Source organism: Paraglaciecola chathamensis S18K6 (assembly GCA_000314955.1).
GTDB classification, from domain to species: Bacteria; Pseudomonadota; Gammaproteobacteria; order Enterobacterales; family Alteromonadaceae; genus Paraglaciecola; species Paraglaciecola chathamensis.
This window is the reverse complement of the sequence record BAEM01000007.1, coordinates 57,672-115,342: the sequence shown is the minus strand read 5'-3', so window position 1 is coordinate 115,342 and position 57,671 is coordinate 57,672. Positions and strand designations below refer to the sequence as shown.

Annotated in this window: 34 protein-coding genes (2 of these 34 cut by a window edge); 20 read left to right on the top strand and 14 right to left on the bottom strand. The window is 44.9% G+C overall.

The window, feature by feature from the left end; all coding sequences use genetic code 11:
• A protein-coding gene (locus tag GCHA_RS02320) for an RHS repeat domain-containing protein (RefSeq protein ID WP_318248909.1) crosses the window boundary here: on the top strand, positions 1–2,803 show its 3' portion. It extends 2,078 nt beyond the left edge of the window; the window shows 2,803 of its 4,881 coding nt (coding positions 2,079–4,881); its start codon lies off the left edge, out of view; its stop codon occupies positions 2,801–2,803.
• A 1-nt stretch (position 2,804) separates the two neighbouring features.
• Complete coding sequence (locus GCHA_RS02315; RefSeq protein ID WP_318248908.1) at positions 2,805–3,077, top strand: hypothetical protein; 273 nt, start codon at positions 2,805–2,807, stop codon at positions 3,075–3,077.
• A gap of 502 nt (positions 3,078–3,579) precedes the next feature.
• Here GCHA_RS02315 and GCHA_RS02310 read toward each other — a convergent pair.
• Positions 3,580–5,244: a sulfatase family protein gene (locus tag GCHA_RS02310; RefSeq protein WP_039991963.1), complete on the bottom strand. Its 1,665-nt coding sequence runs from the start codon at positions 5,242–5,244 to the stop codon at positions 3,580–3,582.
• Between the two features lie 251 nt (positions 5,245–5,495).
• Here GCHA_RS02310 and GCHA_RS02305 point away from each other — a divergent pair, with 251 nt between their 5' ends.
• The 4 genes from GCHA_RS02305 to GCHA_RS02290 all read left to right on the top strand — a co-directional run bounded on the left by GCHA_RS02305 (position 5,496) and on the right by GCHA_RS02290 (position 9,769).
• Positions 5,496–6,272: an IclR family transcriptional regulator gene (locus GCHA_RS02305; protein WP_007984602.1), complete on the top strand. Its 777-nt coding sequence runs from the start codon at positions 5,496–5,498 to the stop codon at positions 6,270–6,272.
• A 701-nt stretch (positions 6,273–6,973) separates the two neighbouring features.
• A complete protein-coding gene (locus tag GCHA_RS02300) occupies positions 6,974–7,990 on the top strand; it encodes a zinc-binding alcohol dehydrogenase family protein (RefSeq protein ID WP_007984601.1) in 1,017 nt (338 codons plus the stop codon).
• Positions 7,990–8,820, top strand: a complete 831-nt coding sequence (locus GCHA_RS02295; RefSeq protein WP_007984600.1) for an L-fucono-1,5-lactonase — start codon at positions 7,990–7,992, stop codon at positions 8,818–8,820. Before GCHA_RS02300 ends, GCHA_RS02295 begins: the two co-directional genes overlap by 1 nt.
• Positions 8,821–8,830: 10 nt before the next feature.
• Entirely contained in the window at positions 8,831–9,769 is a 939-nt protein-coding gene (locus tag GCHA_RS02290; protein ID WP_007984599.1) for an aldo/keto reductase, read from the top strand.
• A gap of 68 nt (positions 9,770–9,837) precedes the next feature.
• Here GCHA_RS02290 and GCHA_RS02285 read toward each other — a convergent pair whose 3' ends face one another.
• Complete coding sequence (locus GCHA_RS02285) at positions 9,838–11,376, bottom strand: UxaA family hydrolase (protein ID WP_007984597.1); 1,539 nt, start codon at positions 11,374–11,376, stop codon at positions 9,838–9,840.
• Between the two features lie 268 nt (positions 11,377–11,644).
• On the opposite strand from GCHA_RS02285, the gene fucP reads away from it, so the two are divergent.
• From fucP to GCHA_RS02260, 5 genes are all read left to right on the top strand, one after another.
• Complete coding sequence (gene fucP / locus GCHA_RS02280) at positions 11,645–13,069, top strand: L-fucose:H+ symporter permease (RefSeq protein ID WP_007984595.1); 1,425 nt, start codon at positions 11,645–11,647, stop codon at positions 13,067–13,069.
• Positions 13,070–13,321: 252 nt separating this feature from the next.
• Entirely contained in the window at positions 13,322–14,824 is a 1,503-nt protein-coding gene (locus tag GCHA_RS02275) for a tryptophan 7-halogenase (RefSeq protein WP_007984594.1), read from the top strand.
• On the top strand, positions 14,802–16,322 hold the full coding sequence (locus GCHA_RS02270; RefSeq protein ID WP_007984592.1) for a tryptophan halogenase family protein: 1,521 nt from the start codon (positions 14,802–14,804) through the stop codon (positions 16,320–16,322). Before GCHA_RS02275 ends, GCHA_RS02270 begins: the two co-directional genes overlap by 23 nt.
• Positions 16,323–16,505: 183 nt before the next feature.
• Positions 16,506–19,058, top strand: coding sequence for a glycoside hydrolase family 2 TIM barrel-domain containing protein (locus tag GCHA_RS02265; protein ID WP_007984590.1), 2,553 nt, complete (start codon positions 16,506–16,508; stop codon positions 19,056–19,058).
• Positions 19,059–19,070: 12 nt separating this feature from the next.
• Positions 19,071–19,946, top strand: a complete 876-nt coding sequence (locus GCHA_RS02260) for a family 16 glycosylhydrolase (protein WP_007984588.1) — start codon at positions 19,071–19,073, stop codon at positions 19,944–19,946.
• A 111-nt stretch (positions 19,947–20,057) separates the two neighbouring features.
• Here GCHA_RS02260 and GCHA_RS02255 read toward each other — a convergent pair whose 3' ends face one another.
• The 4 genes from GCHA_RS02255 to GCHA_RS02240 all read right to left on the bottom strand — a co-directional run bounded on the left by GCHA_RS02255 (position 20,058) and on the right by GCHA_RS02240 (position 27,769).
• The gene (locus tag GCHA_RS02255) at positions 20,058–20,726 is read right to left on the bottom strand and encodes a putative glycoside hydrolase (RefSeq protein WP_007984585.1); all 669 of its coding nucleotides are present in this window, start codon (positions 20,724–20,726) and stop codon (positions 20,058–20,060) included.
• Between the two features lie 29 nt (positions 20,727–20,755).
• On the bottom strand, positions 20,756–22,255 hold the full coding sequence (locus tag GCHA_RS02250) for a tryptophan halogenase family protein (protein ID WP_007984584.1): 1,500 nt from the start codon (positions 22,253–22,255) through the stop codon (positions 20,756–20,758).
• 91 nt (positions 22,256–22,346) lie between these two features.
• The gene (locus tag GCHA_RS02245) at positions 22,347–24,047 is read right to left on the bottom strand and encodes an Ig-like domain-containing protein (protein ID WP_007984582.1); all 1,701 of its coding nucleotides are present in this window, start codon (positions 24,045–24,047) and stop codon (positions 22,347–22,349) included.
• 74 nt (positions 24,048–24,121) lie between these two features.
• On the bottom strand, positions 24,122–27,769 hold the full coding sequence (locus tag GCHA_RS02240; RefSeq protein WP_007984579.1) for a TonB-dependent receptor: 3,648 nt from the start codon (positions 27,767–27,769) through the stop codon (positions 24,122–24,124).
• A 692-nt stretch (positions 27,770–28,461) separates the two neighbouring features.
• On the opposite strand from GCHA_RS02240, the gene GCHA_RS02235 reads away from it, so the two are divergent.
• The 6 genes from GCHA_RS02235 to GCHA_RS02210 all read left to right on the top strand — a co-directional run bounded on the left by GCHA_RS02235 (position 28,462) and on the right by GCHA_RS02210 (position 38,256).
• A complete protein-coding gene (locus GCHA_RS02235; RefSeq protein ID WP_083881814.1) occupies positions 28,462–29,814 on the top strand; it encodes a family 43 glycosylhydrolase in 1,353 nt (450 codons plus the stop codon).
• 43 nt (positions 29,815–29,857) lie between these two features.
• Positions 29,858–30,775: a 3-keto-disaccharide hydrolase gene (locus GCHA_RS02230; protein ID WP_083881813.1), complete on the top strand. Its 918-nt coding sequence runs from the start codon at positions 29,858–29,860 to the stop codon at positions 30,773–30,775.
• Positions 30,772–32,031, top strand: coding sequence for a glycoside hydrolase family 117 protein (locus tag GCHA_RS02225; protein WP_007984570.1), 1,260 nt, complete (start codon positions 30,772–30,774; stop codon positions 32,029–32,031). The genes GCHA_RS02230 and GCHA_RS02225 overlap by 4 nt, the downstream gene beginning before the upstream one ends.
• Positions 32,032–32,079: 48 nt before the next feature.
• Positions 32,080–33,954 carry a TonB-dependent receptor plug domain-containing protein gene (locus GCHA_RS02220; RefSeq protein ID WP_007984568.1) on the top strand — a complete coding sequence of 625 codons (1,875 nt, stop codon included), beginning with the start codon at positions 32,080–32,082 and terminating at the stop codon, positions 33,952–33,954.
• A 95-nt stretch (positions 33,955–34,049) separates the two neighbouring features.
• Positions 34,050–37,541, top strand: a complete 3,492-nt coding sequence (locus tag GCHA_RS02215) for a 3-keto-alpha-glucoside-1,2-lyase-like domain-containing protein (RefSeq protein WP_007984567.1) — start codon at positions 34,050–34,052, stop codon at positions 37,539–37,541.
• Positions 37,542–37,677: 136 nt separating this feature from the next.
• Positions 37,678–38,256 (top strand): outer membrane beta-barrel protein, encoded by a 579-nt coding sequence (locus GCHA_RS02210; protein WP_007984565.1) that lies wholly within the window; start codon positions 37,678–37,680, stop codon positions 38,254–38,256.
• 97 nt (positions 38,257–38,353) lie between these two features.
• Here GCHA_RS02210 and GCHA_RS02205 read toward each other — a convergent pair whose 3' ends face one another.
• Genes GCHA_RS02205 through GCHA_RS02190 form a run of 4 tightly spaced genes read right to left on the bottom strand, consistent with a single transcriptional unit; the run spans position 38,354 to position 45,630 of the window.
• A complete protein-coding gene (locus GCHA_RS02205; protein WP_007984563.1) occupies positions 38,354–39,772 on the bottom strand; it encodes a DUF1501 domain-containing protein in 1,419 nt (472 codons plus the stop codon).
• A 10-nt stretch (positions 39,773–39,782) separates the two neighbouring features.
• Positions 39,783–43,004 (bottom strand): DUF1553 domain-containing protein, encoded by a 3,222-nt coding sequence (locus GCHA_RS02200; RefSeq protein WP_318248907.1) that lies wholly within the window; start codon positions 43,002–43,004, stop codon positions 39,783–39,785.
• Positions 43,005–43,012: 8 nt separating this feature from the next.
• The gene (locus tag GCHA_RS02195; RefSeq protein ID WP_007984559.1) at positions 43,013–44,230 is read right to left on the bottom strand and encodes an NHL repeat-containing protein; all 1,218 of its coding nucleotides are present in this window, start codon (positions 44,228–44,230) and stop codon (positions 43,013–43,015) included.
• Positions 44,231–44,232: 2 nt separating this feature from the next.
• Positions 44,233–45,630, bottom strand: a complete 1,398-nt coding sequence (locus GCHA_RS02190) for a c-type cytochrome domain-containing protein (protein WP_007984557.1) — start codon at positions 45,628–45,630, stop codon at positions 44,233–44,235.
• 169 nt (positions 45,631–45,799) lie between these two features.
• Between GCHA_RS02190 and GCHA_RS02185 the strand changes: the two genes are divergently transcribed.
• Positions 45,800–46,690, top strand: coding sequence for an AraC family transcriptional regulator (locus GCHA_RS02185; RefSeq protein WP_007984555.1), 891 nt, complete (start codon positions 45,800–45,802; stop codon positions 46,688–46,690).
• Between the two features lie 90 nt (positions 46,691–46,780).
• On the opposite strand, the gene GCHA_RS02180 is transcribed toward GCHA_RS02185, so the two are convergent.
• The 4 genes from GCHA_RS02180 to GCHA_RS02165 form a co-directional block, all read right to left on the bottom strand.
• Complete coding sequence (locus tag GCHA_RS02180; RefSeq protein WP_007984553.1) at positions 46,781–48,709, bottom strand: sulfatase-like hydrolase/transferase; 1,929 nt, start codon at positions 48,707–48,709, stop codon at positions 46,781–46,783.
• 84 nt (positions 48,710–48,793) lie between these two features.
• Positions 48,794–50,365 (bottom strand): sulfatase family protein, encoded by a 1,572-nt coding sequence (locus GCHA_RS02175; RefSeq protein ID WP_007984550.1) that lies wholly within the window; start codon positions 50,363–50,365, stop codon positions 48,794–48,796.
• Positions 50,366–50,379: 14 nt separating this feature from the next.
• Positions 50,380–52,248, bottom strand: coding sequence for an arylsulfatase (locus GCHA_RS02170; protein ID WP_007984548.1), 1,869 nt, complete (start codon positions 52,246–52,248; stop codon positions 50,380–50,382).
• Position 52,249: 1 nt separating this feature from the next.
• Positions 52,250–55,489 carry a glycoside hydrolase family 2 TIM barrel-domain containing protein gene (locus GCHA_RS02165; protein WP_007984546.1) on the bottom strand — a complete coding sequence of 1,080 codons (3,240 nt, stop codon included), beginning with the start codon at positions 55,487–55,489 and terminating at the stop codon, positions 52,250–52,252.
• Positions 55,490–55,655: 166 nt separating this feature from the next.
• Here GCHA_RS02165 and GCHA_RS02160 point away from each other — a divergent pair, with 166 nt between their 5' ends.
• Both GCHA_RS02160 and GCHA_RS02155 read left to right on the top strand, forming a co-directional pair.
• Complete coding sequence (locus GCHA_RS02160; protein ID WP_007984544.1) at positions 55,656–56,006, top strand: L-rhamnose mutarotase; 351 nt, start codon at positions 55,656–55,658, stop codon at positions 56,004–56,006.
• Between the two features lie 335 nt (positions 56,007–56,341).
• Positions 56,342–57,671: the 5' portion of an alpha-L-fucosidase gene (locus GCHA_RS02155; RefSeq protein ID WP_007984540.1), read on the top strand. The gene runs 239 nt beyond the window's last position; only the first 1,330 of its 1,569 coding nucleotides appear in the window; it begins with the start codon at positions 56,342–56,344; its stop codon lies off the right edge, out of view.

The following is a 57,671-nucleotide window of genomic DNA, read 5'->3' as shown; positions in this document are numbered from 1 at the left end:
CGCATCGGGCAGTTATAAGTCTTTACCTAATTACTCTTATTCTTATGGGCGTTGGCATACACGAAACACCAGTTATCATACATCTGGAGTGAATGCGGGGTTGCCAAATCAAATTCACTATAATGGTGCGAACCGCTGGGTGGCACTGTCAAACTATAAGCGAGGAATAGCTCAGACGATTAGGACACCTTCTAGCCTTAGTACGTCTAGTCAGTATGCATATAAGCAGGTTGACGCCAATGGTTGGGTGACTAAGCACACAGATTTCCTCGGGAACTGTGTTAATTATCGTTATGATTCAATTGGCCGTCTAACTCTAATCGATCCGTGCAATAGTAAGTGGCTTAATACCTCAATTAGTTATAGCACTACAGCGAATAGTGAAGGATACAGTCACGTTAGACAGGGAATGTTAAAAAGGAGCATAAGAAGAGGAAATTATAGCCATTTAACTTTTTACGACAATTTACTTCGGCCAAGAATGACCAAGGAGTCAGATACTTCACGAGACAGTGAAACGAAACGATATACTCGGACGAGTTATGATTCATTTAATCGGCCTACATACCAGAGTAAACCAAGTAGCCTTAATGGTACTCCTTACGGTGTAACTATTAGATACGATGCGCTTGGACGATCGCTAAAAGAAGATGATAACACCACCGCTGGTGCCGTAACTCACAGCTATCTTTCAAGTAATAGGGTCCAAGTAACTAACAATAGAGGTTACAAAACCACTACTAAATTTTTAGCTTATGGCGCGCCTGAACTAAAGCGACCTCTTACTATTTCTTCACCTCACGGGGTGAGCACAACCGTGGCGTATAATGTATACGGAAACGTTACATCTATCAGGCAAGGTGGAATGACCGAATCTCGGGTTTATGATGCATATCAACGACTTTGCAAAAAGATTAGACCTGATGTTGGCAATGTCGCTTTTTTCAAAAACGCACTGGGAAAAACAGAGTGGTCTGCAAGCGGAAGTTCGATAAATAGTAGCATCAGTAGCTGTGATTATTCCGTTAGTTCCTCTGACAAAACTACGTATAGCTATGATAATTTAGGAAAGGTGAAACGAGTGTCATACGGTGATGGCACACCTAGTAAACTGCTTGAGTACGATAAAAACAAAAGACTTACACGGTTAGACTTTGGAAATGTGACTCAAAACTACGCATATGATGACCTTGGAAATCTTTTAATAGAGCGCTTGCGTGTCGATAATATCGATTGGTCGCTTAATTACCTGTACAACAGCACTGGAAACTTGCATAGAACAACTTACCCATCCGGACGAAAGGTTGATTATCATCCTAATGCTCTAGGCCAACCTAAATATGTTGGATCTTTCGCCAACAGCGTATTATTCCACCCAGGTGGGCAGTACAAAAGTTACAAACAGTCGAATGGTTGTGTGAATAGCAAAACTCTTCGCAGCAGTGGATTACCCTATATTCAACGAACTCAGTGTGGCGGTACGAATGTGGTATACAACCAGTACTCTTACGATGCGAATGGTAATCTAACCTATTGGGACGATAAACAATCTAATGTTTATGATTTACGGTTTGGCTACGATCAATTGGATCGTCTTGATAACATACGAAAATCTAACAGTACCCTCATAGGTGATATGAATTATGACTCAATGGGGAATATTACAAAATTCGACTCGATCGTTGGAACAATCAACTATAGCTATAACAGTAAAAAGCAATTGCAATCTACCAGTGGTAGTCGCAATTACGATTTTAATTATGACCATAGGGGGGCGGTAACTGATAATGGTTTTCACCGATTTAACTATAATTTAGCTAATCAAATGACAGAGGCGGGTGGCAATCAATATTTGTACGATGGACATAATAAGCGGGTAAAGACTAACGATAGTAAAGGCATTAGATATTCTATGTATTCTATGCTCTCTGGAAAACTAATACAGGAGAGAATCAACGGGGCTAATAGGGAATATTTTTATTTGGGTCAGCAGTTGGTTGCCCAGTTAGGCGCAGGAAGCCTAACATACGTACACGCTGACATACTGGGCACTAGTGCTGCTAAGACTAATTCAGCAGGCAATGTAACTAAGCGGATTAGATATGCTCCGTTTGGACTTCAGTGGGGTCACACCAATGCACAAACCGGAGAAAATGAAATTGGTTATACAGGGCACAAGCATGATGCAGATATAGGCTTAACCTATATGCAAGCACGATATTACGACCCGGTGATTGGGCGGTTTTATTCAAATGATCCGGTGGATTACTTAGGACACGCACAGCGTGGAAATCCTGTTCATGGATTTGGCAGATATACCTATGGGAATAATAACCCTTATAAATATACAGATCCTGACGGTAAATACGCTAGGGAATTCGCTAATCGACTATCGCAATCTATTGGTTATAAGAATACTTCTGATGCAAATAAAAATATTGGAAACGATATATCAAATAATTTAAATCAAACTTTATCAAAAGAAAATCTGAGCGCAGTCTCTGATACCTTAGCTGGTACAACAGTATTGGCTCTAGCTGCTGGTCGACCAGAAGTTGCTGCTGTTACAGGTGCTGGATCATTTATTGCGGGAGTAGGTTCAGCGCTACAAAGCGATGAACCAGTAAGAGGCGTTGCAACTGAAACTGCACTTCAAGTTACGGGTGTTAAGTCTGTTGGAACAGTAGCCAAAATAGTTAATGGAGTTATTGAGAATGCTTCTCCAGCAGTCAAAAACGGTATCGAAGCAGCCTCTGATGCCACTCAGACAGTTATGAAAAATGAAATAAAAGAAGAGCTTTAGAATGACTAAGAGAGAACCACTGGTAGTTTATTTGGATAAAAAGTTTTTGTTAGCTTTTAGAGTAACAATGCTCATCGTGTCGTTGCCTTTTTTACATGACATCTATACAGTATTTTCTACAGGAGTAGCAAACTCTGGTGGTGTTATAGCTGAAAAAGGGGAAGGCTGGGGATACTACGCTTACCTATTTAAGAAATTAGCTTTTGCATTTTTGTTTATCTGGTTAGGTACTTTTGGCGCAAAAGATAAAACTCAAGCACCAAAGGATGAATAGTTTTTGAGGAGCAATTGAGCGCTATGACTATATTTGATTAGTAGACTATAGCTCTTTATTGAGATATTAAGTAGCATTTTAAATCCAAAGCCTCGCAATCGCGGGGCTTTCTTTTTGGCTGCTTTTGAAGCCAAAAAGATAAACGAGTAAACACTTTCGTTTACTAACGGTAAAGTGTTCTCCAGTCGGAATTTATCTGTACTTCAAGTAAACGATAACGTTTACTGAGGTGGTTACAGCTGTGTTATTTCTGATTGTGGTGTGAGTAGTTGTTGCTAAGGTTGAATAATGGCTGAGCAGCACTGAAATCGAGGCTAGCGATCTTGCTTGTTGGATTATTCCTAGTAGTAATTCCGTTTATACCAGACAAACTCTATGACAAAATAATGGGTGGAGATGACTCGTTATAAATAAAATACATTTGAATCCAAAGCCCCGCACTCGCGAGGCTTTTATTGCTTTTTCCTCCTGAAATAACCGCTTCTTTTGAATTCGTTAGGCGTTAATCATTCCAGTGTTGGTCGATGATTTTCTGTATGCGGGGGTATTTTTCGTCTGTTTCACCGTACTTAGCTCGTTGCTTAAGTAACTCTGACTTTAAAGCGCTTATGACGCTGGCATAACGACTGTCTTGGTAAACGTTGTTTTGTTCCTTCGGATCATTTTTTAGATCATAAAACTCCCATGCAACTGGCGTATCGATTGCGTTGTTTGCATGCCCCGTTTTAGCGAGCCACGCTTTATCGTAGAAGGGGTAGGGGGTGTTCATATGATTCGCGCCATAGTAGAAGACAAGTTTGTAATCTTTGCTTCTTACGCCAAAGTGAGCAGGAACGTCATGATAGGCTCTGTGGGTCCAGTAGCGATAATAACTTGCTGTGCGCCATTGCTCTGGTGGCTGGCCAAATAAGGCTGATTTAAAACTTTTCCCGTGCATGTATTCGGGGGCATTGATATTCGCTAGATCTAAAATAAAAGGTGCAAAGTCTGTGTTATTGATCAACAGATCGCTTTTCACACCTGCTGCAACTGCATCTGGGTGCTTAACAATAAACGGCATTCTGATCGACTCATCATATATCCAACGTTTGTCCTGCAAGTCGTGCTCACCGAGCATCATGCCTTGGTCCGAGGTATAGATGATAATGGTGTTTTCATACTGCCCAGCGTCTTTGAGTGTCTGAATTAAACGAGCGACGTTATCGTCTACTCCTTTAACGCAGCGAAGATATGCTTTTAGATATTTCTGATACGCTTGGCGAGTAAATTCTTCTTCATTTAGATTTGGGTCAACCCCTAGGTCTATACCCATATTTCGTCGATTGTTTCTTCGCGAGACGGACGTGCCAATCTCTGCTCTTAGCGCATCATTTTTGCCCCTCGTGGCGATTGAGCCGAATGTTTTAGCAACTCCATATAAATCATCTGGTTCTGGAATAGTTTCAGCGGCTAGAAAATCCTCATAACGCGGCGCATATTGGAACATATCATGGGGCGCTTTGAATTGATGCATCAAGAAAAACGGTTTATCAGAGCTTCGGTTCTTAAGCCATTCGATGGATAAGTCTGTGACGACATCAGAAGAGTGACCTTGATACTGGGTTTCGTTTTCAGGCCAAGGTTTTGCTCCTCTGGTTCTAAATTCAGGGTCAAAGTAAGTGCCCTGTGATTCGAGTACTTGATAATAATCAAATGCGCCAGGTTCGGCTTTTAAATGCCACTTTCCAATAATTGCTGTCTCGTAGCCTGCCTCTTTCATTAAACGAGGCAAGTGTTGCTGAGGTGTCGTAATTTCCCCTCTTAGGTCAAGCACACCATTGGTTTGGCTGTATTGACCCGTTAAAATTGTCGCACGGCTAGGGGTGCAAATTGAATTGGTTACAAAGACATTGGTAAACCTCATGCCGCTGTTTGCCAAAGCGTCAAGGTTTGGCGTGGGGTCGAGTGCAGCAAAGCGCCCTTGATAAGCCCCTACGGCGTGTGCTGCATGATCGTCGGTCATGATATAAAGAATATTGTATTGCCGTGTTTCGCCGCTTGAAACAGAGGCTTGTGTGCTAGAAGGACTGGAAATAGACCCGTTTGAATTAGAAGGGGTAGTAGACACACAAGCTCCGAGCGCAAAAACGGTTGCTAAAGTGACGAGTAACTTTGATCTTAGCTTCATTATATCATCTCTTTTTAATCATATATGATAATGTAAAGTTAAATATAAATATTATCAATGCTTGCTTACAGATATTTGAATTTTGCTTGTTTCATATTTGTCGTAACGCTCAATTCTTTTTGAACTAAGGTATCGACTTCTTCTCAAAAGGCCTTAAAATTGATATATGCTTTTTTAATTTTTGTATTTAAAAAATATAGATCAACACTGCTCTGCTCAGCAGAACAAAATAAACGAATAAGGTTTTAAATATGGAAGCGACATCATCGAAGAAGTACTCAGCGCCTGCCCTTGAGAAGGGGTTAGATATTCTCGAACTATTATCCAAAGACGCCACTCCTTTGAGTACTTCAACCATTGCTGAAAAGCTTGGTCGTTCAAATGCAGAAATCTACCGTATGATTTTAGTGTTGGAACAGCGTGGTTATATTGAGAAAAGTGAGGATATTGACGGCTACCAAGTAACACGTAGATTGCTGCAATTGGGCACTGAGCATGAGCCAATTAAAGATATTTTGGAGTATGCGCAACCGATCATGCGCTCACTCGCAGAAAAGACCAGTATGTCTTGTCATATCGCGGTGGAATCACAAGAGCAAATCGTTGTTATTTCACGTGTGGAAACACCAAGCAACTTGTCCTATTCGGTAAGAGTGGGTTATCGACGCCCTATTGCTTTTGCTGCATCGGGGCGGATCTTGTTTGTGAATCAGTCCGCTGAGAAAAAAGAATCAATGATCAACTTGCTTAAAAAGCACCACAGCGAAGAAGAAGTTAAGCAGTTTATGGCTGACTGCAAAAAAGTCGCTAAGCAAGGCTACTTGAAAGCACCTAGTGCGTTTGTTCATGGTGTAACTGATTTATCGTATCCGATCATTGATTCAGACCATGCCGTTGCCACACTGACCATCCCTTATATCATGCGTATTCCTGAAATAATGGGTATTGATGATGTTTTAAAGGAGCTTAAGGGAGCAGCTGAGGAAATCTCAAAAGCGGTGACTTACGGAATTGTTCGTAAGCTTTAAAGGGTTACCCTTTAAGACTTCGTAGGGCAATAGTTTTTCGCTATTGCCTTTCTTTCAACGATGGCACTAAATAAATAGCGTTATCTTCGCTTTTGATTTCTGCTTACATCTTTACCGTCGGTCATTTAGTTAGCGGACGAAAAATTTACAAGCATTTTCTGTTATTACCGTCTTCTCTTAGGTTCATTTAAGCGATATTCGTTTAACGCGTTTCACCAAATGCTATCTACCTAATTTCCCTATCTCTTTACCTATCAAGCGCGATCGTCAGAGTTTTATCCGAAACATCAAATGACTGACTTTGACAAACTCACGTGACACGGCGCTGAATAGGTATGCCTACCCCAGGTGTACTTTCAAAAATCATCTCGTTTTTGTTGATTAACCTTTGTATATGAATTCAGTTATCAAAATTTACATTCGCGGCTAGATGAAATATGTAAGTTTTGGTAAATATTGTGTTGACTGCTTTCGCCCTGTTTGGCGGCATAATATATTGAGTGTGTTCGTCTCAATGGTGCAGCTAACTTGAGGTTTTGAGAAACTACAGTGGGTATATTCGATATTTGTCTGAGGCTCCCTTCGCGGCTTAAATATAAATAAAAGTATTCATATACGAAAAATTAGTTAGAGTTTTTTGTCTCAAGTGTTATGATTTTCATATGACTAGATTAAACAAAGACCGCTTAGGATCCCCTTTGATGAAAACTATCGTATGTATTGAGCCCGGTATTTTAGAAAAACGAGAAGTCGAAAGACCTTCACCCAGCGCAGGCGAAGTGCTAGTTAAAATTAAATCTATTGGTATTTGCGGTACTGATATACACGCCTTTGGCGGGAACCAACCCTTCTTTGAATATCCTCGGGTTTTAGGCCATGAATTGTCAGGCACAATCGCTAGCCTTGGTGAGGGTGTTGACTTACCTGTAGGCTCATCAGTTTATATTATTCCTTATTTGAATTGCGGTGACTGTATCGCGTGCAATAACGGCAAGCCGAACTGCTGTACCAATATTGAAGTGCTTGGTGTGCACCGAGATGGCGGCATGAGCGAGTATATCTGTGTACCGGCTTCTGCTGTTGTGATAGCTGATGGGCTCACATTTAATGATATGGCGATAATTGAGTGTCTGGCCATTGGCGCCCATGCCGTTAGACGGGCACAATTAAGTGAACATGACACTGTACTGGTTCAAGGAGCGGGCCCGATAGGGCTAGGCACCGCTCAGTTCGCTAAAGTCGCAGGCGCCAAAGTGTTCGTGTCTGATATCCGAGAAGACAAGCTTAAGTTCTGTAAAGAAGCATATAGCTTAGACGGTGTGGTGGATGCATCAGGTGATGTGAATGCGCAATTAGCAGCACTGACTGACGGACAATACCCAAGCGTAATAATGGATTGCACTGGCAATGTGAATGCAATGCAGTCAACCTTTACTAATTTGGCCCATGGCGGCAAAATCGTATTTATTAGCGTAATTAAGAAAAGTATTTGCTTTGACGACCCTGAGTTTCATAAGCGAGAAACCACACTTTTAGGCAGCCGTAACGCGACTGCTCAGGATTTCGAATTTGTTGTGAGCTGCCTGAAAAATGGCTCAGTGGTGAGTAGTTCACTCATTACCCATACGGGTAAATTTAGCGAGTTATTTGAAGATTTTAATCAATGGACAAAACCAGAAAACGGTGTGATTAAAGCCGTGGTAGAAATGGATGAGTGATGAGGATTGATGCACACCAACATTTTTGGGTTTATAGCCCAGAAGAATTCGACTGGATTGGCGAAAATGAGCGTGTTTTAAAGCGCGACTATTTACCCCCAGCATTACAATCTGAGCTTAACGGACAAGGGATAGATGGCACTGTAGTTGTGCAAGCGCGACAATCGACGGTTGAAACCCAATGGCTGCTTTCTCTAGCGCTCGAGCACCCTTTGATCAAAGGGGTAGTCGGTTGGGTTGATTTGATGAGCCCAACATTAGAAGAACAGTTACAGCGTTGGCAAAGTGCATCGGTATTAAAAGGCTTTCGGCATGTGATCCAAGATGAGTCAGACCCGAACTTTATGTTGCAAGCCAGTTTTATCAAAGGCTTAACGTTGTTGCACCAATATGACTACGCCTATGACTTGCTGATTGTCGCCTCTCAATTACCACAAGCGCGTCAGTTGCTAGATAAATTGCCTCAACACAGAATTGTTATTGATCACATTGCAAAGCCTGATATTGCTAACGGCGACGGTTTTGCTAAATGGAAAGAGCACATGCAGAGCATTGCTGAGAAGCAAAACGTGTATTGCAAGATCTCCGGTATGGTGACTGAGGCTAATCATCAAAAATGGCAAGAAGAAGATTTTATTCCATTTATGGACGTCGTGTTCTCTGCATTTGGCCCCGAACGCGTCATGTTCGGCTCTGACTGGCCTGTTTGCCAGCTCGCCGCAACCTACCCTGAAGTAATACAGATCGTTGAGCGTTACGTCGCACGTATGTACCCAGAATTTTCGCAGCACATATTTGGCTTAAACGCCGAACGATTCTACCGATTGTAGTGAGGTTATTATGAATTATAGGCAATTAGGAAAGACAGATCTTAAACTATCCCAAGTCAGCTATGGCGCTTCTCCGTTAGGCAGTGTTTTTAGAAACATCAGTGAACAAGAAGGTATAAAGACGGTTCACAGCGCACTAGATTTAGGAATTAACTACCTTGATGTGTCGCCTTATTACGGCGATACAGTGGCCGAAACTGTGCTGGGCAAAGCATTAAAAGGTATTTCTCGAGATAAGTATATTCTATCGACTAAAGCCGGCCGTTACGGGCCTGATTTCGCTGACTTTGATTTTTCTGCGCAGCGAATTGAAGCAAGCCTTGATGAAAGTTGCGCTCGCTTGGGCGTCAATGAGGTAGATATACTGTTTCTACACGATATTGAGTTTGCTGACATGCGCCAAGTGTTAGAAGAGAGTATTCCTTGTTTATTAGCACTCAAAAAAACAGGTAGGATACGCTATGCAGGGGTAACGGGTTATCCTCTGAAGGTGTTTAGTGAGGTTATCAGCCAATACGAGATTGACTGCATCTTAACCTACTGTCGCTATGCCTTGTACGACAGCTCATTGACATCCATTATCCCAAAACTCGATGAGGCATCGGTAGGCATTATTAATGCCTCACCTACAGGTATGGGGTTATTAACTGAGCGTGGGGCACCTGATTGGCATCCTGGAAATGAGCAGCTCAAGCAAGCAAGCTTGAAAGCGGTCAGTCTTTGTCAATCCAAGGGGGTAGATATCACAGCCTTAGCGCTGCAGTTTGCAATTGACCATCCATCCATTGCTTCTACCTTGGTGGGAACTGCAAACCCGGCGAATATTGCCAAAAATGTTGAGTGGGCCTCAAGGCAAGCCGACGCGGCGTTGGTGAGTGAAATTCAGCAGATTTTCGCAGATGTTCCTTGTACGTGGCCCTCTGGCTATGAACAAAACCAAGACAGGTAATCTTTTTAGTCGTGCGTGAAACGCCGGATAGGATTGACTCCGGCGCTTCGATTTTCATGCTTCAATTTTTATAACGTAACGCCATTTTTCCATATGGCCATTTCACGGTTCTCATTCTCTTCATTTCTGGTTTTCTGACCCGATGCAATCGCCAAAATACACTCAAAAAGCTCGTCTGCGCATTGGTCAATGTCAATGTCCTCATCCAATATTTTACCCGCGTTAAAATCAATCCAATGCTTCTTACGTACGGCTAAATCCGAGTTAGATGCGATTTTCACAGTCGGTACGGGAAATCCCAAAGGGGTGCCGCGTCCTGTGGTGAACAGCACAATATTTGCACCAGCAGCGGCTAACGCGGTTGAGGAAACCGCATCATTACCTGGGCTTTGCAATAGTGTCATGCCTTGGCCTGTGGATGCACGCTGGCCATAATCTATGACTTCATTAATGATTGCCTTTCCACCTTTTTGAATCGCCCCTAGCGACTTTTCTTCTAATGTTGTTAAGCCACCGGCCTTGTTGCCTGGTGAAGGGTTTTCATAGATAGGCTGATTTTGCGCAATAAAATACTGCTTAAAATCATTGACCAATTTTACGATGTTGTTGAAGGTCGCTTCACTGTTAGCTCTGTTTAACAGTACTTGCTCAGCGCCAAACATTTCCGGTGTTTCTGTGAGTATCACCCGCCCACCAAAGCCGGTTAATTTGTCAGATACTCTGCCGACTATGGCATTGGCTGTTAACCCGCTAAAGCCATCTGAACCACCGCACTTCATGCCCAAGGTTAGAGAAGAAACGGGTAGATCTTCTCGTTGATCAGTAGCCATTTCATCGAGTAACTCCTCAACAAGCGCTAGACCGACTTCAACCTCATCTTCGACTTCTTGGGAGTTAAAAAAGCGTAAGCGACTGGGGTCAATAGTGGGAGAACTGCGGATAAGTGCATCAAGCTGGTTGTTCTCACAACCTAAACCAATGACAAGTACCCCACCTGCATTGGGGTTTTGCATCAAACTGGCTAATATATTTCGGGTATTGTTTAAATCGTCACCTAATTGTGAGCACCCAAAGGGATGAGTATTAGCGATAAAGTCATCAGCTCGGGCTGCAAATTGCCTTTTTGCCAACTGTGCAATACGCGTTGCTGCTTGGTTCACACAACCAACCGTGTTGATTATCCACACTTCGTTTCTGACCCCCACGTGGCCTGATTGGCGTTTGTACCCTTTAAAGGTAGGCATTCTGGAGGGAGTCTCGACCGTCATCTGCGAGGGAGCATAATGGTAAGTTTCTGAGCCATCTAAATCAGTAGCAAGATTGTGACTATGAATATGTGCGCCTTCATTAACGGCTTGGGTGGTACTGCCAATGCCATAACCATATTTCACGACTGTCTCACCCTTTTCAAAGTCACGCATCGCGATTTTATGACCGGCTTTGATATTTTCTTGAACGGTTAGGGTGGTTTCGTTGTAATTGACTTGTTCGCCTTTGGCTAAGTCTTTTAATGCTATCAACACATTATCTTGCTTATGCACTTGAAGGACAGAACGCTGCTGACGAGCGGTTTTTTCCAATAGTTCTTTGCTGATTGTTTCCTGCATATCTCACCTCGAATATTTTTATATGAAATATACTATTTATATGTAAAAAATGCACTGTTTGTTGAATAATTCTAATTATTCATGATTTTACTGCACAGATTTGTCGACATAGTAAGGTTTTAAGTTTAAAGTAGATGAAATGTAAAATTTTAGTTAAGTTAGATGATACGTCATTTAATTTGCATATAAAAAAAGAATACTACTCATAAAATTAAAAGTTATGAAAGCAATGGTTCTAAAATAATATTTGTAAAAGCAAGGGGGTAAAATGGCAATCGGGGTAGAGCAAGCCGTAGAGGTCGCGCCAGAACATAAAAAGGAAGAATCCAAACCCAGTATTTTGGAAGCGAAATATATTATCCCATTCCTATTGGTTGCCTCATTGTTTCCCTTGTGGGGCTTTGCAAATGACGTCACTAACCCGTTAGTGAAAGCGTTTAAAGACATCTTTATGATTTCAAATGCGCAAAGTAGCTTAGTGCAATTTGCTTTTTATCTAGGGTATGGCGTTATGGCTATACCTGCGGCTATTTTCATTCGCCGATTTTCTTATAAATCAGGAATTCTACTTGGCTTGGGGTTGTACGCCATCGGTGCGAGCCTTTTCATTCCTGCATCGATATATATGGAATTCTCTTTCTTTTTGGCAGCATTATGGATTTTGACCTGCGGTCTGGCGTTACTAGAAACGACGGCCAATCCTTACGTGTTGTCCATGGGCCATCCAGACACATCTACCCAGCGTTTGAATTTAGCTCAAGCGTTCAATCCTATAGGCTCATTAACAGGTATGTTCGTTGCAAGTAGCTATATTCTTAGCGAATTGCGCGTTGAAGCATTTAGAGAGCAAGAAAAAGCAGCGCACCCTGAATTTGCCCAAATGCTACCTTCAGAGGTGGACGGTAAGCTAACTGATGCTCTGTATAATTTTGCGCAAAATAATCCTGTTGAACACCAAGCGATGCAAGCAGCAGACCTAATCACAGTGCGTGGGCCATATGTGGCGATTGCTGTCGTGGTGGCAATTATGTTTTTTGTATTTCTATTCAGCAAACTGCCGAAAACCATGTCACATGCGGCACCGTTAACTACCTCTGAGTTAAAAAGTACCTTTCAACGTTTATTTGCTAATAAATGTTATTTAGAGGGCGTTGTCGCGCAAGCATTCTATGTTGGAGCACAAATCATGTGCTGGACATTTGTGATCCATTACGGAATGACGTCAGTGGGTCTCAGTGCGTCCGAAGCGCAAAGTTATAACATGGTCGCCATGGGGATATTTTTAGCCAGTCGCTTTATATGTACATTCCTTTTAGGTTTCTTTAGACCAGGGCAGTTGTTAATGCTATTGGCTATGGGCGGCTTTGTTTTGTCACTAGGTACTATCTTCGTCGGAGGGTACACAGGGTTGTACTGCTTAATCGCTACCTCAGCGTGTATGTCGTTAATGTTCCCAACCATATACGGCATTGCGCTCAAAGGAATGGGCGAAGATGCTAGCCTAGCGTCCGCTGGTTTGGTTATGGCTATTGTTGGTGGTGCGCTTATGCCGCCTATGCAAGGTTCCATGATTGACGGGCCGGCGCTAATCAGTGGGATCCCGTCGGTACAAACGTCCTTCGTGTTACCGCTCATTTGCTTTGCAATGATATGTTTGTACGGGTATCGCGCTCACTATAAGTATGCTCGATAAGTTAAATGCATATACGAATGCCCGTACGCAGTTTGTTGGTATGAAAGAGTACCATACAAACATTTGTTTCAGCTTAGGTCGGTGAGTCTGTATCAGTGATAGCAGAACCAACTAGAACAACTGCTATCACAGTATGCTCTTTTTAATATAAAATCATTAATTTATATGTGATTCATGATGGCTTTTAACTTTGATTTGATTCGAAGCCTGGCAATGGGAACATAAGAGACTAGATTAAGGATGTAAAAGCCCGTGCTACCAATCCCCCAGAACATTACCATTGTAGGGCTAAACGTTCATGGTTTGCTCACAGCATTGCTGCTGCGTAAAACATACAAGCCAGCGGTTACTGGGATTACGCTGGTTGGGCTAAAAGAAGAAGATTCTCCCCCTAAAGCGTACATCGCGGGGAAAACACTGAATACACTGCTGGAGCATTTCGGTTATTCAGAAGCAAACTGGATGAGGCAAACACAAGCAACGTTTAAGTTGAGTAATCGTTATGTTGGCTTTAGTGAACAAGAGTTTAGCGTAGCGAATGCGTCTGAGGTTGATATTCTACACCAACCATTAATGCTTGAACTGAGCAAATTAAAACGCCAAGCCTACCAACTCGATTTGTCATTAGATGACTTCTTTTTTGCTGCAGCATTAGCCAAAAGAAACTTGTCCCCTAAAGCCCAAGACTTTCCTTTTGAAACAGATTACCAGTACCAAGTTGATGCCAACTGTTTGTTCACTTTGCTACAAAAAATAGCAGCTGAACACAGCATAACTACGCTACCAAGTACGCTAGAGACACTTCAGCTCGATCAGCATGGAACGCTAAAGCACATTGAATGTGAAGATCAGATTTTGAGCGGAGATTACTTTTTTGATTGCACACAAAGCGCGCAATTACTCATAGGCAATATGCCCGATTTTCGTCAGGAAACCCTGCCAGAAGTAAGAATAAATGATCGGGTGTTAACCTATACGTTGGCGGCTGAGTGCTGCGCCAGTGAGGTAGTAACAACCGCACTCGATTGCGGCTTTGTGCTGCAATACACTTTACAAGATGCTGTGCATTTTCAGTATCATTACAGCAGTAAATTTATTCAGGATCCGCAAGCTGTTCAGCTCCTTGAAAGGCACATTTCTCAGCAGGGATACAAGAAGGTGTTACAGCGCCATTTGAGTGCGAGCCAAGCTTATCTCGTTTCTCAACCTTGGATTCATAACTGTTTAGCGGTAGGCCCCGCCTGCGGCTTAACACAGGGCTCTGAAGACCACGAGCTTTCCCATACTTTTGCTATGCTTGAGCAATTTGTGTCTAGTATTCAAAGCCCTGATGATGCAAAAGATGTGATCAAAAATTACAATCACAGAATAAAAAGCCGTTTTGTATATGCCCATTCTTATCACAGTACATTGCAGCTTTTAAACAGCCGCCGCAACTCGCCTTATTGGCAAACTCCCCAAGATGCGAACGCGCTTACCCCCATTGGCCGCTCTTTATTTAGCCAATGGCTGAGTGGCGAAGATCTCAGTGTTGAACCGGTTTTAGACATCAATGGCCTAACAGCTTGGTATGCCTTGTTTTCTGGGTTAGGCCACTATCCTACAGGTGAGTTAAAGCCCCATCCCAAATCGCGGGCTATACAAGATAATATTCAAGACATGTGCAGAAAATTAGCAGGTTGTTGTTTAAATTTTCAAACACATGACAGCCTAATAGCTGAAGGTAAACACCATGCAAACATCACTGCCGTTTAAAAAAATAATTATCATTGGCGGTGGCACCGCCGGGTGGATAAGTGCCTGCTATTTGGCCAAAATGTGGCAGGATTACGATCTAGAGATCAAAATTATTGAGTCTGACGCGATTGGCACCATAGGCGTGGGTGAGGGCACAACGCCCTCTATTAAAGGTTTTTTTGAGCAGTTGGGTATAGAGGCAAAAGAATGGATGCCAGCCTGCAATGCAACCTACAAAACGGGTATTCGCTTCGTAAACTGGTCGTCTGATCCGAATTATAAGAGCTACTTTCATCCTTTTTACTCACAGTTAGATGAGTATTTTCAGCACGAGTTTTTCCAGAATATTCAGTTGAAACACCGCGGGTTTGACGTTCATGCTCATCCTGACCAATACCTGTTGGCCAGTGAGTTAGCGCAGCAACGCAAAGCGCCCATTGAGCCCGAGCACTATCCGTTTGATATGGCTTATGCATATCACTTTGATGCAACTTTATTGGCTCAGTTTTTAAAGAAAAAAGCCCTGCAGTGGAATGTAACGCATCAGGTGGCGACGATAAATGAGGTAAAGCAGAAAGACGATGGCAGCATTGCTTCTGTTGTAACTGAATCAGGGGAAACAATCGAAGCTGACTTTTTTGTCGATTGTTCTGGTTTTCGCTCATTACTATTGGGCAAGACCTTGAAAGTACCCTACAACAGCTTTGCTGATAGTTTGTTGAATGACTCTGCGGTGACCATAGTTACCGAACGTGAAGACACAACGCCGTCGATGACGCTCTCAACTGCGCTCTCTTGTGGCTGGGCGTGGCGCATACCTCTTACAAATCGTTTTGGGAATGGCTATGTATTCAGTAGCCGTTTTCAATCTCCACAAGATGCCGAAGAGGAATTTAGGCGACATTTAGCGTTACCTGAAAGCGCTCAGTTTAATCATTTAAAAATGCGCGTGGGGCATTTTGCCAAAGGCTGGGAAAAAAATGTGTTGGCAGTGGGCTTATCTCAAGGCTTCATTGAGCCGCTTGAGGCCACAGCATTGCATTTCGCTACCCAGTCGGTTGTGGATTTCGTCAGTGCAGTCGATAACAGCACAGACCAAGCTGGGTACTCAAACCAAACAGCGTACAACAACAAATTAAGTGATAGATTTAGCTGCGTTCGAGACTATATAGAGTTGCACTATTTAGCGAATAGCCGCCACGACACTCCCTATTGGAAAGCCGCTCGAAGCCACACTCCTTCAAGGCGGTTACAGCGTATTTTAACAACGTGGCACCAAGGGAAAAGCGTTCCACGTGTGCTTGATGAGGAAGCCGTGAGTTTGCAACTTTTTGGTCATGAATCGTGGCTGTGCCTGCTTGCTGGAAAAGGCGTATTTCCCGAAAGCGAGCACACTATTGATGCGCTGCCCACTGCGATGCGTATTGATATGCAAAAAATTAAGCACTTTGTTGAAACCAGTGCTAAGCACTATCCATTGCATGATGACGCTCTAGCTGCACTAAAACAAAGCTAACATCTGTCACTGTTGCTCTAAGCGAGCAAAAGACATGATTCTGATATTTCTGGTCGCAACGATCGTATTTACCCTGGCGCAGCTTGATTAGGATGGAACAACAATATGTTGCGTGTTTGCTAGGTGATTTTTAGATGGTTCTTTAGGTTGCTAGCGTCTTGCGCCACTTGTCAGGGGAAATAAATGAAAAAATGGTCACTATTCGTAATGCTTTACGGCTGCCTTTGCAGCTCTGTTTTTGCCGACACTGAGGCACGCAAAACGCTAGACTTCAATTTTAACTGGCAGTTTCATCTAGGCCAAGCTGAGGGGGCATTCCTCCCAGATAATGCTCAAGGCATAGAGTGGGAAAACATTCGTCTACCCCATGATTGGTCAGTAGACTTGCCTTACAGCAAAGAAAATACCGCATCCAGTACAGGCTTTAAAGCAGGGGGAATAGGCTGGTATCAAAAGTCTTTTAACCTGTCCCAAAGCGACGTGCAAAAAGCAATGTGGTTTGAATTTGATGGCATTTACAACAATGCTGAAGTTTGGATAAATGGCCATTTTGCTGGGGCGCGCCCCAACGGTTATAGCAGCTTCGCGGTGGACCTAACGTCGCACGCCGTGGTAGGTGAGAATGTGGTAACCGTGAAAGTGAATCGCACAGCCTATAACGACGCCAGATGGTATACAGGTTCAGGGATATACCGTGACGTTCGGTTAATCAAAACCAATAAGAATCATATTGGTCATTGGGGGGTACAAGTACTAACGCCCAAGGTGAGCAAGAACAAAGCGACCCTCGCCATCAATACTAAGTTGGTGCTCACTGACCTGGTAAGTCAAAAAGAAAAGGAATTATATCTCGATATTCGTATTCTTGACCCTAACGGCAATGAGGTTGAAACCTCATCAATTAACGTCAGTAAATCTCATGCCACACACATTGACAGTGAATTGTCGCTACAGCAGCCCCAATTATGGTCTCTTGAGCAACCGGCTTTATATACCGCTGAAGTCTCACTGCGGCGTAAAAACGCGGTTGTTGATTCAACACGAACGCGATTTGGCGTTCGCAGTATCGCGTTTGATGCCAACCGAGGCTTTCTACTCAATGGCAAAAGTACAGAACTCAAAGGTGTGAACTTGCATCATGATGCTGGGGCTGTAGGGGCTGCTGTACCCAAGGAGATCTGGCGTTACCGTTTAGAAAAACTTCAATCGGTTGGCGTGAATGCCCTGCGACTGGCGCATAATCCACACTCGACAGACTTACTCGACTTGGCTGACGAAATGGGTTTTTTGGTGATCGCTGAAATGTTCGATGATTGGCTACGTCCTAAAGACAAGAGTGTCGTATTTTTAAGTGATAATGCTGGCCAGGGAGATTCGGTTAAATCTTACACTGAACACTTCCCTCGCTGGGCAGAGCGAGATCTAACTGATCTGATCCGTCGCGACTTTAATCATCCTTCGATTATTATGTGGAGTATTGGCAACGAAATAGAATGGACCTACCCATTTTATAATGCGTCTCAGCAATGGGATGGTGAGAAAAAAGATTACCACGGCAAGCGACCGCCTGTTTACGATCCCGCTAGAGTGCGACAAGAGTTTGCCAAGAACAAAGGCGGGCAAGTTGATCACCTCGCGCGAACGGCCAAATACTTATCCAACATTGTTAAAAAACTAGACTTATCAAGACCCGTTACAGCCGGCATGGTCACCCCGTCAGTTAATTTTGTGAGTGGTTATACCGATGCACTGGATGTAGCAGGGTTTAACTATCGTTCACAAGAATACGATGCTGCCCACGAAATGTACCCAGATAAACCTATTTATGGCTCCGAGAATTGGGGAACTTGGCCAGAGTGGAAAGCGGCAAAAGAGCGTGAATTTGTCCCAGGGATCTTTATCTGGACAGGTTTTGCTTACAAAGGAGAAGCGGGACCTTGGCCACGCAAAGGACTGGAAATTTCACTATTTGATTATGCGGGCAACAAAACCCCCCGAGGTCATCAATTTGAAGGGTTTTGGGTTGATGAACCAAAGGTTTACTTAGCGACGATAGACGCGGCTAAATCTGAATATCAGTATGATGAAAATGATGGCTGGGTGTTTAACGAACGTGCTCACCCAATTGAAAAAATGCAATGGCTAAGAGCATGGGAATGGTACGACGTTGACGACAGTTGGAACTATCAACCGCAACAAGACGTTATCGTGCACGTGTATGCTAACACCGAGCAAAGTGAATTATTTCTTAATGGCAAATCACTGGGTAAGCAGTCAATCAGTGACGACAACAATCGTATTTTGTTTTGGCAGTTACCCTTCGAAGAAGGTGAGCTAAAGGTGGTCGGTTACAATGATGGGCAACCCGTGGCTGAATATGCGCTAAATACCCATCAATCTGTCGCGTCAATTGAACTCACATCGTCTAAAAAACAACTGCAAGCAGATCGTTATGACGTTGCCCATGTGCATGTCAGGCTGGTGGACAAAAATGGCAATACCGTACTGAATCACGACGATAGTGTGAGCTTTCGTCTGGCGGGGCCGGGCACTTTGATGGCGGTGGATAATGGTTGGCAGAACAGCGTACAAGATGAACGAGCTGACAATATTTTACCTCATCAAGGGCGGGCGCTGGCCATTATTCAAAGTACGAATGTAGCAGGAGAGATCACTCTTCGGGTGGATACCCAAGGCGCAAAGCCCGCGCTAATTACCTTGAAAAGTAACAAATAAGGCGTTTTGAATATGAGAACAACGATGAAAACTATTGTCAGTGGGTTGTCTTTGGCGTTGTGCACGCTCAGCTACGCCCAAGAGTTGACCGTGCCGCCCCCCGGCTATACCGACGTCATTAAACGAAGTGATTTAGTGCAAAGGGAAAATCAACAATTTCCGTTGTCGGATCAAAGCAACAGTGGAAAGTGGACCCTAAACGCACAATTTACCGACGAATTTGATGGGCAAACACTGGATACCAAGCGTTGGCACCCCAGCAATCCCAGTTGGAAGGGCAGGGAGCCGACCTTCTTTCATAAAGACAATGCTCGCTTAGAAGAGGGGGAGCTGGTGATGTCGATTAACCAACATGGCGATACTAAGCTGCCTAAAGGCTATACCCACTCGTCAGGGTTTATTAAAACGAAAGAGCGCATACTGTACGGATATTTTGAATCAGAGGCCAAGCTGATGGATGCACCTTGGGTGTCTGGGTTTTGGCTTACTATGGGCACCAAAGACTGGTGGACTGAAATCGATATACAAGAAAATTGCCCTTGCGTAGAAGGGCAACGTCATGACATCAACAGTAACCTTCATGTATTTCGCTCACCGAAGGAACACGGCAATGTGAAGAAGCACTTCTCTGACCCGAAAAAGTATTACCACCCAGATGAGATCCAAACGGACTATCACGTGTGGGGATTAGAGTGGAATAAAGACGTTATTCGCTTCTTTATTGATGGTTTCATGTTTCGAGAAGTTGAAAATACCCACTGGCATCAGCCACTGACGATTAACGTTAACAATGAATCGAATAAATGGTTTAAAGCCTTACCAGATGATAGCCGCACTGACAAAGAGTATAGAGTTAAATATGTGCGAGTTTGGCAACAGAGTCAGTAAGAGGCAGTACCTGTAAGCAAGCCTTGCTTACAGGTGCTTTTTGCGAGTAAAGCGCTTTTTTCCGCTGGCGATATACCGCCAGCAAAACAACCTAGGCTTAACAATCTAGGCTTAACAACCAGACATACCGTCAGGCAAAGGCGCTAGGCCGACATTAGCCAGCACAATCTCCATCTTTCCTTGGGTGGCGATAGATATGCCGGTTAGGTTACTAAAATCGAACTGCCCAGATTTATCGAAACAGCTCAAGGGTATGGGCACATTTAGCCATTGGTCTTTTTGTAATTTTCCCAGCGCAGTATTGATGGGAAATTCACTTTTGCACTTATTTGAGTTTTTGCATTGTAGAGTTAGTTTAGTCAGCGCATTGGGGGCTCTTAACACCTTTATGTTAAGGACTAACGCTGCCAACTCTTTCACTGATGATATATCGGCATTGCTTCTTCCTAAACTGAAGGTGCTGTCGTAGAGCGCGTTGCCACCCCATTCATTTTTTACTTTTCTGCCTTTCCATTTAAGATGTAGGGCGTCTCCTTTCGCGTTTTGTTTATCAGGGCGCACCGTTAGATTTCCCCTTACTGTGGCGGCTTGCTGGTCTTCCAAGGGAATATAGTAATTTAAGCCATTGCCTATCGACGCACTCCAATTACCGACCGCTTTGCCCTGAGTGAGATAACTGGATACCGGATCGGTACCGAATCCGAATACTTGCGCCGTGAATAGACCAGTGATTAAAAGCGCTAAAGTGCGACGCCTGTAAAATTTAAGTGAGTATTTCATAAAAGCCACCTTGTTATTGTCGTGAGTTACTATTGAAGGTAAGACTGATGCGGTGCTAAGCGCGCGACTTCTGACTGTATGGCGAGCTTCACGTTATTGAAGAACGGCTTTGCTTGCTGCGCATCGAACTGTTTGTCTGAAAAGGCGCAATAGTCCGCCAAGTAACCTTGCCCCACCAACACTTGAAACCAACTTTGAAAAGGAAACAAACTACTTTCAGGTAAGTTAATGTAGCCGTTGCGAGCAAACTCGGCCAAGTAATTCTGCAACGTTTGCGTAATAGGCATATTCTTGCAGTGCTGCCAAAACGGGGAATCGGTGCGCTTAGAAACATGGTAGTGCGCGAGCAAAAAGTCTTTTATGCTTAAAGCCTCCTGATAAAACATGTGGTTAAAACGCTTGGCCTCGTGAGCCAAGTCTTGACCACATAAAAGCGCGTCTTTTAGCTCGAGAGCGTATTTGTGAATAAGATGAATACTGGTTGACTCCAGAGGCTCGGTAAATCCGCTAGCAAGCCCGATGGCAATACTGTTGCGATGCCAAGGCGTGGTCAAACAACCTGTTTTAAAATGAATGGTCCTTGGCTCGGTGATGAATTGTTCACCTGCAAGTGCCTCATTCAGTTCTTGTAACGCTTGCTCGTCAGTTAGAAATCGGCTTGAGAATACGTACCCATTTCCTGTTCGATCACGCAGGGGAATTTCCCAGCGCCAGCCCGCACTCATAGCTATTGACTTAGTGTAGGGGGCAGCAGGCGTGTCTCGCTTGGTTTGTACCGCGATAGCAGAATTACACGGAAGTTCGTTGCTCCAGTCATCGAATTCGCATCCAAAATGTGACTTATTGAGTCGTCCGCGCATACCTGAACAATCTACGAAGTAATCCCCTGCAATATTGCGCCCATCACGTAAGCTTAAGCTTGAGATATCACCATTTCGTTTGTTGTTAACCCGATTAACCATACCTTCTATGTGCTCAACCGAGCGGTCAATCGCGTACTCTTTCAATAAGCTGGCAAGCTCAGTAGCGTCAAATTGATAGGCGTAAAATAATAATGAAAGAGGGTAGAAGTGAGTTGGGTTAGCCCCTTGAGGGATATCCACCGGAGGATGAAACTTTCCAGTTTTAGCAGCGACTGCACTTGGAATGTAACTGCCTAACTCAGTGAAGTTTAATGCTGCCGCAGATTTGAGCCATGCTTGAGTGAACGAAAGTGTGCCAAGGGGCGTGCCAATGTCCCCAAAAGCATGCATATATTGATTGCCCAGTTCAGACCAATTTTCAAACTGAATACCATATTTGAACGTTCCATTAAGGCGTTTTAAAAAGCTGCTTTCGTCTAATTCTAAATACGCCAGTAATGATGTCATGGGCGGAATAGTGGCTTCGCCAACGCCGACACTTGAGATGTCAGAGCTTTCTACTAAGCAAATATGAAATTTATCTTTAGGTAATCCTTTGGCGAGAATAGCTGCCGTCATCCAGCCTGCTGTGCCGCCGCCTAATATTGTTATAGCTGTTTTTTTCATATAGGTAACCGACTTCTTTTTACGTGAAAAACATGAAGCGTGTTACTGACAAAGCCCCGATTAACGGGGCTTAATAGGTAGGTATTAAAGGTTATTCCACATTTTCATAAGACAGGTTGTCTATGTACGCTTCTACGCTGGGCTCAACATGGAAGTTGAAGTAGAAGCTACCATCATTGCGACTTTCCCCTGGGCTGTTAAATCTGTGAGTAAAGCGCACGACCTCACCATTTGCCACTTGCTCAGGTGTGACATTTAACACGGTAGTTTGCCAGTTAATTACCCCAGGAGACTGGAAGTACACTTGAATAGCGCTGCCTTGAATGACGCGCACATCGAAGCTCACTTCATGGGCGACAGAAGTATCGACACCAGCATGGGCAAACGCTTTAGGTGAAAACTGCGCTTTTACACCATTGCCTCCCATTGAGTTGACGTACAAGCTTTGGCCATCAATAGAGTTAGCATCATCACGTAGTTCTATTATCCCAAGGTTGACCTGTCCGGCATCAGTTCTGGCAAATAAGAAGTCTTCTCCTAATGCATCATCAGATGAGAACTCACGCTTACCTGCCGCCATTAGGTTTGTGCCTGGGACAATAGTCACTTCGGTGTTATAGGTTAAGTTAGTGTCTTCAATCGTGGCGGTAACAATCACTTTATTATCTTCTTGCATATCCACTGCATTGTTATACATCAGTGGCGTCACCAGCCCATCTTCATCCACTGTAAGTTTCTCAGTGTCTGATGATGTCCAAAGCACATTGCTGGTAAATTCCACTTCATCCGTATCGGGTAGTAGCAGGTAATCCAGATCCAACGGTGTATCTAGTTGTACTTCTACGGTGGCCAAGGTATTTGGCTCTTCAGCTGTATCGTCATCGATAATCGCAATACCGGTCGGGTCAGTTAGCGGTACCACTTCACCTGTTACCTCTGTAGTTAAAGCGCCATCTTGGCTAGCAACTAAAATGGTAAAGGTACCCAGTTCAACACCCGTAATAAGACCTTGCGCGCTGACTGAGGCAACTTGCGGATCTAAGCTGGTGAATACGGGGTTGATGTAGGTCGTGTTAGCTGGCGTTAAATTCGCGTTGATTTGTGCGGTATAGCCTTTTGCGACTTCTACATTGGCATCACTGATTAAATTGATTGCTTCCGGTTTAACTTCTACCCCGTTAACGGTTATTGTCAATTCCACTTCCGGTTGGGTATCAGCGCCGTTATCAACTGAATAGGTAAAGCGATATATACCTTGTGAATAGAGCTCTGGAGGCACGGTAATCAGTGGTTCATCATTGCTTATGTCATCGTCGGCATTGTTGCTCGCTTCAATTTCACTGTTTTGCGTATTGATTTGCTCGATTAACGCGTCTCTTTGTTCAACGGTATAAGGGTGAACAAGCACATCTTCGAACGCAGTACCGTCAAAGGTGAGCTCGTTTTCAATGGCGGTTACCGCTCTGTTAGGTAGCGGTGGTCCCACGAATAGGTTTTGAACGAGACCGTCAGGCCCAGGTATTTCATTACCAAACTCGTCTATGACCTTTTCAAGGTAGGTGAGTTTTCGAATAAAAATAGGGGTGTCTGCAGGGTTTGTAACCCCTTCAGTTAAATCCACGGTGACGACCTCACCTTCGTCAAAGGTTAAGGTAGGATTGGACTGAGCGACCTGCGGCGCAGGTACGTCGTCACCGAATAATTTCTGCGTGCCATCGCCTTCTCCACACGCGGTCAATGCTAAAGATACAGCTAAGCCTAAACTACATTTTTTAAGTAAGTTTGTGTACATCTTACTAATTCTCCAATTTTTGGCGCTCGTTTAACCTTTGGTTATAACAAGCGCGACAATACGATTTATGAACCTTAGAAATTCACTCTGGCGCTAACACGGAATTGACGACCTGTTTTATATTCCGCGATTGTTCGCCCTTCATAAACGTCATCCGTCAAGGCGTTGCCTTCGCTCAATATAGTCACGTTGCCATCAGCATCTCTGAGGGTAATGTCTCGAGATGTGAAATACGTGCGAGTAATGTCATCAGTAAGATTCAGCGCGTGGAGCGTAAACGTAATGTTCTCGTCCCATTTGTAGGTGGCGCTAAAATCAAGCCTAGTGGTGGAATCTTGCCAAGCGTTGCCGTTGGTTACTTCGCCAACGAATTGATCTGAGTTGAACCTATGCGTTAAACGTAACTGATGGCCGTTTTTCTCCCAGAACAAAGTTGTATTCGCGCTGTGCCTTGGCGTATATGCCTGCGGTACAGGTTGAACCACGCGTTGAAGGGTTTCATCAAAGTCTGAGTCGTTTTCTGAATCAGCAAAGGTGTAGTTAAAGTTAACCCCAAGGCCGGACCAAAAACCGGGTAGGAAATCGTAAGATTGGTTGTAGGAAAATTCTAAGCCCTGAGTCAGAGAGCCTTTACCATTACGCAACACACTGGCTTGGAAGTTGCGACATTCCACCGGCAGTACGTCGGCTATTTGTACCTGCACGACCCTGAAAGGTAAACAGTCGCTATTAAATGGCGTAACTTCGTTTACCAGTGTAACGCGGCCATCATTCGGGTTAATGACTTCCGTTTCAGCACCTGGATTGATGACCACTTCATCAAGAGATATTGACTCTAGCCCATAGTCAGTTCGAATATCTTTCAGATAAACCTCGGCACTTACGCGCTCCTCAAAGTTTTTCATGTCTTTTCTAAACAGTGCGACTGATACTAAACCGGCTTTATTGAAATACCACTCCAATGAAATATCGATGTTGTTTGACGTAAGAGGCTGAAGTCTTGGGTTGTTAGTACGAATACTACTTGAATCAACGCCCCATGGGTTTTCACTGGCACTAAAGCCAGGTGTTAGCGAGTCAAATCTGGGACGTGCCATGGTTTTTGACGCGGCAAAGCGGGCGATCAATTCATCATTGATGGCGTAGTTTAAGTTCGCGCTAGGTAACCAAATTTCAGATTCGTTTTCGCCTGTGCCTGCGAATGCTCGGTTGTTCACTTCTCTAAGAGAAGAAATCAAACCTGCGTCGAGTAATTCTTGGGCGCTAGCACCTTGGGTTGAGGTATCTCTGTGGTCCAAAAGCCCATACCAGCTACGAGAGTTGTTAGTGACGGGTTCGTTTTGTGGGTATTGACCCACTTGACTCACAACATTGCCATCTGCGTCATACTCAACAGCAAACCCTCTATCTACGGAATCACCTGCGGGGTTAGTTACGATCCCTGAAAAACCAGAGTCATAACAAGGATAAATATTCGGGTCGGCGTTGACCACTGACCCGTTAATAAATACCGCTTCTGGACACGGCGCCAAAGACGTATTGGCTAACTGTTTATCATAAATAAGCGCCACTGGGTCAAAAGCAACGTTTTGTCCATTGAAGGTAAAGGTTGAATTACCAATCGAGGTATTCTCTGTTTTCACATAACGCACACCAATATTACCGGTGAGTTTTGAATCGAAATATTCGAAGTTTAGTTTGGCGTAAGCTGAAACGTTGTCTTGGGTGATCTGTCTATCACCATTGTTATTGCTCACTAACACAGAATTCGGGATCTGGAAGCGCTCAGCGAATGCTTTTTCTGGGTCTAGAATAGCCCAACCATTAAGGTAGTTGGTGTTGTACTCACTGGCGTTTGAACCGAGTAAATCTTCAAAGAAATTACTAACAGGTAAGCCGGTTCCTGTAGTGAAATCAGCGACGGTAATATCACCTTGGCCCAAACCTGAAATAACTTCACCCGTCTCAGGGTTTAACACAATATCGTCGGTATTTGAGAAGTCCTGATAGTCAGTGAAAACTTCTTTATCACGACTAGAGTATTTAAGTCCAAACTCAACTTTGTTGACACCCACAAAATCAACTGCCCAGTCAAAATCTAAAAACACAGACTTGTTGGTATCAATTTGCTCTTCATTGTAGCGGGATAAGCCACCCAAATGGTTAGCATTTAAGTCATAAGGGCTAAACCCTGTGGGGGATATGTTCGACGCTGCGCTGCCAGCATTAGTCGGTACATATGATACCGGTTGGTCGCCAGTAACTAATACGCATTGGCCCGTGCTGCAATCAAAACCAACAGGTTGCAATACAGCATTGCCGTTCGGGTCAACCACTGGAACTTCAGCTAAATCTGGAATAGGCACCTTGTTCCAGTTTTGCGTTCTAACCGAGGCGTTCGGTAGTGATTCAAAATCCGTTCTTGAATAACCAGCGGTGAACTCAACCAATAAGTCTTCGGTGATCTCGTGATTGATTTTTAAGGTTGCGACCTTGTTCTCGGTTTCATTACCAGATAGCTGGCGCGAGAATCCACCTGATGCAAAGCGGTTGATTGACTTGACGAGCGTATTGTTTGCTTCGTCGAGTATCCACCAGTCTTGCTGCGGATCGGTAAAGACTGTTCCTAGGTGTGCTTGTGTTTCAGGAATGGTACCGTTGAATTCGGTATTGTAAAAGTTGGTAACCGCAGAACCTAGAACGGACAAATCGGGTGTGGTGACGTATATGCTATGAGAGTCTTGCTCAAACGTTTGTTTTGAATAGCTCAAGTCTAACTGCACGTCTGTTACATCTGTGGGTAAGAACTGAATGCCCATAGTCAGCGTATCGCGGTCGCGAGTGTTCACAAAAGTATTAAAAGAGCGACCGTTGGCGATTAGCGCATCACGTTCTTCACCAATGACTTCGCCGTCTAGGTTGGTTGCGCCGCCTTCACGAATACGGGCTACTTTATACGGCGAAAGCCAGTCTCCGCCTAATGAATCGCGACGTGTATCTTGGGTTTCTTTTGACGCAGTCACTATGATGCCTAAATTGTCATCAAGGAACTTTTCAGAAAACGTACCACTTAGTTTGTAGTTATTTTTTTCTGCATATTCATTGTGTCTACCCTGAATTTCAATGGAACGGCGGTCTTCTTCAACACTCAAAGGCTTAAATGTTTTAAGAATAACGTTGGCGCCTAGCGAACCCTCATCGTGATCCGCCGCTGCGGTTTTGATCACGTTAATAGACGATAAAATGTCCGATGAGAATGTGCTTAAATCGACACTTTCATCTGACACACTTTGATTTGAGCCAGAGCCGTTGAGCCCAGATGTAAGCGCTACGCCGTTAAGGGAGATTTGGTTTAGTGCAGCACCTGCACCACGAACAGAAATACGTGTACCTTCACCGTCAGCTTCTTGCACCGTTACACCGGTTACCCGAGATAACGCATCAGCAATGTTTTGGTCGGTTGACTTACCTATATCCTCTGCAAATATCGAATCTTGCACCCCGTCAGAAAATTTCTTGGCGTTGATTGAGCGAATAACGCTTCCTCTATAGCCTGAAACTTTGATGACCTCTAAATCTTCTTCAGCTTTTTTCTTTTTCTCTTCTTCGCTGGGTGTGTTCTGCGCATCGGTATCTTGAGCAAATACAGTTGCAGAGTTGGAAGCAAATAAAAGAGGCATCATCGCAAGGACGAGTGGCTTTAATTTGAAACTTGCAGACATTTATTAGTTCTCCTATTCAATACCGACCTTGGAGCCGTTAGATCCGTTTGAAAATCCGGCTCTGTGTAAGTCAAGTATGACTAAATGTTTGTGTGTGTTTTTCGTATTATATATAAAATGTCATTTTTATATATCGATAAGTATATGGAGTTGTTTCTTTTATGTAAAGAAAATTCACATATAAATCGTGAGATTTATCAATGTAGTGAAATATTTGGGGCGATTTGGGCTTTTCTAGTACGTCAGGTTAACTGCGGTATTAGTCTAATCTGTTGTTTTTTAGTGTTATTTTCATTTGTTTTTTTGAGTTTTTCGCTGGTGTACATTTTTGCAGATGAGCGCTCTACGTCTCATAATATTAAGTATAAACAGGTTTACTGTTAACAATTAAATAACATTTCTTTCTTGAACGCTTGTTTTTGCCGGCTGCAGGTACTCACATCGATAACGTTAATGCCTAACAAAACCCTTAATTCAGGCTCGTTTAGCAGAAAATTTCTGTTTGCTAACTCGTTATATTAAATCGATTTGTTATGTCTCTCGGTACTTAAAGGTGTGTTTTTTTGGCCAAAATAGTGGTTTTTACACTACTAAAGTATAAGTAGTGCTGTGTGCAAATGTAAAAACTATGTTGAAAGTGTATATATGAAAATGTATATTCAAATATACATATACAGATGTGGTAAAAGATCATGTTCACAGCGCGTTTAAAATTTCAGCTTCTAGGCCTATGTTGTCTTTCTAGCTCGGTACTAGCGGATAACCCTCTTGTTACTCATATGTTCACTGCAGACCCTACGGCCAGGATATTTGAAGATAAGGTCTACATTTACCCTTCAACAGATGTGGTCTGTGAAGAAGGATTTGGCAACAATGGTTTTTGTATGCCCAGCTACAATGTATTTTCTTCTAGTAACCTTCATGACTGGCAAGATCACGGGACGATTGTTGACCAAACTGACGTGCCCTGGGGCAAAAAAGATGGCTTTGGTATGTGGGCACCAGATGCTATTGAAAAAAATGGCACATACTATTTTTATTTCCCTGATATCCCTTTAGATGAAAGCGGGTTTAGACGTATAGGTGTAGCAACCTCAAAGTCACCTGCTGGTCCGTTTACGGTGAACAAAGACTATATAAAAGGTGTTAGCGGAATCGACCCCAATGTGTTTATTGATGACGATGGCCAAGCTTATTTGTATTTCGGTGGCGGGGAGAAACTGTATGTAGCTAAACTACAGCCAAACATGGTTGAACTGGCAAGTGAGCCTCAGGAAATCAAGGGGCTGCCGTCTAAATATAAAGAAGGGCCATTCTTATTTAAGCGCAACGACCTTTATTACTTTACCTTTCCCCATTCCCCTAGCGGTTCTGAAGAATTGGCTTATGCCGTCGGTGACAGTCCATTGGGACCCTTTGAATATCAAGGCATGTTTATGCAGCGCTGGCGTGACGGTATTTGGACCAATCACCATTCTGTCGTCGAGTACGAAGATCAGTGGTACGTGTTTTATCACCATCATCAGATAAGTCAAAACCAACATTTGCGCTCAATGCGTGCCGACAAATTGTTTTTTGATAACCGTGGGCAAATTCAGATGGTCACTCCCACCGAACGTGGGATTGGTACCCCGCCAGCATCGGCGAAACTACAGATAGACAGATACAGTATGTTGTCTGACAAAGGCGTCAAGGTGTCGAAAGTCACTGGCAATGAGCTACCTGCAAATTGGCAAGTGGACTGGGTCGAGAATGGCGCTTGGTTAAATTACGACCGCGTCGATTTTGAGCAGGGCCAAGCACAAAAAGTTATTGTTCAAGCGGCTTCGCAAACACAAGGGGGCACGGTAGAAGTCCGTTTAGGCGGCCCCAAAGGCGAAATTATTGCTCTGGTGCCCGTTAGCAATACGGGTGGCTGGGGTAAGTGGCAAACATTTGAAGCACCACTTAACACCAAGCTTACTGGGGTCAACAATCTGTCATTTGTATTTACGGGGGCCAAGCAGGGTTACTTGTTCAACATCGATTGGGTCAGCTTTAAGTAGTGGGTATTGGCACATGCTGTGCCTAAAGAAAGGTAGTTTTCAAATGAATAATTCAGGTTTTTCAGCGCGTATAAGGAGCTTGCTTTGTGCTCTTGGTGCGCTAAGTACATTGCTATTTCTAGCTGGGTGTAACCAAACACAAGATGAGCCTGCGCAGGCATCTGATAACCAATGGCGCTATTTGTTAGATAGTGAGTTGTCCCAATGGGATGCATGGATGGGGGTGCCGCATTCAACGGTAAATGGCTTGCCAGAGGGAACGTACCAAGCTGACAACTTAAACGTGAACGGGGATCCAAGCGATGCAATGGGGCTAAATGCCGATGTGAAAAGTGTGTTTTCGGTCACCGTGCAAAACCAACAACCTGTGCTGCATGTAAGTGGTGAGATATATGGCGGGTTAACCAGTAAAGCAGACTTTGAAAACTATCACTTGAGTCTGCAGGTGAAGTGGGGCGATAAAAAGTGGTCTCCCAGGCTTAAGGCCAAACGCGATAGCGGCCTGCTATTTCATTGCCAAGGTGAGCATGGAGCATTCTGGAAAGTGTGGAAAGCATGTCAGGAGCTACAAATTCAAGAAAGTGATTTTGGTGACTACATTCCTCTTGCGGGCCCGAGTGGCACTATTCGCTCACGTTATCAAAACGAGCAACAATTTTATGACCCTACCAGCGAAGTGAAAAATCCGGTAGAGGGCTACAGTCATGCTCATGTAGAGCCTGATTACCAACATGGCCAGTGGAATACTGTTGAGCTGTATGCGTTGGCAGATACCGCGATTTTTGTGGTGAATGACAAGGTAGTTATGGTGGTTACTGACTCGATAAATGCGCAAGGCCAACCATTAACTTCGGGGCAGTTGCAGTTGCAATCTGAAGGGGCTGAGGTGTTTTTTAGAGATGTTAAAGTGCGCCCAATAAAGGCTTTTCCAAATCATATCGTGCAAGAGGCTAGGCTATGAAATACCTACTACTAGGGGCGAGCGCCCTCATTTTAACTGCTTGTAACAGTGCATCAATCTCACCATCGAAACGTTCAGACCCATCATCACTTGCCGCGCCTAGTCACGCATATTCACAAGCAGACTATGACTACTTAGCAATCAGCGATCCTGAAAAAATGAGCGCAGCTTCTAAACGTGCTTTAGCCCGAAATTACCATAAGAATGAAGAGTGGTTCGGTGAGTTTCGACATGAAAACCTGTTTGGTGACTTCGCCTTTGATGAAGACGTAAGTAGGCGCGATCCCTCTAAGGTACTCAAAATAAACGGGGTATTTTATACTTGGTATACCCGCACAACAGGTGAGACAAAGGGCTTCGGTACGGGAGACCCTGACGCTAAAGTGTTTCCATGGGATCACGCTGAGATTTGGTATGCCACGTCAAAAGATGGTTACCACTGGCAAGAAAAGGGCCGAGCAGTCGCGCCAGGCCAAGCAGGGCAGTTTGATGATCGTTCTGTGTTTACCCCAGAAATACTGGCTCACAAAGGGACTTATTACCTTGTGTATCAAGCGATTAAAGCCCCGTATCTAAACCGCACCAAAAATACCGTAGCCATGGCATACTCCTCTTCACCTGAGGGGCCTTGGCGTAAACTGGATGCGCCTATACTCACCGCATCAGATACTGGGGAGTGGGCAGGGACACAAGACAACCACTTTTTAGTCAAATCTCAAGGTGATTTTGACAGTCATAAAGTGCATGACCCCACGTTACTTTTTTATCGCAACAAGTTTTACCTGTATTACAAAGGCGAACGTATGGGAGAGCGCAAAACGGCAGGGGGCCGAGAAATTCGCTGGGGCGTGGCGATTGCTGATAATCCTCAAGGACCGTATATCAAGTCTGACTTTAATCCTATTACTCACAGTGGTCATGAGCTTTGTGTGTGGCAGTACCAAGATGGTATCGCCATTGTTTCTTCCCATGACGGACCGGAAAAGCAAACCATACAATTTGCACCGGATGGTATTAATTTTGAAATCATGGCTTACCTTCCAACTGTTCCCAGTGCGATGGGTCTGGTTGAGTCCCTTGATAAAAATGCGCACCCAACGGCTGGTCTTGAATGGGGCTTGTACCATGAATATGTTATTCCAGCGGGCAAAACTTGGATGTCAGGTGGAAATCAAATTAAGCGCTTCAGCTTTCAATCACAGTATTACAAACCATCACGCAATTCTGACGAGCTGACTCACAACGAATCGAATTGATCCGTGTTGTATGTCGCCAGTTCATAAAATAGGGAAGTCTTCTGTATCATGATTAAGATACCAGCCATTAGTCGTCTAATGTTTATTAGTGCATATAGTATTTCTGCTTGTAGTTTGGCCTCACAAGACGCTTCACAGCAGGTCGAACGTATGAATATATTGGGCACTAGATTGGCCATAAATAACCATTCACAGCTGTCTCAGTTTGCTACCAAAGCAAGTATCAATTTGCCTGCACAACTTAATCAAATCCCAGGGTTGCAGGTGAACCCGAATGCTGGTCCTGGCAGTGTGAACGAACTTTTTTTGCAAGGCGCTGATTCAAATTACACCCTGGTAATGCTCAATGGTATTCCCCTGAATGATGGCACCAATTCTAGAGGCGGTGCGGCGAATATATCCTTGCTTAACCCCTTTTTGGTCGACCGAATCGATGTCGTTCAAGGCGCGCAGTCTTCTTTGTACGGCTCTCAAGGGCTAGCAGGAGCAGTCAATTTTGTCGCATTGCCTGATGCAACAGAATTTGAGGGGCAAGCGCCCCACAAAATACGACTGGGGGCAGATTCACGAAGCGGCTTTATGCTGGGCGCACAGGCGCAATTTGAAAGGCTGTCAATAAAGCTTGCGTCTGAACGCGCGCCTGAAATGTATCCGCAAAGTGAGTTAAAAACAAACACTGCACTGATTGTCGCGTCGCCTGACCTGTCATCAGGAGAGTTGACATTAACCTTGCTCGCCAGTAACGGCGATAGTCAAGGTTACGCCCCTGATAGCGGAGGGGAGCAGTACGCTGAAACCACCGCGCTTGAAAAAAGCGAACATGACAATGTGAGTGTTGCAGGCAACTATCAAAATACGTTCGACGATACACAAATTTGGTTGCAGGGCATTTATATCGATAAACAACATGACGTTGACTCATCCAGTGTTGCCCCAGGAGTACGGGATCCCGCTGGGTTGCCGGCCTCGTTTAATGCTAACAAATTACGTCAAGTACGATTGTCTGGCCATGTTCAGCACCACTTCGAACATAGTCGGTGGTTGATGGGGATAGATTATGTTGATGAAACCGGAAAAAGCCAAGGTGAGCTTGATTTTAACGTATTTTCTGTGCCTACAGATTTCAATATAGAGCGGGATTATTTTGCCTATTTTGCGGAAGGCCAAATTAACCTGACGACAGATTTAGGTGCCACTGTGGCTGCTCGAGTAGACGATACTGAGCAAGACAGTGTTTTTTCACCGTCTGTTGACGTGGCTTGGCAAGTGGACAATCAACACCGGATCAGCGTGAACTGGGGAAAGGGCTTTAAATTACCGAGTTTCTACGCCCTAGGTCACCCTCTGATTGGCAATGAAGCACTTAAAAGCGAGCGCTCTGAAACGCGTCAACTGCGGTTCGAGCGCAGAGACTCTCTCGGTTTTTGGTCGATAAACTTATTTGATAATAGCTTCGAAAACCTGGTCGACTTCGAACCGGGCCCGCCTCCCCAATTGGTAAATAGAGCGCAGAGTGACACTTCAGGCGTGACGTTAGGCTTCGCCAGTCATATCAGTACCAGTGATTTTCGCTGGGCAGCCAATTACACCTACCTTGATGCCAAAGCGGACGGTCAAGTGCTGCTAGGGCGAGCGCAACACAGTGCTCATTTTTCTTTAAGCAAAGAATTTGTGCAAAACGGCATCACCTTAAACGCTACGTTGGATTATAAGGGACGAGTATTCGCGTCAAGTATACCCACCGCACAAATAGAGATTGGTAATGGGACCAATCTAGGGCTTGATGCTGCAGTTGTTCTGACTCAGGGATACACCTTGCGCGTGGGGCTGCAAAACACCTTGCAACAAGATCTAGAGTTTAGTGTCGGGAATCGTCACGCGGGACGATACGCATGGGCCATGCTGGATGTGGAATTTAACTAAACAACGAATTCGGCGGTTCGGTGAGTCGCCTGAATTATCCTAACGCGCGATAGCATGTGTCTGTATCGGTTGCGCTAATAAACTGAGGAACCCAAATGAAGTACCCAAAATCGCGTCTTAGGGCAGATAAGCGCCTTAGCGCAAGCAAACTGCCGCCTGTCTTACTCGGTGCTGTGTTAACGCTTTTATCGATTGCAGGTACACATGCAGTGTCAGCGCAAAACACGGTCAGCAAGAATACCCAAGCGACTCAAAGTAACAACCGCGCAGCCATGTTGCGCGTGGGGAACGTGCTTTTTCATGAAAACGCACACTGGACAGAAGTAGCAGAGGTGCAAACGGATGAGCTTGATACAAGTTTCGTTGCCAGTAAAGGCGATGGCGTTTTTCTGCATAAAATGCAAACCAATAGTAAGCAAGGGGCGAATTTACGCAGCACACAAGATTACCGAGATGTGCACATAACGTTAGACTTTAATTTAACGAAAGGAAGTCGCTCAGCCTTGTACCTTTTAGGCCGCTATCGTTTGAATATTACCGATATCTACGGTTCCAGAAACTTGTGGCCCTCGTTAATGGGGGGAATTGATTCCCGCTATGACGAAGAGCGAGAATGGAAGAACTATGATGGTGTTGCCGCTAGTCAAAATGCGGCAAAAGCGCCGGGCGAGTGGCAAACATTAGAGGTGGAATTTAAAGCGCCGCGTTTTGATGAAAATGGTTTTAAAACTGAGTATGCCCAATTTATTAGCGTCAAGGTAAATGGCATTCAGGTGCAAGACAAAGCCGTTGCTACAGGGCCTGCCCGCTATGCGTTAGCCAAAGATGATGCCCCTGAAGGGCCTATTGCTATTATGGGGGGCGCAGGCCAGATAGCGATCAAAAATGTAACGGTCACCGAGCGAGACTTCAGTCAGGTTGAGGCTCAAAAAGCAGTCAGTGATATCGACCGGCTTCCTTTAGGGCCAAAGTCTGGTAAGCCCATGATAAACATAGTGGCGCTAGGCAAAAAAGTATTCGCGGATAAAGGTTGTAAAGAGTGTCATGAAATCAACCCTAAAGCGCAATCCGTTAAAACAGGACCGATGTTATTTGATGTATTTGCCCCCTCGGCTAAATTACTGACGGTCTTTGACGCAGCAGAGAATCACGCCACTCAACTTAAAGCAGAGAAAGCCTATTTAGTCGACTCTTTGCGCTCACCCACTAAGCACCTAGCGATGCGTTTAGAGCAAAATGGCAGCACTAAACAGTTCTTGCCTATCATGCCTGCATTTAACGCCGATGCCTTGAGTGAAAATGAAACGAATGCCTTGTACACCTACTTGTTATCTTTGAACAGTGGAAGCAATGTCGGTGAACAGTTTGTGTGGCAAGAAAAACCGGAGAAGCCTTACATATTAAGCGAAGACCCTAACGCAGAATTGATTGCCGATACGCCTAGACTCATGCGAGTCAATATTGGTGATAGTGTGTCTGGTCGCGCCTACCATGTTGGCCTACCAAACCATATGAATTACAGTTTTGACCCTAGAACTCTGGCAGTTGAAATGGTGTGGTCGGGTCGTTACTTAAATATGAAAAATGAGAAGCAAGGCCGCGCAGATGCGCCTAGCGAACCGGGTAAGTTAGCTAAAATTTGGACGCCTTCCGTATTATCAGCTCTGTTTCAGCCTGTTTTACACGATGGCCAAAAAGTTGATTTTTCGTTTCGTGAGCCACCTAAAGTCACAGGTAAATTGTCGCAGCGTTTACTGAAGCACGAAACCGATTTTTTGACTGAGATAGGAAAAACGCCCGCAGCATTTATCGGCGTAGACACGTATCCAGGGCAAATACCGGTTTTTCATTATCAAGTGAATGATAATACGGTAGCGATGCAACTGAATATTAGTCAACACAAGGCATTGATGGGCCGTTTCGATTTCACTAATTTATCACCGGTAAAGCTCAATCTTGCTGACAGTAAATTAACTGATATCGAGGTTTCCGTTGGTTCAATTGAGCAAGGTGTGTGGACAATACCAGTAGGCGAATATTCCCAAGTGACGTTTAAGGCCAACGTTCCTCAGGCCCCAGATTACATGGCTATGCAAGATGACCCGGAGTTTAGCCAAGCAAATGTGCCCCAGCCTATTACGTGGACGCGCGCTCGCTCTGAACAGCTATCGTTACCCAAAGGATATACCTTAGAGCACGGTTCAGTGCCTAAAGACACATTCGGCAGAGACATCTTATTTGAACCATTAGGTATAGCGTTTGACTCAAAAGGTGATACCTACGTGAGCACTCGCACCGCTGGCGTATGGAAAGTCACCAATGGCCATTGGCAACAGTTTGCAGAAGGTGTGTTTGGCTCACTTGGTTTGGTGTTAGATGATGATAACACAATCGTGATCGGTGAAAAGCCAGGGCTAACTCGACTTATAGATGCTGATAAAGACGGCTGGGCTGAGCGCAGAGAAAATGTCGCCGACCAATTTCGCTTTAACAGCAATTACCATGAGTATTTACATGGGCCCACCAAAACACCAGACGGAGGATACCTGTTTACCCTCAATCTTGGTCATGGCTTGCCTGGTGGGTATGCCGCTGACGGCAGCATGAGCACATCAGGGGGCTTTCGAGGCTGGGCAATGCACGTTGATAACAAAGGCCGTATTCGACCGCTGGCATCTGGTTTACGTAGCCCAGCTGGTTTAGCTGTTGACAGCAAAGGCGATGCTTATTACACGGACAACCAAGGAGACTTTTTTGGTACATCAAAGCTCTTTCGTCTAAAAGAAAATGCCTATTATGGTCACCCAGCTGGGCTAGTGGATAAACCTAATATGGTTATTGGCCATCCAGATATTTCGTTTGATAACACTAAAGCTAAGCGAGAGCTTGCCCTCGCATTGTTACCGCATGCGCGGGCGATGAATTCACCCGGCAGCCCAATTTGGGACGAAACAGAGGGGAAATTTGGTCCTTATGCTGGGCAAATGTTTGTTGGCGATCAATCGCAATCTAATATTTTTCGCGTGTACACGGAATCGGTTGATGGTGTTGAACAAGCAGCTTTATTGCCGTTCGTAGCTGGAACCGCGTCAGGCGTAATGCGCTTAACCTTTTCTCCTCGCGATAACAGTCTTTGGGTGGGGCAAACAGGCAGAGGCTGGTGGGCAAAAGGCGGCAACTTAACGGGCTTACAACGCATAGTGTGGGATAACGAAACGGTTCCTCAGTCCATGCATTCTATTTCGGTTCGCCAAGATGGCTTTGTTGTGCGCTTTACCCAAGCTGTGCCGCCAGAGCAGCGCCCGTCATTTGACAAGCTCTCGCTATCGTCTTGGTATTATATTGAAGACGCCAGTTATGGCTCAAAAGAAAGAGGCATGAGAGAGGAAAGCGTTAAGCATTTAGCATGGAGTGATAATGGCCAAGCGTTGCATATTAAATTGGCTCAGTTTGGACTTGATGAAAGAGCTGACGTGACACATACATCGCGGATCTACGAGCTAGATTTATCCAACACAGACTTCGCTAATGAACTCGATTCATTTCAAAGTAAAGCGTGGTACACCTTAAACGCGATACCTAAGTAACTGTGTGATTATTTGTGAAATAAAACACTCGTTAAACAGTGTTAAAGGCTTGAAAAAATTAAGTAAACGCCTCATATAGCGAAAGCCTCTAATCTGGTAGAGGCTTTTACATTTCAATTAAAAGGATATTAGTATTATGAAACGCACTTTACTTGCATCAGTGATGAGTTTGCTTTGTGCAAATGCATACGCAGCTTCACCTTCATGGGATTTTGTTCAAGGTGGCTATGTTCAAGCTGATATTGAAGACGCAGGTGACTTTGAACCTAAAGGGTTTGAATTAAGAGGCTTCAAGTCGTTTGGTGAAAATTTCTTCTTGATGGGCTCGTATTCTTCGCTAAGTGAAGACGAAATGGGTGTCGACGTTGAGCTAGACCAAGCATCAGTCGGTATCGGTTATCATTATGGCGTTACCGCAAATACAGATTTCTTCGCAGCGCTAAGCTATGAGTACGCAGATGTCTCTGTTGACGCTGGCTTTGCTGAAGATGACTTTGACGATAACGGTTATGGTGTGTCTGCAGGTGTACGTTCAATGGTAACAAAGGCTGTTGAGCTACGCGGTGTTATTCATTACGTTAACGTTGAAGAAGATGATACAGCGTTTGAGTTAGGTGCAGATTACTTCGTTACACCTAAGTTCGCGGTTGGTGCATCTTACACTATCGCTGATGACGTAGATTTGTTCGGTATTTCTGCTCGCTACAATTTCTGATTCAGGCTTAACCAATTCCATTAATGGAGTTGGTATTCATATTATAAAGGCCACGTGAAGTGGCCTTTTTTATGTTAAGCGCTGGCATATCAAACGCTTAGATTAGTAAATTTTTCATCACCTTGCCGTGCACATCGGTTAGGCGAAAACGCCTTCCTTGATATTTATAGGTGAGCTTTTCATGCTCTACTCCCATTAAATGCATCAAGGTGGCTTGAAAGTCGTGAACATGCACGGGATCTTTGACTATGTTGTAGCCAAACTCGTCCGTTTCTCCGACTATCCCAGGTTTTATTCCTCCGCCAGCCATCCACATGGTAAAGCAACCAGGATGATGGTCGCGGCCATAGTTGGTTTCAGTCAGCTTACCCTGTGAGTAGTTTGTGCGGCCAAATTCACCGCCCCAAACCACTAAGGTGTCGTCTAGCAAGCCGCGTTGCTTTAAATCTGTGACAAGAGCAGCAGATGCCTGATCGGTTTTCTCACATTGCGCTTTAATTCCGCCGGGTAGGTTGTCGTGTTGATCCCACCCTTGATGATAAAGCTGAGTAAACTTCACGTTGCGCTCAGCCAAGCGCCTTGCCAGTAGGCAGTTTGCCGCGTAGGTGCCTGGTTTGCGTGAATCAGGACCATACATCTCGAACACCCAGTCAGGTTCGTCACTGAAGTCCGTGGCATCGGGCACTGACTTTTGCATACGCTCAGCCATATCGTACTGGGCCGCACGGGACATAATCTCTTCATCTTGCCATTGCTGATATTGTGCATCTTGTAGTTGCTTGAATTTGTCCATTAATTTCGAGCGGCTTTTTACGTCTAACCCTGGGGGATTATTTAAATAAAGCACGGGGTCTGCTCCCCCTCTAAATTGAACGCCCTGATGGATAGACGGCAAAAAGCCATTTCCCCATAAGCGTGAATACAGGGGTTGGCCCCCGGCATTGGTTGATACCATGACAATAAAGGGCGGTAAATTTGGGTTGTCAGATCCTAGCGCATAACTTAACCAAGCGCCGATACTGGGCCGCCCAGCAATAGGAAAACCCGTCTGTAAAAAGGTGATCGCTGGGTCGTGGTTAATTGCATCAGTGTGCATCGAGCGCACTATACATAAGTCATCAACTATTTTGGCCGTGTGGGGTAACAGCTCGCTCACCCAAGCGCCTGATTCACCATATTGCTTGAAATCATAAACGGAGCGAGCAAGGGGGAGGGAGCTTTGCTGGGCACTCATGCCAGTTAGCACTTGATCACCCCTTACTTCTGCGGGGAGTTGCTGGCCGTGGCGTTTGTCTAAGGTTGGTTTGTAGTCAAAGGTTTCAAGCTGAGAAGGCCCTCCACTTTGAAATAAGTAAATCACCCGTTTCGCTTTAGCCGGTGTATGTGGGGAGCCCAAGATACCATTTAAGCCAGGACTCAGGTCGCGTGCTTGAGCGAAGTTTGGTAAGGCACTGGCCATTGCACCAGCGGCTAATCCTTGCATTGTGCCTTTTAGAAAATCTCGTCTGTTTGTCATCTTGCGGCTCCTAACGTTTAATGACGCTAGCGTCGTGGTTTATTAACATATTGGTTACTGTGCCTAGGGCTGCCAGCTTGATCTCATCGAGCTCACCATCAGTAGGTGCTTCGCCCACAGACAGAAACTCAGTTGCTTTGTCAGGTGCCTGGCTAAAACTGTGTTCAATATCGCTATACATTTCTTGCATCAGGGTCACTTCTGCGTCGCTTGGCACACGGCTTGTCAGTATGCGGTAGACTTTTTTCAGTTGTTCGCTGATATTTGCGGTATCGGTCAATACGCTTTGGGCTAAGACTCGAGATGCCTCAACAATTTGCGGATCATTCAACAAAGCTAGTGCTTGCAGTGGCGTACTGGTTTCTTGCCTAACACCAACGCTGTGGGCACGCGACGGTGCATCAAATGCTGTCATATTTGGCGGCGGAACACTGCGCTTATAGATGGTATACATGGAACGGCGATATAAATCTTGCCCAGAGCCTTGTTTGTAATCCATGTTGTTCATACGCCAAATACCGTCAGGTTGATAAGGGTGTACGCTTTGTCCGCCCACTTGCTCGACCAATAGACCGCTACTGGCTAATGCATTATCACGGATCATTTCAGCCGACAATCGTGCGCTTGGTCCTCGTGCTAACAGGATATTCTCTGGGTCGAGCTCTTTTAATTCAGGTGAGCTTTTAGAGGATTGAGTATAGGTAGATGAATTGACCATCATGGCGATCAGCCGTTTAACATCCCACCCAGATTCAATGAATTCTACCGCAAGCCAGTCGAGCAACTCTGGGTGTGATGGTAGTTTGCCTTGACTGCCAAAGTCTTCTGGCGTGGTGACCAAGCCTTGGCCATAAATCATCTGCCAATAGCGATTAACGACCACGCGAGACACAAGAGGATTGTTAGCATCGGTAAGCCACTTCGCTAAGCCTAAGCGGTTTTTGGGCAAGCTTTCATCAAATTCAAGGACGGTCTCAGGAACACCTGGTTGCACTGGTTCGCCATGCTCAGCATAACTTCCTCGATTCAGCACATACGCTTGTTTAGGATTCGACGCCTCTTTCATAACCATTATTTCTTGAATTTGCTCAGCTAAACTGCTGTGCTCGGCCCTTAGTTCGGTCAGATGAGCAATGTCTTGCTGAAATGCACTGTTGTATCGGTGATTGTATAGGGCTAATAAATCTTGTTGAGCAAACTCAGGTGTGCTGCTTGGAGTACCAAATACCTTAGCAACTTCCACCATGGTTAAATCAGTGTCATACACTCTTACGTTATCGACTAGGGTGTCAGGTGTGCCTCGGCTGCGCCACCTTGCACCAATTTTCAAGCCCATTTCCTTAAGCACGCCTTCTCGTGTGTGTTTGAAGTCTTTGTATAAGTTGTCTTTCTCAACACGCATTTCTAACGGCTGTCCGTCGATATAAAAATGCACCCCTGCGGCTTTTGAAGAGCCGTCATAAGTCAGAGTGACATTTTGCCATTGGTTGCGTTTAATTTTTTCTGCTGAGGTTAGCGTAATGGCATTGAATGGATAGGTATGGGCAAAGCGCACCTGCCAACGTCCGTCCTCAACAGAAACATCAAAACCTTTAAAGTTATAAAGAATACCGGCTTTGTTGTAGTGAAATAACACGCCTTCTTCTAATGTGTCAGGTATTTGGGTATCTAAACTTATGCTAAAGCGTTTAGCGCGCTCAAAGCCGTTTACCTGTGGAAAGTAAAGAGGGTCGTCGCCATTTAAGCGAATTGCTTCACGTCCCTGTTTGTTAATGTGAACCATAGCATCGCCGACTTTCTTTTTCGGGTCAGAGCCAAAGATAACTTTGCCCGGCGCATCTTTGTTGACCTGGTTTGCGATGCGCTGGTTACTGTCTGACGCTTGCAACGGGAAATACGCCACTAAGTTCTGGTTAGTGTCACGGGGGGCGCTAGGTAGATGACTGTTCACCCATTGTTTGAATTCGTTGTTATCAGCTGTGTAGCGAGAATCCATTTGTTGGGTCAGCGCATTCATTTTTGCTGTGATGCGTTTGAGTTGCGCCTCTTGTGTATCAGTAGGTAGCAGTAATGTGGGCACCGGCATATCGTTGGCATCGTAGGAAATCTGCCCTGACTCCTCGATATTGTTAAAAAATGCAGTGGTGGCGTAGTATTCCTTGGCTGAGATGGGGTCGTATTTGTGGTCGTGACATTGAGCACAATGCATGGTCAAACCGAGTAGTCCTGTCCCTACAGTTTGCACCCGATCTTTGACGTATTCCACTCTGAATTCTTCGGCGACAATCCCTCCTTCACCATTTTGCGCATGAATACGATTGAAGGCAGTCGCCAACACCTGTTCTTTTGTTGGGTTAGGCATAAGATCGCCTGCGAGCTGCCAAGTGACAAATTCATCAAATGGCATGTTTTGGTTGAATGCTTGAATGACCCAGTCCCGATAAGGAGACATATCGCGGTAGAAGTCGGTGCTGTATCCATGGGTATCGGCGTAACGCGCTACATCCAACCACTGTGTTGCCAAGCGCTCACCAAAAGCAGAGCTGGCTAACAGACGTTCAACGACCTTTTGATAGGCATCTGGGCTGGTGTCAGCAAGAAAAGCATCTATCTCCTCTAACGTGGGGGGCAGGCCAGTGAGATCGAAGGTAACACGGCGTATCAAGGTTTCTTTTTCGGCACGTGGGTTGGCCGTTAGCCCTTTATCTTCAATGGCTTTGAGTATGAAATTGTCCACAGGGGTTGCCGCCCAAGTTGCATTGTTGGGGGTCGGTAAGGCTGATTTTTCAGGGGCGATAAATGACCAATGTTTTTTGTATTTTGCGCCTTGATCTATCCATTTTCCGATCAGGGCTTTTTCTCGAGCTGAAAGCGACAGGTTCGATTCTGGTGGTGGCATGACCACGTTCTCATCATCTGACATGATGCGACGATAGGCCGCGCTGTCTTTCGCAGAGCCCGCGACTAGGGCGGCAAGACCTTCATCAGTCATGTGGCTGGTGGCACTGTTAAAGTTTGATAAGCTCAAGCCTGCTTTTGCGTTGGTTACATCTGGGCCATGACACAAATAGCAGGTATCAGACAAAATCGGTTTAACGTGATAGTTAAAATCCACCACGTCAGGTAGCGGCTCTTTAAATGCCACATCGCTTGCATCCTCACCGCAAGCAGTAAGCAGGGCTACAACAGGGAAAACGACAACAACAGACGAGAGAAAAAAATGATTTTTCATGGCTTGACCTACACACGTTCTAACTTGATGGGGTACATTTGATTGGCATTCCACTGCCCGACATACAGGTTTTCATCGTCATCTACGCACACACAATGGCAGTGATTGAATACCTGGTAATTGGTTTGCATCGGTTGCAACTGACCATCAACATATTCGGGCGCTAAACCGCCTGGGTTAGAAACCACGCGGTTATGTTTGTCGAGTATGGTGATAAAGCCTGAATTGGCGGCCATTTTTCCGTCTATGTGTGACCAACAAACAGGGGCGTAGAAATGCTCACCTTTAAATACGGGACCGCCTACGTAGGCGCCGGGTAAGTGGATATCCCCTAACCATTTTCCTTGCATTGAATACTTCTTGATGGTCTGCTCGCCCCGTGAGCTAACGAGTAAGTGTTGATTGTTCGGGTCTCGTGTATCCACGCCAACACCATGGGTGTTAACTAAGTTCAGTGCTGGATCCGCGTTGTTCGTTCCGCCCCAATGGCGTATGTACCTTCCATTGCTATCGTAGTGAATGACGAAGTCTGATCCGTAGCCATCAGTGACATATAAATCACCGTTGGGGGCGACGGTAAGATCAGTCGGCTGGTAACGCATGTCCGGTGTATAAATTCCTAACGTCACTGGGTGGCCGATGGTGTAAACCAGCTTTCCATCTATCGTTAGCTTGGCGATAAAACCACTTTGCCGATACCACTTATTTTTCCATTGATTGTCCGGACGGTTGCGATCAAGTACCCAACCACAATCAACGATGTAGATGAAATCTTCGCCATTTTCATGGGAGATTTTAACGGAATGAGCGCCAGGGTATTGCGTACCCCATGCATCGAGTAATTTGCCGTCTTTGTTATAAATAACGAAGTTGTTCACGTCACTGTCTGTGGCCATGATAATTCGCCCCTTGGCGTCAATGGCAAGGCCGTGGCTATTTTCGACAGGCACTTTGTGTGGATCTAGACGGCCCCAGTTGTAGTTGACTTTATATTGAAAATCGCCGTGGCCGATGATGCTGCCGTTGGGCGAGCGGCCCGCTTTGGGCAGCTGTTTTTTCTCTGGCTCATGAGCGCGGCTGGTATTACTTATTCCGGCCAACAATAAGGCACTGCCAAGTGTGGCGCCGCCGTGCAAAAACTGGCGCTTACTAGCATCAACATGAGATGACTTAGAAGGTGCGCCTGAAGGAGCTGTCTGTGTGGTGTTCAAATTTGTGTTTTGCATGATTATTCCACTTTCAATCCGTGTTTATTGTTCTGGGCGATCTTGGCGTCGTTACGTGCTAGCGCGCTGTAGTACATCTTGGTGTCACCGCTTAGTGAATGACGCTCAAATGCCTCAGCATCGACCTTACTGGCTGACAAATACACTTGTTGCAATGCGGCAAATTCATTGAGCATTGGCAGTACATCGTTATCAACTTGGGTTGCAAATAGGTTGAGATAGTACAAGTTGGCGGCTTTTTTCAGGGGCGCCAGTGCGTTGGTAGTCACGTTAGAGTGCTCTAAACGCAGTTTTTGTAAGTTGGGTAGTTGAGCAATGACTTCCATATGGTTTTTATTCACGCTTTTCTTTGCCAAATTTAGATACAACACATGAGATCTGACTGCGCCTAACAGGGTTAAGGTGTCTGGCGAAAGAGGTAATTCAGAGATTGACATGTCTAAGTCTAAGTAGTTTGAGTTTTGCGCAATTTGCTTGACCACAAAGCCAGCGTTGACCAGCTGTTGGTATTGCTCGTCGCTAATGGGGGGAATATCAGCTAATGATGATGAATGAATAGCAAATAACTTGCTAAGTAAAGTCTTGTGCTGTTGGTTGTGTACAAACTCAGTCACGGGCCCTTGATTGGGGGCACCTGTGGTTATCCACCATTTAATCACGGCGACTTCTTGCTCTGTAAGGGGTTTTTTGCCTTCTGCAGGCATATAGCCTTTTGCGTCATGATCTAAGGTGATGCGTTGGTAAAGCTCGCTGTGTTCTGGATTGCCTGGGACGAGCGTATCACCACTCTTGCCACCTTGTTGCAGGCTTGCAAATGATGCTAGGTTAAGTCCGCCTTTTTGTTTGCTATCGTTGTGGCAACTGGCACAGCGCTTTTCAAACATAGGGGAAATCACGTCTAAATACACATCCGCTTGTGCAAGACTGGTAATGGGCGGCCTTGGGGCTTTATGTGGTGAAAAGCCAGCAATTTGGCGAATTGGGTTCGGCGCGTACTCTACAAGGTAAGTTTCACCATGGGTCATATTGGCGCCATAGTGCCCAGTGGAAAAAAGCAGCGCGAGCACGATACTCGAAAGGCTGTAAATGGCCACCGGCGGGCTGTTGCGTTTAAATACCCACCAGCAAATCCATGCCGCTATGGCCACAGATATACCAAAGCTACGGTGAATAAATATGGCCTCTGTGCTGTAACCATCGGCTTGAGATAGCATCCAGCCCAGTACACAGGCTGCCACAGCTGATATGGCACCCCAAAACCAAACAACATTCAATAAAGCACTGCGTGGTTGCTCTTTAAAGCGAACTGCCATCTCTAGCACTGCGGCCAGCATGAGGATCCCAATAGGCAAGTGCAACACTAAAACGTGAAAGCGTGCAAAGAATTGAAATAAATCCATAGTTATCTTTAAGTGTATTTTCGATGTAATTAATGTTACTCAGATGTTAAGTCTATCTCCATTGATAATCTTGATGTATATTTGTATGAAATTGATATTTCACTAGTGAATTTGTTTGTAATTGGTCTTCTGAGTTACCGTTTTTTGTGTATTAAGGTGAGATGAGGTTATGTTAATAGAGCAATTCGAAACGGGATCAGGCGGATTTGTCTGGCAAAATCAGCAGCCTGACGCGCTATTCAGCCGAGTTCATTTTCATGTTTATGCCGCCTTTGATATGCAGATAGGTGCACAGTGGAATGGCAGTCAATTCGTTAATCACTACAACCGTGTTTACTATGTTGAATCTGGTAGAGCCGAATTACAGTTCACTGACCGTGTGCTCACTATGGAGCCTGGGTATTTGTACCTGATCCCGCCTTATCAGCTTCTGTCACACTCTGCCCAAGGAAAGCTGTCTTTCAAATGGGTGCATTTTCAGGCTAGTCTTGATGAAGGGTTGGACTTATTTATGCTCTACGGCAAGCCTTTTCGAGTCAAGTGCGCTGAGCCCGATACGACTAGCAAGCTATTTAATAAATTGATTTCAAACATGCAGGTCATGCGCCCAAGCGCAGTGCTTGAGCGTCAAAGCTTATTGCTAAACTTGCTGCGGCCATTTATGCATATATTTGATGATGTACCTCAACAGCGTAAGCACTTATTGCATCCATCACTCGTTTCGACCCTTAGCCTGATTAACAAACAGGTGGCCAACCCACCCAGTTTGGTGGCACTTGCAGAAGCTGCAAATATGTCGCCAGAGCACTTTTCGAGAAAATTTAAAGCCGCATTTAATGTTTCTCCAAAACGCTACATGTTGCACAAGCAAATAGCGCTGGCTAAACAGCGCTTATTACTTGGCTCCGATAGTATTGATAGAGTGGCCGAAAGTTGCGGTTTTTGTGATATTTTTCATTTTTCTCGTACGTTTAAAAAAGAAACTGGCGTAACACCCAGTGGGTTTCGCAAAGAGTACAATATTCGCTTTTTGCCTGGGCAACCTACTAAAGACCGTTAGCGAAATACTAAGGATTATATCTGCTAATGCGGCGAAGATATTATATTAGCCAATATATTCGCGCCTTTGCTGTGCGTTGCCTGAAACGACTTATTGATGTTGTATCAGCGTGTTTTGACTACTTAGGTGCGCCTGCCTGCTACTAAACCAATAATCGACAAGGTTTTTATCTATCTGTCCCGCTGTGGTTAGCTCACTATCCTGAATATCAAAAAGTAAGCCATGCACATCATGTAGATAAGTTGCGATATTCAATATTTCTAGTTTTTCTAGGTCAGAAGTGGTCTTTTGTAACAGTGCTATCAGTTGGGAAGCTGTGTTTTGTTCACCTAGTATGGCCAAGAATTCGATGGCCCTCGCGCGTACTAAGTTGTTTGGGTCCTGAGCCGCGATTTGCTTGACCAAAGGTAAAAACGCTGCGGCTTTCTCGGCGAACGAAGACAAAACGATAAGCGCCCAGTAACGAGACAAGGCATCTTGGCTGTTAATGTACTGAGTTAAATAGGTTTTTGAATCGCTGTAATTTTGATATTGAAGGTTGGCGATATCAAGCAACTTGGCAATATGCTTTTTTCTTGCCTGCTCAGCCTCTTGTGTGGTGGTCACTTTATTATTTACTAATACTGATTCAGGTATAAAGCTTAAATCTGGCATGCCTTTCAGTGTGTCGTTTAGTTGGTCGCGCAGACTCGTTAATAGGTTTTGGTATTGCGCCTTGCTAGCCAAATTGATTGTTTCATGGGGATCAGCCGCAATGTCATACAAACGCTCGGGCGCTCTGGGTCTAAAGAATGCGGACTGAATTTCATTGGTTCTACCAGCACGGTACAGCGCTTTCCATTGTTTTGCTGCGACTTGTCGCTCGCGATAATCGTTAAACAGCGCATCAGGGTAGTAAGGAAAATAGCTTCGAATATATTTAAAACGCCCGACACGGATCGCTCTATTGAAATCCATTTTTTCATCAAATCGGTCTGCGTAGCTAAAGGTGGTATCTCGGCTATTAAGCTCGGCTAGGCTCATAGTGTTACTTAGAAAACTTTCGCCATCCTGTTGCGGAGGTTTTTCGAGCCCTGCTAACTCGAGTAATGTTGGTGCGAAATCAATAAAACTCACTACTCCTTTTACGCGAACATTGTTAGGGGCGCTAAAATCACTGTGCAGCAGATGCTGATAGTTTTTAGGTATTCTTACTACCAGTGGAATGTTCAAACCTCTGTCATAAATTGTGCCTTTGCTGGCGGGAAGTGCACCGCCATGATCGCCAAAATAAAAAATGAAAGTGTCTTCTAACAAACCGTCGGCGCGCAGCGCGTCAAGGGTTTGGCCAATTTTGTTATCCAGTATTTGATGTTGCTGTAAATAATAGGCATGGGTGTACTGAAAAGCAGGGATATCGGGGTATACGGGAAACAAGGTAGCGGGTTGCCCTAGAGGGGGCGTTGCAGTGGTAGCCGCTGATGGTATTTCATCAGCGGCGAAATGCAGAACATGTTCGTGAGTATCTTGCCAAGTTTGCATGTGGAAAAAGGGTTGGTCTGGGTCACGGTTTTTCCATGTTGCGCTAAGGGATGAGTCATCCCAATGACCTTGTGGCTCGCTAAAGTTATAATCTTTTTTGGCGTTGTTACTGGTGTAGTAGCCTGCTTGCTTTAACATTTCACTGATAGTTTGAATGCCTTTTTTCAACACCACTTTTTGTGCGGCTCGATGAAATTGCGTCCCTATCTTGGGTGCGTACACACCCGTCGCAAGGGTAGAGCGCGCCACCGAACATACAGCTGAATTGGAATATGCATTGTCGAATACAAGCCCCTGTGTGGCTAACTTCTCGATGTTGGGCATGGGGGCACCCGCGTCGTTGTAGAGTTGCAGAAAGTGTTTTGCATTGTCTTCGCTGACCAACCATAAAAAATTAGGACGACTAACCCCGGAGGCATTTTCTGCACGGGCCAGTGCACTGCCTCCCAAAATGAGTAACAACAGGGCGAGTACACATTTAATATTTCGGTTTATCATGGGCTTTCTCGAACGAACGTGGAAACGGAAGATGCCTAGCTTCTAGGCATCTTATTCGGGGGCTATACAAGCTTTAGGTTTACCCTAGCGCGTTTGGCGATTGACCAATTCCGTTATTCGCTGGCTAAGTTGCGCAGCTTTATCAGGATGCTGTTTCAACACATTGTGTTGCTCTTGTGGATCGCTTTTAAGGTTAAATAGTTGCGGGCTAGGCATCAGGCCGGATTCAATGCGCTTCTCATTGGCTATCCACGCATTGGGCTTATCCGTTGGCGCAATATATTTCCAATCGCCCTTTCGAAGTGCCAAGGTGTATGACTCTTCAATCAGCTCAGTTCTGCCGGCAGCGTCACTGTTTAACCATGTTGCTAAATAATCTGTACTGTCGATGGCTTCTTTGTCACCTAGTTCAATATCGAGCATTGAGGCTAACGAAGCGTATATATCGATTTGGCTGGCCAGCGCATCGCTCACCCCTGGACGCACTTTGGCGGGATAATGCACGATCGTTGGTACCCGAGTACCTGCCTCATAGGCGCTGTATTTGCCGCCTCGATATATGCCAGCCGGCTGATGTTGAGACAAGGTGCTGTCTGCGCCGTCTTGATAACCGTCATTTAACACAGGCCCATTGTCACTGGTAAAGATAATGAGTGTGTTTTCCAAAGCGCCAATTTTTTTCAGTTTCGCCACGACTTGTCCGGTTATCCAGTCCATTTGCATAATGGCATCACCGCGAATACCTAAAGGACTTTTTCCTAAAAAGCGCTCGTGTGGTAAACGCGGAACATGGATATCATGGAACGAGAAAAATAAGAAAAACGGGTTGCTCGCATTGTGCTCAATAAAGGTATTGGCTTTATCTGTGAAGACTCGGTAAAACTCTTCGTCTTTCCATTCAGCAGATTTGCCGCCTTGCATAAAGCCGATACGACTGATGCCATTGATGATGGTGTCACTGTGTTGATTATCAGCTTGCTGGCGCAGTAACTCAGGATTTTCACGCCCAGTAGGGCGCTGACCTATTTTTTCAACGTAACTAACGTTAAGCGGATCGGCGGGATCTAAATTCAACACTTGGCCGTTTTCCATGTATACAGACGGCACGCGATCACCGGTTGAGGGTAGAATAAAGCTGTAATCAAAGCCCACTTGACGCGGCCCGGGTTTAACTTCTTGATTCCAATCTACTGGGCTTTCACCGTCACCTAACCCTAAATGCCATTTTCCTATCACTGCACTGGTGTAACCGGCTTTGCTGAGCATTGCAGGTAGCGTTGGTTTATCTGGGTCAATAATAAGAGGCGCATCGCCTGGTAGCACTGCCGCGTTATTTCTAAAGGCATATTCACCCGTGAGCAAAGAATAGCGTGAAGGCGTACAGGTTGCAGATGAGCTGTGGGCATCGGTAAAGCGGATCCCCTTATTCGCAAGTTGGTCAATATTGGGTGTGCTGACTAATGTTCCGCCATTGGCACCAATGTCATTGAAACCAAGATCATCCACGTAAAAGATAACCACATTAGGTTTGTTTTGCGTCGTCTGTGTCGTTGTTTGAGCTTGGGGGCGGGTATTTGCTTTTTCGCTAATACCTAATCCGCAAAGTAATAAAAAAGCGCTACCTACCAGCAGTGTTTTTCCGTTGATGAATGACATGTTAAATCCTTGTCCTAGATACGTTCAAGATAGAGATAAAAAGCGGCTTTTTCTTTCGCTAGGCTCTGTTCGTTATCAGTGAACCATGCCGTTATTTTTTGCTTGCCAGAGGCTAAGGGTAAGGTAATAGCACAGTGGGAGGCACGACCGTAAACGGGCGCTGAAAACTGCTTGTTATCGACTTGAATAACACAGCGTTTTTTATTAATGGGGGTCGCTGCGGGTGCGTCGTGAAAGTAAGCTTTGAGGCGATACTTTGCTGTCTGTTCTACATCAATGTACCAAGGCAGGGCTTGATATTTGTCTTCCTCTGTTAGCCAATGTACATAGTCCCATTCTGGCGCTGGGCCTTGATGGCCGATAAACCAAGGAACAGCTTGATTGTCAGGCACCTCCATCCAATCCATTGCATTGAGCCGTACTGGGTTTTCAGCATCATTGCCTACTGAGATATAGCGGTCTTTGAAACCACTGGCTTGCATATCTTGCCACCAGGCTAGCTTATGCTCGCGCATTTTGGTGAGTATCTCAGGGTAGGCTTGCTTTAGGTCATTTTGCTGCTTTGGGTCTTGCTTTAGGTCGAAAAGCTGCTCGCCATCTTCGCTAGAAATGTAACGCCAATGATTATAGGCAACAGCGATTGGCCGCTTTACACTGGGGTGATAAACCCGTTGGTTTGTGATCACTACAGGTCGTTCGGGTAATCCGTTGGCTTGTTGGCCGCTGAGGTAAGTGGCCAAACTGATGCCGTCAAAGGTGCCATTTGGTTGTGGAATATCGGCCAGTTCTAACAAGGTTGGCATGATGTCGAAATGGGCGGTTAAATCGGTGTAATCGCCTGCGGGTATATCGCCGTTAGGGTATGAAATAAAGAAAGGTACTCGGTGTCCCCCCTCGTAAACCTGGCCTTTGTAACCACGCAAATTGGCGTTGGGCTGCCAATCAGGAAATTGTTCTGCAAGTGCACGATGGCCCTTGGTTAATAAGGTTTTTTCATTGGTGGTATGGTAGGAGCTGCCATTGTCTGTCATAAAGATAAAAATGGTATTGTCGAGTTGTCCGTGAGTACGCAGATAGGCACGCAGGTCTCCAACTTGCTCGTCAATGTAGCTGATCATACCGTAGAAGCTGGCCATGTCTCTGCCTAAGCCAAGCTTTTCATATGGTTTAATATGCGTTTCAGGGGCTCGGTATGGACCATGAGGGGCATTGAGCGCGATATAGGCAAAATAAGGTTTTTCTTGCTGTTTATCGATAAACTTTTTAGCTTCATCAAACCAAATTTTGGTTGCGTATCCGTTGAACTTTTCAGGCTCGCCATTTCGAAAATAGGTATCATCGAACTGGGTATTTCCCCAAAAATCTGGTGTTTGTCCTACGCCACCCCCACCATGAATGAGGACTTCGTCAAACCCTTGATCTTGCGGGCGGTACGGGTAATTGTCACCTAGGTGCCACTTGCCGAATATCCCTGTTGTGTAGCCATTTTCTTGTAGCGATTCAGCAAGGGTGACATGTTCAGGGCCAAGCATGTAACGGCCTAAAATGGTGTGCCAGACCCCCGCCCTTAGGGAGTGTTTACCTGTTAACAAAGCAGACCGTGTAGGAGAGCACGTAGGGTCGACATGAAAATTAGTCAGTCTTGCACTTTGTGCCGCTATATCATCAATGTTCGGCGTTTGAATGATAGGGTTGTTATGGTATCCAAGATCGCCATAGCCTTGGTCATCCGTGACGATAAGCACAATATTTGGCTTAGGCTGCACTTCAATGTCAGCTTTCTCATTCGACACGGCTGAGCACGCAGTGAGCGGCCATAAAATACTGCCTGCCAGTAGTGTGAAGTGGCGCAACCCTAAGCGATTACTTCTTTTCAACGTCATGCTACTGCTGTCCTACTGTTAGGGTGAATTGGTATTGATACTGACCAGATGGCAGTTGGTACTTTTCAATCGGGGCTGCTTTGTCGCTCCACGAGTCGATACCGCCAACACCGGCTTGAGCAAGGTCAATGTTGACGGTGTAGATACCGCGCTCGACCAATTCGTATGGATGATTAGCTTCTTGTAAGTTCTCGGCTGACCAAGGCCAAACTGACATACTAAGATCTTGTAGGCCTTTTACGCTAAACGAGTGCTGGGCGTAATCACTTAACGTTAACCACTTCACTCCGGTGCGATTTCCGTTTTCTTGGGGCCGCGCGTAGCTGTGTATAAAGTCTGATACTAACCCTTGGTATACGTCTGTTTCTGCACTTTGATTACGGTCGATGTAATTCTCATGAGGGCCTTTACCATAGTAGGCCATGCGCTCTAGCTCACCGCTTACCGCTGTAGACATACCTACTCGCAACAAACTAGGTAAATCCGCGTCTGCATCTAGCGTAACGTTAACAGTTACATTAGCTGTAGCATCAATGTGATATTGGGTGGCGACTTTGATTGAAGACCCGTTTGTATGGCGGGTTTTCACTGTTACCCCAGTATCAGTTTGACTGTATTCAAAGCTGCTAAGGGCTAAATGCTGCGTAGCGTCAAACCATACTTTTTTGTTTTCTAGGGTTTTCCAGCCGAGGCGATCGTTATCGGTTTGTGGCCGCCAAAAGTTATGCTTAAGAGGTTCGTGTAACACCTGCAACTCATCAGCAACCAAGCTGTTTAGATAACCCGTTGTTTTATCAAAAGCAATACGCTTGTTGTCTGTGGATATGACGATTTTTGTTTCGGTGTCATCCACTTGCAAGGTACTTTTACTGATGGCTACTTTTTCAGCCGGGCGAGAGAAAGGTAAGCTAAATTGCGCTTTAGCGAGTTCGTGGCCTTTCGCTGCCCATAATGTATCTTCTGGAAGCAACAAACTAACGTTTAACCAATAATGTACGCCTGGTTTAATTTGCGGTTTCTGATAAGGGAGCATGAGGTTTTTATGTGCCCCTGGCGCCACATCGCCTGATTGAATTACCCCTTGTGAAATACGCGTACCATCCTCAGAAAGCGACCAGCTTATATCGTAGTCAGCCAAGTTATTAAAAAAGAAGCGATTGAGTACGCTTATTTCACCCTTGGCTGGGTCAAGTAAAGTAAATTCAGCTGGTTGGAAAACATATTTGGCTTCCCAAGCATGGGGATTAGGTTGGCGATAAGAGTCCATGACGCCATTCAAGCAAAAATTAGATGCATTTGGGGTGTCACCAAAGTCGCCACCATAGGCAAGGTAGGTTTCGCCTTGTGCGTTTTGAGTTTCTAAGCCTTGGTCAATCCAGTCCCAGATGAAGCCGCCAATCAGGTTGGGTCGTGCTCGAACCATTTCCCAGTATTCAGCGAGATTTCCCAGCGAGTTGCCCATGGCGTGGGCGTACTCACACATTAAAATAGGGCGGTCGATATAAGGACTGTCTGCTAAGCCTTTTAGATCCTCAAGGGTGGGGTACATTCGGCTAATAACATCAACAAATTTTGGATCAGTTGGATTAGCAAGGGGCGTAAAATACTGACTTTTTTCTTCTGCGGTCGGGTAGCGCTCACTCAAACCGACGTATTGTGGATGGGTGGGATCACCTTGTGCGCCTTCGTAATGCACAAAACGAGTGGGATCTTTATCTTTCAGCCAACCTGCTATTGCGGCAAAGTTAGGGCCTGTTCCGGATTCATTCCCCATGGACCATGAAATAATAGACGGATGGTTTTTATCTCTTTCCAGCATTCGCAAAGCACGCTGACTCATTGAGTCATTCCACTGAGGTAAGTTGGCAAGTAGGCCACCAACGCCATGAGACTCGATATTGGCTTCATCCATGACATATAAACCGTACTCATCAGCGAGTTCATAAAAATACGGATCGTTAGGGTAGTGAGAGGTGCGCACCGCGTTAAAGTTAAACTGCTTTAGCTTAATAACGTCTTGGCGCAAGTCTTCTCGGTTGAGTGCCTTGCCTTTTTTGGCGTCATGGTCATGACGATTCACACCAATAAGTTCAACGCTTTGGCCGTTAATAAGTAGTTCGCCTTGCGGGCTAATGTTAACGTCGCGAAATCCCACCCGAGTGCTTCGGGTTTCAACCAGCTTTCCTTGTTGGTTGTGTAAACTTAATACTAGCGTGTAGAGATTAGGGGTTTCTGATGTCCATAGGGCAGGTTTGTTTACTTTGGTTTTCATGAGGCCAAATGCAAAGTTATCTCGCTGGGGATAAGCCACACGCGTTAACCTAGTGGCATCAACTTGCATTTGCGTATTCTCTACCTCTTGGTTCATCGCGTTGTATAGGGTTGCACTGACTTTCCAACCTGCTAAATTTTGTCGCTCAGGGTTAGACAGCTTGGGATTGATTTCAATCACACCTTGTTGGTAGTTGTCACTCAAGTGGGTTTGCACGAAAAAATCATTTAAAGCGACCTTAGGTTGGGCCATCAGTAAGACTTCTCTGTGAATACCGCTTAATCGCCAGTGGTCTTGGTCTTCTAAATAACTGCCATCACTCCAGCGAAACACTTGCACTGCTAACGTATTTTTACCGGGCACTAGGTAATCGGTAATATCGAATTCCGATGGCAGGCGGCTGCCTTGTGCATACCCGACTTTTTGGCCATTTATCCACACGTAATAGGCTGAGGTGACCCCGCCAAAATGCAAAATAATCTGCTCATTTTGCCAGTCTTTCGGTACGCTAAAGTCTGTTAAATAGGAACCTACAGGATTATCACGGGTGATCAATGGCAATACGATGTCGTTTTCATCTTCAAACATCGGATAGACCGAGTTGGTATAAATCGGTGTGCCGTAGCCCTCTAGTTCCCAGTTTGCCGGCACCGTAATGGAAGACCAAGATTGGCTGTCAAAATCTGTGCGATAGAAATCCTTAGGTCGATTTTGACTTTTCTCTGCAAAATGGAACTTCCACTGGCCATTTAAGCTTTTCATGGTGGATTGACTGCGATCTCGGGTTAATGCCTGCTCGGTGGAGTCAAAAGAATAGGAGGTGGCTCTAGCAGGTAACCGATTGATGTGTATAACGTCTGGGTTTTCCCAATCGTTTTTGACCTCAATTGGTTTTGCACTCCCCGTAGCGGGCAGCCATAAACATACTTGGGTAATGATGAAGAAAGTGGCATAACGGGCGTAAAGCATGTGGTAAAACACCTCTTTTATTTTGTAAACCCACCTTAAAAATAAGCACTGTAAATTTACATGTTAATTGATTGATTCATATTTAATTAAAATGTACCGTATTTACAATTTAACAACAATTGTTTTATGCATTTATTACTGACAAATTTTGATCTAAGGAATACACATGGCCCACAAACGTTACTGCCTAGCGTTAGATTTAATCGATGATCCCGTGCTGATAGAACAATATATAGCGTTTCATAAACCAGATAAGGCATGGCCAGAAATCACTCAAAATATGCGCGAGATGGGCATAGTCGATATGGAAATTTATCATCTAGGGGATAGGCTTTTTATGATAATGGAAACAAACGAGCACTATGATCCTAACGCGTTACCGTCAACGCCTGAGGGCAAAGCAAAGAGTGATGAATGGGAAGCTCTAATGTGGAAGTTTCAAAAGCCGTTACCTTGGGCAAAGGAAGGGCAGAAGTGGGTGGAGATGGAAAAAATATATGATTTAAAACTCGCCTGAAGGAATGTCCCAGCGGCTTCTGCTCTGCGTTTTCGCGAATTGGAAGTCCTCACGAATTGAAAAGTTCTCACGAATAGAAAGTTCTCACTATTTGAAAAAGAACAGTCATTACGACATAGCGACGCCTTTATCAAAAACCGCTGGGTGCGTTCTTAAGGGGCACTTATTAATGTGGGTTGGTACAACCTGGTTTGTATGGCGCGTTTTATGGTTTACGCCTTGGGTGTGTCTCACATTTGAACAGTAATACATTTAATTTAAATTTGAATGTTGTTATTTATATGTGATAGTTTTGTGGTGATTGTGTAGCAGATTTTTGATGAGGATAGAGGCTAATGGCTCGCTTTATATATTTTAGTGCGATATTAGGGACGATTTTGAGCACCTGTATCAGTGTGCAAGTCGCCGCTCAAGAAACGTCAGCTAATCAATCAGACTCTTTTATTTCTGGTCCTTATGAAGCCACGTGGGAATCGTTGAAACAGTATGAGACACCGCAATGGTTCCAAGATGGAAAGTTAGGGATCTTCATACATTGGGGCCCTTATGTGGTGCCTAAATACTTAGGGCCATTTTATGGATACCATATGTATCGAGAGCAAACTATTGATATTAAAGGTAATCCGAATCCAGATAGAGTTAACAAAGTCTACCAGCATCACATAGAGCACTATGGAGGCACACAAGAATTTGGCTATAAGGATTTCATTCCCAAATTTCACGGTAAAGATTTTGATGCCAAGCAATGGATAGCGTTATTCGAAAAGGCAGGAGCGAAATACGTTGTACCTGTGGCTGAACATTGCGATGGTTTTGCAATGTACGACTCAAATATCACCCGTTGGGACGCCGTCAACATGGGGCCTAAGCGGGATGTTGTAGGAGAGATTTTCGAAGCAGCTAGAGAGAAGGGCATGAAGGTGGGTATGTCTTCCCATTATGCTTATGGTTGGTACTGGTGGGGTTACAAAGAAGGAACGGATACGGTTGACCCGGCGTTTGCAGACTTTTATGGAAAACCTCACGCTATTACCGATCCCCACAGTGAAGAGCATGTAAACAAGTGGTTTGCCCGAAGCATGGATATGATGAAAAGCTACGAACCCGACTTACTCTGGTTTGATTTAGGATTTTCTAACCCAGAGTACGAAGAAAAGCGTAAATCGCTGCTTGCCCAATATTACAACCAGGGCGTTAAAAACGACCAAGGTGTGGTATTAAATTATAAAAATATTAGCTACAAGCCCATACCAGATGGAGCGGCAGTGCTCGATGTGGAGTCAGGTAAATTAGACCGTATACGCGAGATGCCGTGGCAAACAGACATGTCACTCGGGGGGTGGCGCTGGTCTTACAATGACGATTGGCAAACTATGCCAGCGGATAAGTTGATTGGCGATCTAATTGATATCGTAAGTAAAAATGGCTCGTTGCTGCTCAACGTGGCTCCTGATGTGAACGGGGTTATCTCGCAAGATCAAGTCGATGTACTAATGGAGCTAGGCGATTGGCTGGAGCAAAACGGCGAGGGGATCTACCAAACAAGACCTTTTAGCGTATTCGGGCAAGGTCCTACGAATGCCAAACTTGTATTGCATGGCAATCATAAAGACACAGGCTATACCTCGCGAGATATCCGCTATACCCGAAAAGGCCAAACGATTT

Coding starts and splice junctions, on each gene's coding strand:
- GCHA_RS02315 (WP_318248908.1), top strand. CDS start 2,805: ATGACTAAGAGAGAACCACTGGTAGTTTATTTGGATAAAAAGTTTTTG.
- GCHA_RS02310 (WP_039991963.1), bottom strand. CDS start 5,244: ATGAAGCTAAGATCAAAGTTACTCGTCACTTTAGCAACCGTTTTTGCG.
- GCHA_RS02305 (WP_007984602.1), top strand. CDS start 5,496: ATGGAAGCGACATCATCGAAGAAGTACTCAGCGCCTGCCCTTGAGAAG.
- GCHA_RS02300 (WP_007984601.1), top strand. CDS start 6,974: ATGAAAACTATCGTATGTATTGAGCCCGGTATTTTAGAAAAACGAGAA.
- GCHA_RS02295 (WP_007984600.1), top strand. CDS start 7,990: ATGAGGATTGATGCACACCAACATTTTTGGGTTTATAGCCCAGAAGAA.
- GCHA_RS02290 (WP_007984599.1), top strand. CDS start 8,831: ATGAATTATAGGCAATTAGGAAAGACAGATCTTAAACTATCCCAAGTC.
- GCHA_RS02285 (WP_007984597.1), bottom strand. CDS start 11,376: ATGCAGGAAACAATCAGCAAAGAACTATTGGAAAAAACCGCTCGTCAG.
- fucP (WP_007984595.1), top strand. CDS start 11,645: ATGGCAATCGGGGTAGAGCAAGCCGTAGAGGTCGCGCCAGAACATAAA.
- GCHA_RS02270 (WP_007984592.1), top strand. CDS start 14,802: ATGCAAACATCACTGCCGTTTAAAAAAATAATTATCATTGGCGGTGGC.
- GCHA_RS02265 (WP_007984590.1), top strand. CDS start 16,506: ATGAAAAAATGGTCACTATTCGTAATGCTTTACGGCTGCCTTTGCAGC.
- GCHA_RS02260 (WP_007984588.1), top strand. CDS start 19,071: ATGAGAACAACGATGAAAACTATTGTCAGTGGGTTGTCTTTGGCGTTG.
- GCHA_RS02255 (WP_007984585.1), bottom strand. CDS start 20,726: ATGAAATACTCACTTAAATTTTACAGGCGTCGCACTTTAGCGCTTTTA.
- GCHA_RS02250 (WP_007984584.1), bottom strand. CDS start 22,255: ATGAAAAAAACAGCTATAACAATATTAGGCGGCGGCACAGCAGGCTGG.
- GCHA_RS02245 (WP_007984582.1), bottom strand. CDS start 24,047: ATGTACACAAACTTACTTAAAAAATGTAGTTTAGGCTTAGCTGTATCT.
- GCHA_RS02240 (WP_007984579.1), bottom strand. CDS start 27,769: ATGTCTGCAAGTTTCAAATTAAAGCCACTCGTCCTTGCGATGATGCCT.
- GCHA_RS02235 (WP_083881814.1), top strand. CDS start 28,462: ATGTTCACAGCGCGTTTAAAATTTCAGCTTCTAGGCCTATGTTGTCTT.
- GCHA_RS02230 (WP_083881813.1), top strand. CDS start 29,858: ATGAATAATTCAGGTTTTTCAGCGCGTATAAGGAGCTTGCTTTGTGCT.
- GCHA_RS02225 (WP_007984570.1), top strand. CDS start 30,772: ATGAAATACCTACTACTAGGGGCGAGCGCCCTCATTTTAACTGCTTGT.
- GCHA_RS02220 (WP_007984568.1), top strand. CDS start 32,080: ATGATTAAGATACCAGCCATTAGTCGTCTAATGTTTATTAGTGCATAT.
- GCHA_RS02215 (WP_007984567.1), top strand. CDS start 34,050: ATGAAGTACCCAAAATCGCGTCTTAGGGCAGATAAGCGCCTTAGCGCA.
- GCHA_RS02210 (WP_007984565.1), top strand. CDS start 37,678: ATGAAACGCACTTTACTTGCATCAGTGATGAGTTTGCTTTGTGCAAAT.
- GCHA_RS02205 (WP_007984563.1), bottom strand. CDS start 39,772: ATGACAAACAGACGAGATTTTCTAAAAGGCACAATGCAAGGATTAGCC.
- GCHA_RS02200 (WP_318248907.1), bottom strand. CDS start 43,004: ATGAAAAATCATTTTTTTCTCTCGTCTGTTGTTGTCGTTTTCCCTGTT.
- GCHA_RS02195 (WP_007984559.1), bottom strand. CDS start 44,230: ATGCAAAACACAAATTTGAACACCACACAGACAGCTCCTTCAGGCGCA.
- GCHA_RS02190 (WP_007984557.1), bottom strand. CDS start 45,630: ATGGATTTATTTCAATTCTTTGCACGCTTTCACGTTTTAGTGTTGCAC.
- GCHA_RS02185 (WP_007984555.1), top strand. CDS start 45,800: ATGTTAATAGAGCAATTCGAAACGGGATCAGGCGGATTTGTCTGGCAA.
- GCHA_RS02180 (WP_007984553.1), bottom strand. CDS start 48,709: ATGATAAACCGAAATATTAAATGTGTACTCGCCCTGTTGTTACTCATT.
- GCHA_RS02175 (WP_007984550.1), bottom strand. CDS start 50,365: ATGTCATTCATCAACGGAAAAACACTGCTGGTAGGTAGCGCTTTTTTA.
- GCHA_RS02170 (WP_007984548.1), bottom strand. CDS start 52,248: ATGACGTTGAAAAGAAGTAATCGCTTAGGGTTGCGCCACTTCACACTA.
- GCHA_RS02165 (WP_007984546.1), bottom strand. CDS start 55,489: ATGCTTTACGCCCGTTATGCCACTTTCTTCATCATTACCCAAGTATGT.
- GCHA_RS02160 (WP_007984544.1), top strand. CDS start 55,656: ATGGCCCACAAACGTTACTGCCTAGCGTTAGATTTAATCGATGATCCC.